At 69.8% G+C, this 57,671-nt stretch carries 47 protein-coding genes and 1 tRNA gene (1 of these 48 running past the window's edge); 36 read left to right on the top strand and 12 right to left on the bottom strand.

Annotated features, from left to right (window positions below; all coding sequences use genetic code 11):
• From ACFU5O_RS04750 to ACFU5O_RS04725, 6 genes are all read left to right on the top strand, one after another.
• Positions 1–310, top strand: partial view of a CGNR zinc finger domain-containing protein gene (locus tag ACFU5O_RS04750; RefSeq protein WP_384236280.1) — the 3' portion only. The gene continues 308 nt to the left of window position 1, outside the view; 310 of the gene's 618 nt are visible here — the last part of the coding sequence; its start codon lies off the left edge, out of view; it ends in the stop codon at positions 308–310.
• Positions 311–495: 185 nt separating this feature from the next.
• Positions 496–1,083 carry a sigma-70 family RNA polymerase sigma factor gene (locus ACFU5O_RS04745; protein ID WP_384236278.1) on the top strand — a complete coding sequence of 196 codons (588 nt, stop codon included), beginning with the start codon at positions 496–498 and terminating at the stop codon, positions 1,081–1,083.
• Entirely contained in the window at positions 1,080–1,946 is an 867-nt protein-coding gene (locus ACFU5O_RS04740; protein WP_384236275.1) for an anti-sigma factor family protein, read from the top strand. The genes ACFU5O_RS04745 and ACFU5O_RS04740 overlap by 4 nt, the downstream gene beginning before the upstream one ends.
• Positions 1,947–2,022: 76 nt before the next feature.
• On the top strand, positions 2,023–4,329 hold the full coding sequence (locus ACFU5O_RS04735) for a HelD family protein (RefSeq protein ID WP_384236273.1): 2,307 nt from the start codon (positions 2,023–2,025) through the stop codon (positions 4,327–4,329).
• A gap of 530 nt (positions 4,330–4,859) precedes the next feature.
• Positions 4,860–6,293: an NAD-dependent malic enzyme gene (locus ACFU5O_RS04730; protein ID WP_384236272.1), complete on the top strand. Its 1,434-nt coding sequence runs from the start codon at positions 4,860–4,862 to the stop codon at positions 6,291–6,293.
• A gap of 362 nt (positions 6,294–6,655) precedes the next feature.
• Positions 6,656–6,937 carry an HU family DNA-binding protein gene (locus ACFU5O_RS04725; protein WP_384236270.1) on the top strand — a complete coding sequence of 94 codons (282 nt, stop codon included), beginning with the start codon at positions 6,656–6,658 and terminating at the stop codon, positions 6,935–6,937.
• A 1,193-nt stretch (positions 6,938–8,130) separates the two neighbouring features.
• On the opposite strand, the gene murA is transcribed toward ACFU5O_RS04725, so the two are convergent.
• A complete protein-coding gene (gene murA, locus ACFU5O_RS04720) occupies positions 8,131–9,471 on the bottom strand; it encodes a UDP-N-acetylglucosamine 1-carboxyvinyltransferase (RefSeq protein ID WP_384236269.1) in 1,341 nt (446 codons plus the stop codon).
• 286 nt (positions 9,472–9,757) lie between these two features.
• Here murA and ACFU5O_RS04715 point away from each other — a divergent pair, with 286 nt between their 5' ends.
• The 15 genes from ACFU5O_RS04715 (at position 9,758) to ACFU5O_RS04645 (ending at position 29,236) form a co-directional block, all read left to right on the top strand.
• Complete coding sequence (locus ACFU5O_RS04715) at positions 9,758–10,318, top strand: YqgE/AlgH family protein (protein WP_384236267.1); 561 nt, start codon at positions 9,758–9,760, stop codon at positions 10,316–10,318.
• 71 nt (positions 10,319–10,389) lie between these two features.
• Positions 10,390–10,674 (top strand): DUF3039 domain-containing protein, encoded by a 285-nt coding sequence (locus ACFU5O_RS04710; RefSeq protein ID WP_384236264.1) that lies wholly within the window; start codon positions 10,390–10,392, stop codon positions 10,672–10,674.
• Positions 10,675–11,066: 392 nt separating this feature from the next.
• Positions 11,067–12,731, top strand: a complete 1,665-nt coding sequence (locus tag ACFU5O_RS04705; RefSeq protein ID WP_384236263.1) for a beta-N-acetylhexosaminidase — start codon at positions 11,067–11,069, stop codon at positions 12,729–12,731.
• Between the two features lie 287 nt (positions 12,732–13,018).
• Entirely contained in the window at positions 13,019–13,897 is an 879-nt protein-coding gene (locus tag ACFU5O_RS04700) for an FAD binding domain-containing protein (RefSeq protein ID WP_384236260.1), read from the top strand.
• A complete protein-coding gene (locus tag ACFU5O_RS04695) occupies positions 13,894–15,453 on the top strand; it encodes a 2Fe-2S iron-sulfur cluster-binding protein (RefSeq protein ID WP_384236257.1) in 1,560 nt (519 codons plus the stop codon). The genes ACFU5O_RS04700 and ACFU5O_RS04695 overlap by 4 nt, the downstream gene beginning before the upstream one ends.
• Positions 15,450–17,771: a xanthine dehydrogenase family protein molybdopterin-binding subunit gene (locus ACFU5O_RS04690; RefSeq protein ID WP_384236254.1), complete on the top strand. Its 2,322-nt coding sequence runs from the start codon at positions 15,450–15,452 to the stop codon at positions 17,769–17,771. Before ACFU5O_RS04695 ends, ACFU5O_RS04690 begins: the two co-directional genes overlap by 4 nt.
• 183 nt (positions 17,772–17,954) lie before the next feature.
• Entirely contained in the window at positions 17,955–18,389 is a 435-nt protein-coding gene (locus ACFU5O_RS04685) for a hypothetical protein (protein ID WP_384236251.1), read from the top strand.
• Between the two features lie 42 nt (positions 18,390–18,431).
• Positions 18,432–19,931, top strand: coding sequence for a hypothetical protein (locus ACFU5O_RS04680; RefSeq protein ID WP_384236248.1), 1,500 nt, complete (start codon positions 18,432–18,434; stop codon positions 19,929–19,931).
• Between the two features lie 30 nt (positions 19,932–19,961).
• A complete protein-coding gene (gene mycP / locus ACFU5O_RS04675) occupies positions 19,962–21,143 on the top strand; it encodes a type VII secretion-associated serine protease mycosin (RefSeq protein ID WP_384236245.1) in 1,182 nt (393 codons plus the stop codon).
• Positions 21,144–21,315: 172 nt separating this feature from the next.
• Entirely contained in the window at positions 21,316–21,765 is a 450-nt protein-coding gene (locus tag ACFU5O_RS04670; protein WP_384236242.1) for a hypothetical protein, read from the top strand.
• Positions 21,766–21,770: 5 nt separating this feature from the next.
• A complete protein-coding gene (locus tag ACFU5O_RS04665; protein WP_384236240.1) occupies positions 21,771–24,050 on the top strand; it encodes a hypothetical protein in 2,280 nt (759 codons plus the stop codon).
• Between the two features lie 1,089 nt (positions 24,051–25,139).
• Positions 25,140–25,565, top strand: a complete 426-nt coding sequence (locus tag ACFU5O_RS04660; protein WP_384236237.1) for a hypothetical protein — start codon at positions 25,140–25,142, stop codon at positions 25,563–25,565.
• Positions 25,566–25,578: 13 nt separating this feature from the next.
• Positions 25,579–27,897 (top strand): hypothetical protein, encoded by a 2,319-nt coding sequence (locus ACFU5O_RS04655; protein ID WP_384236234.1) that lies wholly within the window; start codon positions 25,579–25,581, stop codon positions 27,895–27,897.
• Position 27,898: 1 nt separating this feature from the next.
• Positions 27,899–28,546, top strand: coding sequence for a hypothetical protein (locus ACFU5O_RS04650; RefSeq protein ID WP_384236231.1), 648 nt, complete (start codon positions 27,899–27,901; stop codon positions 28,544–28,546).
• Positions 28,547–28,573: 27 nt separating this feature from the next.
• Positions 28,574–29,236: a hypothetical protein gene (locus ACFU5O_RS04645; protein WP_384236229.1), complete on the top strand. Its 663-nt coding sequence runs from the start codon at positions 28,574–28,576 to the stop codon at positions 29,234–29,236.
• Positions 29,237–29,289: 53 nt separating this feature from the next.
• Here ACFU5O_RS04645 and ACFU5O_RS04640 read toward each other — a convergent pair.
• A tRNA-Cys gene (locus ACFU5O_RS04640) sits at positions 29,290–29,361 on the bottom strand.
• A gap of 265 nt (positions 29,362–29,626) precedes the next feature.
• Between ACFU5O_RS04640 and ACFU5O_RS04635 the strand changes: the two genes are divergently transcribed.
• From ACFU5O_RS04635 to ACFU5O_RS04615, 5 genes are all read left to right on the top strand, one after another.
• Positions 29,627–31,090 (top strand): MFS transporter, encoded by a 1,464-nt coding sequence (locus ACFU5O_RS04635; RefSeq protein ID WP_384236228.1) that lies wholly within the window; start codon positions 29,627–29,629, stop codon positions 31,088–31,090.
• Between the two features lie 41 nt (positions 31,091–31,131).
• Positions 31,132–31,383 carry a type II toxin-antitoxin system death-on-curing family toxin gene (locus ACFU5O_RS04630; RefSeq protein WP_384236227.1) on the top strand — a complete coding sequence of 84 codons (252 nt, stop codon included), beginning with the start codon at positions 31,132–31,134 and terminating at the stop codon, positions 31,381–31,383.
• 168 nt (positions 31,384–31,551) lie between these two features.
• Positions 31,552–33,336, top strand: coding sequence for a DEAD/DEAH box helicase (locus ACFU5O_RS04625; RefSeq protein ID WP_384236224.1), 1,785 nt, complete (start codon positions 31,552–31,554; stop codon positions 33,334–33,336).
• A gap of 750 nt (positions 33,337–34,086) precedes the next feature.
• Entirely contained in the window at positions 34,087–34,728 is a 642-nt protein-coding gene (locus ACFU5O_RS04620) for an IclR family transcriptional regulator (protein WP_384236221.1), read from the top strand.
• A 149-nt stretch (positions 34,729–34,877) separates the two neighbouring features.
• Complete coding sequence (locus ACFU5O_RS04615; RefSeq protein WP_384236218.1) at positions 34,878–35,672, top strand: PDZ domain-containing protein; 795 nt, start codon at positions 34,878–34,880, stop codon at positions 35,670–35,672.
• 98 nt (positions 35,673–35,770) lie between these two features.
• Here ACFU5O_RS04615 and ACFU5O_RS04610 read toward each other — a convergent pair whose 3' ends face one another.
• From ACFU5O_RS04610 to ACFU5O_RS04600, 3 genes are all read right to left on the bottom strand, one after another.
• The gene (locus tag ACFU5O_RS04610; protein WP_384236215.1) at positions 35,771–35,959 is read right to left on the bottom strand and encodes a hypothetical protein; all 189 of its coding nucleotides are present in this window, start codon (positions 35,957–35,959) and stop codon (positions 35,771–35,773) included.
• A gap of 77 nt (positions 35,960–36,036) precedes the next feature.
• Positions 36,037–36,636: a helix-turn-helix domain-containing protein gene (locus tag ACFU5O_RS04605; RefSeq protein WP_384236212.1), complete on the bottom strand. Its 600-nt coding sequence runs from the start codon at positions 36,634–36,636 to the stop codon at positions 36,037–36,039.
• Between the two features lie 78 nt (positions 36,637–36,714).
• Positions 36,715–37,191: an Lrp/AsnC family transcriptional regulator gene (locus tag ACFU5O_RS04600; RefSeq protein ID WP_384236209.1), complete on the bottom strand. Its 477-nt coding sequence runs from the start codon at positions 37,189–37,191 to the stop codon at positions 36,715–36,717.
• A 122-nt stretch (positions 37,192–37,313) separates the two neighbouring features.
• Between ACFU5O_RS04600 and hppD the strand changes: the two genes are divergently transcribed.
• Positions 37,314–38,459 carry a 4-hydroxyphenylpyruvate dioxygenase gene (gene hppD / locus ACFU5O_RS04595; RefSeq protein ID WP_384236206.1) on the top strand — a complete coding sequence of 382 codons (1,146 nt, stop codon included), beginning with the start codon at positions 37,314–37,316 and terminating at the stop codon, positions 38,457–38,459.
• 149 nt (positions 38,460–38,608) lie between these two features.
• Here hppD and ACFU5O_RS04590 read toward each other — a convergent pair whose 3' ends face one another.
• Positions 38,609–40,357, bottom strand: a complete 1,749-nt coding sequence (locus ACFU5O_RS04590) for a tetratricopeptide repeat protein (RefSeq protein ID WP_384236203.1) — start codon at positions 40,355–40,357, stop codon at positions 38,609–38,611.
• Positions 40,358–40,465: 108 nt separating this feature from the next.
• Between ACFU5O_RS04590 and ACFU5O_RS04585 the strand changes: the two genes are divergently transcribed.
• The gene (locus ACFU5O_RS04585) at positions 40,466–41,845 is read left to right on the top strand and encodes an FAD-binding oxidoreductase (protein WP_384236200.1); all 1,380 of its coding nucleotides are present in this window, start codon (positions 40,466–40,468) and stop codon (positions 41,843–41,845) included.
• A gap of 174 nt (positions 41,846–42,019) precedes the next feature.
• Positions 42,020–42,400, top strand: coding sequence for a VOC family protein (locus ACFU5O_RS04580; RefSeq protein ID WP_384236197.1), 381 nt, complete (start codon positions 42,020–42,022; stop codon positions 42,398–42,400).
• 253 nt (positions 42,401–42,653) lie between these two features.
• Here the strand turns inward: ACFU5O_RS04580 and ACFU5O_RS04575 are convergent, their stop codons facing one another.
• A complete protein-coding gene (locus ACFU5O_RS04575; RefSeq protein WP_384236195.1) occupies positions 42,654–43,184 on the bottom strand; it encodes an SsgA family sporulation/cell division regulator in 531 nt (176 codons plus the stop codon).
• A 255-nt stretch (positions 43,185–43,439) separates the two neighbouring features.
• Here ACFU5O_RS04575 and ACFU5O_RS04570 point away from each other — a divergent pair, with 255 nt between their 5' ends.
• Complete coding sequence (locus ACFU5O_RS04570) at positions 43,440–44,942, top strand: RDD family protein (protein WP_384236192.1); 1,503 nt, start codon at positions 43,440–43,442, stop codon at positions 44,940–44,942.
• A 95-nt stretch (positions 44,943–45,037) separates the two neighbouring features.
• Positions 45,038–45,775, top strand: a complete 738-nt coding sequence (locus ACFU5O_RS04565; RefSeq protein WP_384236189.1) for an RDD family protein — start codon at positions 45,038–45,040, stop codon at positions 45,773–45,775.
• Here the strand turns inward: ACFU5O_RS04565 and ACFU5O_RS04560 are convergent.
• Entirely contained in the window at positions 45,761–46,084 is a 324-nt protein-coding gene (locus tag ACFU5O_RS04560; RefSeq protein ID WP_384236187.1) for a hypothetical protein, read from the bottom strand. The two genes, ACFU5O_RS04565 and ACFU5O_RS04560, sit on opposite strands and share 15 nt — an antisense overlap.
• Before the next feature lie 412 nt (positions 46,085–46,496).
• Here ACFU5O_RS04560 and ACFU5O_RS04555 point away from each other — a divergent pair, with 412 nt between their 5' ends.
• Together ACFU5O_RS04555 and ACFU5O_RS04550 are read left to right on the top strand one after the other, a co-directional pair.
• The gene (locus ACFU5O_RS04555; protein WP_384236184.1) at positions 46,497–48,926 is read left to right on the top strand and encodes an immune inhibitor A domain-containing protein; all 2,430 of its coding nucleotides are present in this window, start codon (positions 46,497–46,499) and stop codon (positions 48,924–48,926) included.
• A 120-nt stretch (positions 48,927–49,046) separates the two neighbouring features.
• Entirely contained in the window at positions 49,047–49,361 is a 315-nt protein-coding gene (locus tag ACFU5O_RS04550) for a hypothetical protein (RefSeq protein ID WP_384236181.1), read from the top strand.
• Positions 49,362–49,395: 34 nt separating this feature from the next.
• Here ACFU5O_RS04550 and ACFU5O_RS04545 read toward each other — a convergent pair whose 3' ends face one another.
• Positions 49,396–49,980, bottom strand: a complete 585-nt coding sequence (locus tag ACFU5O_RS04545; protein WP_384236179.1) for a nicotinamidase — start codon at positions 49,978–49,980, stop codon at positions 49,396–49,398.
• A gap of 153 nt (positions 49,981–50,133) precedes the next feature.
• Complete coding sequence (locus ACFU5O_RS04540) at positions 50,134–51,462, bottom strand: nicotinate phosphoribosyltransferase (protein ID WP_384236440.1); 1,329 nt, start codon at positions 51,460–51,462, stop codon at positions 50,134–50,136.
• Positions 51,463–51,657: 195 nt separating this feature from the next.
• On the opposite strand from ACFU5O_RS04540, the gene clpS reads away from it, so the two are divergent.
• The 3 genes from clpS to ACFU5O_RS04525 all read left to right on the top strand — a co-directional run bounded on the left by clpS (position 51,658) and on the right by ACFU5O_RS04525 (position 54,331).
• The gene (gene clpS, locus ACFU5O_RS04535; protein ID WP_384236175.1) at positions 51,658–51,969 is read left to right on the top strand and encodes an ATP-dependent Clp protease adapter ClpS; all 312 of its coding nucleotides are present in this window, start codon (positions 51,658–51,660) and stop codon (positions 51,967–51,969) included.
• The gene (locus ACFU5O_RS04530; RefSeq protein ID WP_384236173.1) at positions 51,969–52,559 is read left to right on the top strand and encodes a DUF2017 domain-containing protein; all 591 of its coding nucleotides are present in this window, start codon (positions 51,969–51,971) and stop codon (positions 52,557–52,559) included. Before clpS ends, ACFU5O_RS04530 begins: the two co-directional genes overlap by 1 nt.
• A 329-nt stretch (positions 52,560–52,888) precedes the next feature.
• Positions 52,889–54,331: an amino acid permease gene (locus tag ACFU5O_RS04525; RefSeq protein ID WP_384236170.1), complete on the top strand. Its 1,443-nt coding sequence runs from the start codon at positions 52,889–52,891 to the stop codon at positions 54,329–54,331.
• A gap of 124 nt (positions 54,332–54,455) precedes the next feature.
• Here ACFU5O_RS04525 and ACFU5O_RS04520 read toward each other — a convergent pair whose 3' ends face one another.
• Positions 54,456–55,151 carry a DUF2993 domain-containing protein gene (locus ACFU5O_RS04520; RefSeq protein ID WP_384236168.1) on the bottom strand — a complete coding sequence of 232 codons (696 nt, stop codon included), beginning with the start codon at positions 55,149–55,151 and terminating at the stop codon, positions 54,456–54,458.
• Entirely contained in the window at positions 55,148–57,382 is a 2,235-nt protein-coding gene (locus ACFU5O_RS04515) for an MMPL family transporter (RefSeq protein WP_384236166.1), read from the bottom strand. Before ACFU5O_RS04515 ends, ACFU5O_RS04520 begins: the two co-directional genes overlap by 4 nt.
• Positions 57,383–57,671: the final 289 nt, after the last annotated feature.

Genomic DNA, 57,671 nt, shown 5'->3' with positions numbered 1-57,671 from the left:
CGCGCTCGCCGCCGACGCCGCCCCGCCCGCCGTCAGGGCCGTACGGGGCGACGACGGGGCGCTCGTACGCGCCCCGCTCGCCCGGCCCGAGTGCGGCGCGCTGCTCGCCGCGGTCGCGCGCGACGCCGTGGACCTGCTCACCGACCCCGTCGCCCGCGCCGGGCTGCGGCGCTGCGAGGGCGACAACTGCCGCCGTGTGTACGTCGACACCTCGCGCGGACGGCGCAGGCGCTGGTGCTCCAGCGAGGTGTGCGGCAACCGGGAGCGGGTGGCCCGGCACCGCCGCAGGGCGGCTGTCGCGCGTGCCTGACGCGGGGTTCGTCACCGCAGTTCGGAGCGTGTTCAGGACCTCGCAGGGGGCCGGGCCCCGACCCCCATGGAAAAGATCTTGAAAGATTTTCCGTGCCCGTTGAGACGATCGCCCCATGCCTCCGTAGTGATGGAAGACAGGGAAGCAGTCCAGACATCAAACAGGGTCTCGACCGGGAGGTTCAGGTGCGCAAGGATGCCGCCGTGGCCGATGACCGTTCAAGGCAGGCCCGGCATCGAGCTGTGACACCGCGCACCGGTTCCTCCGTCCCCGACGAGGAGCTGATGCGCGCGCTGTATCAGGAGCATGCCGGACCCCTCCTCGCTTATGTACTGCGCCTCGTCGCCGGCGATCGCCAGCGGGCCGAGGACGTCGTGCAGGAGACGCTCATCCGTGCCTGGAAAAACGCCGGTCAGCTCAATAGGGCTACCGGCTCTGTCCGACCCTGGCTGGTGACGGTCGCACGCCGCATCGTCATCGACGGTCACCGCAGCCGGCAGGCCCGGCCGCAGGAGGTCGATCCGTCGCCGCTGGAGGTCATGCCCGCGGAGGACGAGATCGACAAGGCGTTGTGGCTGATGACGCTTTCGGATGCGCTTGACGATTTGACCCCGGCGCACAGGGAAGTACTCGTCGAGACGTACTTCAAGGGGCGCACGGTCAATGAGGCGGCCGAAACTCTCGGCATACCGAGCGGGACCGTGCGGTCCCGTGTTTTCTATGCACTGCGTTCCATGAAGCTCGCTCTGGAGGAGAGGGGGGTCACGGCATGAACAGGCAGGATCCGTACGGACAATACGGACAGTCAGGAGAGTCCGAGCAGGGATCGATCCATGAAACCGCCGGGGCGTACGTCCTCGGCATTCTGGACGACGCGGAAGCCACCGCCTTCGAGGCACATCTGGCGGGCTGCGACATCTGCGCCGCCCACCTCGAGGAGTTCGCGGGGATGGAGCCGATGCTGGCCATGCTGGCGGAGTCCCCCGGTGGGCAGCAGCCCGCCGTGCCGCCCCAGTCGGCCGGGCTGCCGTTCAGCAGCACCCTCATGGAACCGCCCTCGCGCCGGCCCGGTGCGTCGGTCCCGACCGCGCCCAGCCCTCAGCTGCTGAACCGGCTGGTCGGTGAGGTCGCCGTCAAACGCGACCGCAAGCGACGGCGCAGCATGTACATGATCGCCGCATCGGTGATCCTGATCTTCGGTGGTCCGGCCGTCGCGGTGGTCGTCACCAACGACGACGCCTCTGCGGGTGTCGCCGCTCCCCACCCGACGAGCCCGGCCGAGGACGCCTTCTTCAACCACATGGAGGAGAAGGTCGAGGCCACGGACGCGATCTCCAAGGTCACCGCCACGGTCGGCCTGGAGAAGAAGGCCTGGGGCACCCATACGGTCCTGGAGCTCAAGAACGTCAAGGGCCCGCTCAAGTGCAACCTGGTCGCCGTCTCGAAGACCGGCGAGGAAGAGGTGGTCACCTCCTGGGCCGTGCCGAAATGGGGCTACGGCATCCCGGACAGCACGAACGAGATGGCCAAGAAGCCGCTGTACGTGCACGGCGGCGCGGCCATGGAGCGGAACGACATCGACCACTTCGAGGTCCGTACGTTCGACGGAAAACGCCTGGTCGAGGTAGACGCCTGAGATTCTCGGCCTGACACAGAGGCCCCCCTTCGCGTACGGTTGACGGCTGCCCAGTGCACGTCAGAAGGGGGCCTCGGTGGCCGCGCAGGAAGCCGCTGTCGACACGGTCCGGGACCGTGAGATCGGTGTCGAACAGGAACATCTGGACCAGGTGTACCGGCGTCTCGAGGAGAAGATCCACGAGGCCGAGTTCCTGATGCACGACGCCGCCAAGCGAGGTCAGGTCGGCACGCCCGGCGCACTCGCCGAGCGGGACGCCCAGGTCTACCGGGCCGGTGTCCACCTCAACCGGCTCAACAACGAGTTCGAGGACTTCCTCTTCGGCCGGATCGACCTGCTGCGCGGCAAGGACGGCCAGAAGGGCCCCGACGGCGCGTACACCTCGGTCGAGCCGGCCGATGACGCCGTGCGGGACGACAACACGGCCGAGATCGCGGAAACCCTCCACATCGGCCGTATCGGCGTCCTCGACTCCGACTACGCGCCGCTGGTCATCGACTGGCGCGCCCCGGCCGCCGCCCCCTTCTACCGCTCCACCCCGGTCGACCCCGGCCGTGTGGTGCGCCGCCGGGTCATCCGCTCCAAGGGCCGCAGGGTCCTCGGGGTCGAGGACGACCTGATGCGTCCCGAACTCAGCGCCAGTCTGGGCGGCACCGAGCTGCCCGTCATTGGCGACGGCGCGCTGATGGCCGCCCTCGGCCAGGCCCGCAGCCACACCATGCGCGACATCGTGGCCTCCATCCAGGCCGAGCAGGACCTGGTGATCCGCGCACCCGCCGCCTCCGTGACCTATGTCGAGGGCGGCCCCGGCACCGGCAAGACGGCGGTGGCGCTGCACCGCGCCGCGTATCTGCTCTACCAGGACCGGCGGCGGTACGCGGGCGGCATCCTGGTCGTCTCGCCGACCCCGCTGCTCGTCGCGTACACCGAAGGCGTGCTGCCGTCGCTCGGCGAGGAGGGGCAGGTCGCGATCCGCGCGGTCGGCTCGCTGGTGGACGGCGCGGAGGCGACGACGTACGACGACCCGGCGGTCGCCCGTGTCAAGGGTTCGTCGCGCATGCTGAAGGTGCTGCGCAAGGCTGCGCGCGGCGCCCTGGAGTTCGGCGACGCGCCCGACCGGCTGCGGGTCGTGGCCTTCGGGCGGCGACTGGAGCTGGAGGGCGATGAGCTCCAGCGCATCCGCCACAACGTGCTGGGCGGCACCGCGCCCGTGAATCTGCTGAGGCCGCGCGCCCGCCGACTGCTCCTGGACTCGCTGTACGCCAGGTCCGGCGCGGCGACCAGGCACACGGACCCGGAGCTGGCTGCCGAGCTGCGGTCGTCGTTCGACGAGGACGTCTCGTCCGAGGACGCGTTCATCGCGTTCCTGGACGCCTGGTGGCCCGAGCTCACCCCGCGCGGTGTGCTCGACGCCATGGCCGACGAGAGGCGTCTCGGACGGTGGGCGCGCAGGATCCTCAACCCGGGCGAGGTGCGCCGGCTCGCCCGCAGCCTGAGGCGCGACGGTCTGTCCGTGCACGACGTGGCGATCCTCGACGAGCTGCAGATGCTGCTCGGCACCCCGGCCCGCCAGAAGAAGAAGCGCGAACTCGACCCGCTGGACCACCTCACCGGTCTGGAGGAGCTGATGCCGCAGCGCGAGGAGACCCAGCGCGAGCGGGCCGAGCGGCTGGCGGCGGAGCGCATCGAGTACGCCCATGTCATCGTCGACGAGGCGCAGGACCTCACACCCATGCAGTGGCGCATGGTCGGCCGCCGTGGCCGCCACGCCACCTGGACGATCGTGGGCGACCCGGCCCAGTCGTCCTGGGCGGACCAGGACGAGGCGGCCGAGGCCCGCGACGAGGCGCTGGGCACCCGCCCGCGCCGCCGCTTCGAGCTGACCGTGAACTACCGCAACCCGTCCGAGATCGCGGAGATTGCCGCCCGGGTGCTGGCCCTGGCGATGCCCGGGATGGAGTCCCCGCGAGCGGTGCGCTCCACCGGCGTACGCCCGCGCTTCACCGTCGCACGGGACGACCTGGAGCGGACCGTGCGGGAGGAGGCGCAGCGCCTTCTCGACCAGGTCGACGGCACGATCGGCGTAGTGGTCGCGATGAACCGGCGGGAGGAGGCCGCTCGCTGGCTGGCGGACCTCGGCGACCGGGTGGTGGCGCTGGGCTCACTGGAGGCGAAGGGCCTGGAGTACGACGCGACCGTCGTCGTGTCCCCGGCGGAGATCGTCGAGGGTATCTCCCGGGACGGCGCGCGCGGGGGAGAGTCCTCGGCCGGTCTGCGCGTGCTGTACGTGGCGCTCACCCGGGCGACGCAGCAGCTCACGATCGTCTCGGGGAAGGCGGACTCGCCGGACGCGGACGGTGTGCCGGGCCTGCTGAGGGGCTGAGGTCTCTCGTTCGGAACGTGCCGGGCTCGCGTGTCCTGGCGCCGCGAGCCGTCGGACGGCCGCCAGACCTTGCGGTCCGCACCTCGCCGCGTTGTCGCCGGTCGCCGACGTCCCCGGCTGCCGCTGGGAGGTGCCCCACCGCGTGGGCTCCTTGCCCCCGTAGGTCCGTTTCGGGGTCAACTGGCCGTTCGGGGAATCACCTTCCGGGACTCTTTGTTAGCCTGTCTGTGGCACCGGCTCGATCCAAGCCCCCGGGCCCAACCTTCGTCGCTCAGAGCGACCACTTGCCGCGAGGCGAGCATGGCGGGTCGGTGCCACTTAAAACGAGGAAGGAAGAGGTCCGCGTCACCGTGGGTGGCGCGGGCCTCTTCTGTTTCCCAACGGTTCTCGTATGGTGGAATATGCTTTCCGAAAACTAAACGACCAGTATTACCTGCTACTCGCAGGTAGGTGCGACCATCGGATGGCCTCGTCCGGCCGATCGCCGGACGTCGCAGCAATGAAGCTAGGGAAAGCAGAGGAATCCGGCCATGGCAACGGCGCCCAGCGTCTCGTACTCGATGACGGTCCGGCTGGAGGTGCCCGCGAGCGGAACCGCGGTGTCCCAGCTCACCACGGCGGTCGAATCCTCCGGCGGTTCGGTCTCCGGTCTGGACGTCACCGCGTCCGGTCACGAGAAGCTGCGGATCGACGTCACGATCGCGGCCACCTCCACCACGCACGCGGACGAGATCGTCGAGAAGCTGAGCGGCATCGAGGGCGTCGTCCTCGGCAAGGTCTCTGACCGTACGTTCCTGATGCACCTCGGCGGCAAGATCGAGATGCAGTCCAAGCACCCCATCCGCAACCGTGACGACCTCTCCATGATCTACACGCCGGGTGTGGCCCGCGTCTGCATGGCGATCGCGCAGAACCCCGAGGACGCCCGCCGCCTCACCATCAAGCGCAACTCCGTCGCAGTCGTGACGGACGGCTCCGCCGTGCTCGGTCTCGGCAACATCGGCCCCATGGCCGCACTGCCCGTCATGGAGGGCAAGGCGGCCCTCTTCAAGCGCTTCGCCGGCATCGACGCCTGGCCGCTCTGCCTCGACACCCAGGACACCGACGCGATCGTCGAGATCGTCAAGGCGATCGCCCCCGGCTTCGCCGGCATCAACCTCGAGGACATCTCCGCGCCCCGCTGCTTCGAGATCGAGGCGCGGCTGCGCGAGGCCCTCGACATCCCCGTCTTCCATGACGACCAGCACGGCACCGCGATCGTGGTGCTCGCCGCGCTCACCAACGCACTTCGCGTGGTGGGCAAGGCGGTTGGGGACGTACGGGTCGTCATGTCCGGCGCCGGAGCGGCCGGTACGGCCATCCTGAAGCTCCTCATCGCGGCGGGCATCAAGCACGCCGTCGTCGCCGACATCCACGGCGTCGTGCACGCCGGCCGCGAGGACCTCGTGGAGGCGGCGCCCGGGTCGGCGCTGCGCTGGATCGGGGACAACACCAACCCCGAGGGCGTCACCGGCACGCTGAAGCAGGCCGTCGTCGGTGCCGACGTCTTCATCGGCGTCTCCGCGCCCAACGTGCTGGGCGCGGAGGACGTCGCCGCCATGGCGGACGACGCCATCGTGTTCGCGCTCGCGAACCCGGACCCCGAGGTCGAGCCGGCAATCGCCCGCCAGACGGCGGCAGTTGTGGCCACGGGGCGCTCGGACTTCCCCAACCAGATCAACAACGTGCTGGTCTTCCCGGGCGTCTTCAGAGGGCTCCTGGACGCCCAGTCCCGTACGGTGAACACGGAGATGATGCTTGCGGCGGCAACGGCCCTCGCGGACGTCGTCACCGAGGACGAGCTCAACGCGAACTACATCATTCCCTCCGTCTTCAACGACAAGGTCGCGGGAGCGGTGGCGGGAGCCGTGCGCGAAGCCGCGAAGGCGGCAGGCGCCGCAGTGACGGGGAACACGTCGGTCTGACGTCCGTCCACGGCGCGTCGCGGGTCGCGGGGTCAGGAGCGCCCCTTTAGGGTGGCGGTCCATGAGCCCGCGACCGGGCAGGCATGCACTTGCGGTGGTCGTACGGCGGCTCCCGCTGTGGGCCGCCACGGCTCCGGGGAGTCCCCGAGGAGTCGACGGAACGTCACCACGACGAGGCAGTGGCGCTTTTCGTGTGACTCCGAAGGGTGCCGGATTGGCTTTCCCGCCGGTGGTGGGGGCAGGATGCGTAAACGGGCGCGAGGGTCTGACAGCAGACCCGGGTCCGGGGACTGTCCGAGGGCCCTGGCAGCATCGGCTTCGATCTCACGCCTCACAGGCAAGAAGAACACGGGAGTAACAACATGAACCGCAGTGAGCTGGTGGCCGCGATCGCCGACCGCGCCGAGGTGACCCGCAAGGACGCCGACGCCGTGCTGGCCGCTCTCGCCGAGGTCGTCGGCGAGGTCGTCGCCAAGGGCGACGAGAAGGTCACCATCCCCGGCTTCCTGACCTTCGAGCGCACCCACCGTGCCGCTCGCACCGCTCGTAACCCGCAGACCGGCGACCCGATCCAGATCCCGGCCGGCTACAGCGTGAAGGTCTCCGCGGGCTCGAAGCTCAAGGAAGCCGCGAAGGGCAAGTAAGCCCCAGCAGCACCATACGAGGGCGGCCACTCCAGGGACGGGGCGGCCGCCCTTGTCGTTCTCCGGCGGGCCCCTCCGGGCCTCCGGGGCCGGAGTCCCCTGCGGTGGGGCAGGGGCGGGCGTGACCCTGCCCGCGTACGGCGCAGCTTCCTGCGCCGGTGCGCCTCGGGCGACCTCGAAGAGGCCGGGTGCCCGCGGCGGCTGCTGCCTGGTGCCGACGCCCTGCCGGGGCACCGGGCCACGGACTGCCGCCCGCGCCCGCGCGGGGCGCCGACTGCCGCTCCCAGCCACCGCGCGCCCGCGCGGTGCCAGGGCCCACGGAGGCCCGGGCCTGCAGCCCGTCCCCTCCCCGGGGTGAGGGCTGCTGCCGGGGCACCGGGCCATGGACTGCCGCCCGCGCAGGGCGCCGACTGCCGCTCCGCGCGCTGGCGCGGTGCCAGGCCCCCGAGGGCCCACGGAGGCCAGGGCCTGCAGCCCGTCCCCTCCCCGGGGTGAGGGGCTCCAGCTGCGTGCCGTAGTGCCACGGGCCCGCAGCCCCCACACCGCCGAGGCCCGCAGCCGCCCGGCGGCCGGGGGGTGGGTGTCCGGCCGTGCGGCCGGGTGGCGGCCGTGCCCGCCGTCCGCGCTCGCGGTTGCCGGGGCCCCGCCGGGCCGTCCCGGCGGGGCGAGGCCCGCAGCCACCCATGCCCAGGACGTGCGTGTCCGGCCGTGCGGCCGGGTGGCGGGTCGGGGCACCTCCACCGCCCGCTCGCGGGGCCCAGGGGTCCCACCGAGCCGCCCGAAGGGCCGAGGCCCGCAGCGCGAGGCGGGGCAGCGAAAGGCGTCACTCTGTCCGCCTGTCCGCGGGTCGTGCAAACGGGTGTGAACGGACAGGTGCGATGCCCTGGGCGCGGGAGTGGCCCCTGGGGACTCTCCGCAGTGGTCTCCGGCTTTCTGCCGCATCCGGGCCGGCCCATATGCGACGCGTGGGCGCTGCTGGAGTGGGCCCCGCCGGCGCCCAGCGGTGTCGGTCCGGGGGCGTCGGCGGCGCCCCGTCCCAGCAACCACCCACAGGCCCGCCCCGCCCTCCCCTGGAGCAGCCCCGCACCCTCGCCTGCCCCGGAAAGCCTCAAGCGCCGGACAAGCTGGAAACGAAACCAGCTTGTCCGGCGCTTGAGGGACGAAAGAGGAGGGGGCGCCGACCGGGCCCTGCGTCAGACCACGGCGCCCTTCGGGAGCTCGACCTTCGCGCCCAGCTCCACCAGCTTCGCCATGAAGTTCTCGTAGCCCCGGTTGATCAGGTCGATCCCGTGCACCCGGGACGTCCCCTGGGCCGCCAGTGCCGCGATCAGGTACGAGAAGCCGCCCCGCAGGTCAGGGATGACCAGATCCGCGCCCTGGAGCTTGGTCGGGCCGGAGACGACCGCCGAGTGCAGGAAGTTCCGCTGGCCGAAGCGGCAGTCCGAGCCGCCCAGGCACTCCCGGTACAGCTGGATGTGCGCACCCATCTGGTTGAGCGCAGACGTGAAGCCCAGCCGCGACTCGTACACCGTCTCGTGCACGATCGACAGCCCGGCCGCCTGCGTGAGCGCCACGACCAGAGGCTGCTGCCAGTCGGTCTGGAAGCCGGGGTGCACGTCCGTCTCCAGGGCGATGGCGTTGAGCGAGCCCCCCGGGTGCCAGAAGCGGATGCCCTCGTCGTCGATCTCGAAGGCGCCGCCGACCTTGCGGTAGGTGTTCAGGAAGGTCATCATCGAGCGCTGCTGTGCACCGCGCACATAGATGTTGCCCTCGGTCGCCAGCGCCGCCGACGCCCAGGACGCCGCCTCGAGACGGTCCGGGAGCGCCCGGTGGGTGTAGCCGCCGAGCCGGTCGACACCGGTGATCCGGATCGTACGGTCGGTGTCCATGGAAATGATCGCGCCCATTTTCTGCAGGACGCAGATGAGGTCCTCGATCTCCGGCTCCACCGCCGCGTTCGACAGCTCCGTGACGCCCTCCGCGAGCACCGCCGTCAGCAGCACCTGCTCGGTCGAGCCGACGGAGGGGTACGGCAGCCGGATCTTGCATCCGCGAAGCCTCTGCGGCGCCTCGAGGTACTGCCCGTCCGCCCGCTTCTCGATCTTCGCGCCGAACTGGCGCAGCACGTCGAAGTGGAAGTCGATCGGCCGGCCGCCGATGTCGCAGCCGCCGAGTCCGGGGATGAAGGCGTGGCCCAGCCGGTGCAGCAGCGGCCCACAGAACAGGATCGGGATCCGCGAGGAACCCGCGTGGGCGTCGATGTCGGCGACGTTCGCGCTCTCGACGTGCGTCGGGTCGAGCATCAGCTCGCCGGGCTCGTCACCGGGGCGCACCGTCACACCGTGCAGTTGCAGCAGCCCACGCACGACCCGCACGTCACGGATGTCGGGCACATTGCGCAGCCGGCTCGGCTCGCTGCCGAGCAGCGCGGCGACCATAGCCTTCGGCACCAGGTTCTTGGCGCCGCGGACGCGGATCTCGCCCTCCAGCGGGGTTCCGCCGTGGACAAGCAGTACATCGTCTGTGCCGGTCATGAATCTCGCGTTCCGGAGGGTCCCCCCGGCGGAGCTGGGGAGAGGTCGGGCAGGGGCCAGGGAAAAGGTTAAGGCCCTCCTACCCCTGCTGCGTAAGGCCAAGGGGGGCCCGCATGCGTAATGAATTCGGCACAATACGCTCCGTTCGGACGTACCTGCGGAGGGTTACCATCCGCTTGCTCCGGCCCCCGCGCCCTCCCGCTGCCGCGGTGCGCCCTGAGCTGCGTCGGCTCACACTGCGCCGCTCGCTCCCCGCGGAGGGCGAAGATGCGGGATCATGTCTCGCATGACCGAGGTGTCCTCCCTCACAGGGCGGCTGCTCGTCGCCACTCCGGCCCTCGCGGATCCGAACTTCGACCGCGCGGTCGTTCTCCTGCTCGACCACGACGAGGAGGGCTCACTCGGCGTTGTCCTCAACCGGCCCACCCCGGTCGGTGTCGGCGACATCCTGGAGTCCTGGGCGACGCTGGCCGGCGAGCCCGGTGTGGTCTTCCAGGGCGGCCCCGTCTCGCTCGACTCGGCGCTCGGCCTCGCCGTCATCCCCGGTGACGAGGGGCCGCTCGGCTGGCGCCGGGTGCACGGGGCGATCGGCCTCGTCGACCTCGAGACCCCGCCCGAGCTGCTCGCGGCGGCCCTCGGCTCCCTGCGGATCTTCGCGGGGTACGCGGGCTGGGGTCCCGGTCAGCTGGAGGACGAGCTCACCGAGGGTGCCTGGTACGTCGTGGAGTCGGAGCCCGGCGATGTGTCGTCCCCGCGGCCCGAGAGCCTGTGGCGGTCGGTCCTGCGCCGGCAGCGCAACGAGCTGGCGATGGTCGCCACGTACCCGGACGACCCTTCGCTCAATTGAACCGCTCACGTGAACCGCTCAGGCCGGACCCCTCCCCCTCAATCTGTCGCCCTTCAGTACCCTTGGCACTTATGAGCACTCTCGAGCCCGAGCGCGGGGCAGGTACGGGCACCCTCGTGGAGCCGACACCACAGGTGTCGCACGGCGACGGCGACCACGAGCGCTTCGCCCACTACGTCCAGAAGGACAAGATCATGGCGAGCGCCCTCGACGGCACTCCCGTGGTCGCGCTGTGCGGAAAGGTCTGGGTTCCGGGGCGTGACCCCAAGAAGTACCCGGTCTGTCCGATGTGCAAGGAGATCTACGAGTCCATGGGCTCCGGCGGCGACAAGGACAAGGGCGGCAAGGACAAGTAACCGGTCTTAGGTCCTTCCGTTTCTGGACGGCCCCTGGGGCGCGCCGCGGCGCGCCCCAGGGGCCGTCTGCCGTTGCGCGGGTGTGCCTGCCGTCGGCGGAGCGGGTGCGTTGCGCATGCCGCGACGCGGAGTGGGAGCTGTCCCGGTCATGAGGCCCTGAGCCCGAACAGCCGCCCGGGCGGCCGCGCTTGCCCTGGGTGCGTGGAGGACGGCGGACTCGCACGCCGCGAGGAGTTCGCCCGGCTGCTGAGGCGACGCGTAGGACACCGACACCATCGCGAAGCAGTGGCGCGGTTCGTCGGCGTACACGCGCTCTTCTTCTTCGTATCTTCTTCGTACTCGTGCAGCGACGCATGGTTTCGGGACCGGCCGGAGGGTGAAGGACCGACGCGATGACCCTTACGCATCTGGTGCCGGCTCCCCGCGTCGTCGAGTGCCGGGCGAGCAGCCCCGGGCGCCTCTCGCTCGACGCGAACACCACGGTGGACGCGCACCCCGGCACCGAGGGCGTGGCGCGTCGGCTCCGCGACACCGTCGGGGCGGCAACCGGGCTTCCGCTTGCGGACGGCGGCGGGCCCCGCAGCATCCTTCTGCGCATCGGCGCCGAGGTGGAGCGGGAGTTCGGCCCGGAGGGTTACCGGCTGTCCACCGACGGTTCGGTCGAGGACGTCGCCGTGGTCGTCGAAGGCGGCAGCGCCGCAGGGGTCTTCTGGGGCGTACAGACACTCCGGCAGCTGCTCGGACCCGATGCGTTCCGCAGGGCACCCATCGGCCCGGCAGGCCGGGAACGGGAACTGCCCACGGTCACCGTCGAGGACCGCCCCCGCTTCCGCTGGCGCGGTCTCATGCTCGACGTCGCCCGCCATTTCGTCCCCAAGGACGACGTCCTGCGCCACCTCGACCTCCTCGCCGCCCACAAGCTCAACGTCTTCCACTTCCACCTCACCGACGACCAGGGCTGGCGCGTCGAGATCGAGCGCCACCCGCGGCTCACCGGTGTCGGCGCCTGGCGTTCCCGTACGAAATGGGGCCACCGGGCCTCCGGCCTCTGGGACTCCAAGCCGCACGGCGGTTACTACAGGCAGGACGACATCCGGGAAATCGTCGCGTACGCCGCCGAGCGGCACATCGCGGTCGTTCCGGAGATCGACATTCCGGGGCACTCGCAGGCCGCCATCGCCGCGTATCCCGAACTGGGCAACACCGACGTCGTCGACACAACCGCCCTTGGCGTGTGGGACGACTGGGGCATCAGCCCCAACGTGCTCGCCCCCACCGAGAGCACCCTCCGCTTCTACGAGGGGGTCTTCGAGGAACTCCTCGACCTCTTCCCGGCCGCGGTCTCCCCGTTCGTCCACATCGGCGGCGACGAGTGCCACAAGGAGCAGTGGAAGGCGTCCCCGTCCGCCCAGGCCCGCATCGAGGAGTTGGGGCTCGCCGACGAGACCGGGCTCCAGGCCTGGTTCATCCGTCACTTCGACAACTGGCTGACCGCGCGCGGGCGTCGGCTCATCGGATGGGACGAGATCCTGGAGGGCGGCCTCGCACCCGGCGCTGCCGTCTCCTCCTGGCGCGGTTACGCCGGCGGGATCGCCGCCGCCCGCGCGGGCCACGACGTGGTCATGTGCCCCGAGCAGCAGGTCTATCTCGACCACCGGCAGGCCGAAGGGCCTGACGAGCCGATGCCCATCGGCTACGTACGCACCCTGGAGGACGTGTACCGCTTCGAGCCCGTTCCGCCGGAACTGCGGGGCACCCCCGCGGCCGCGCACGTCATCGGCACCCAGGCCAATGTCTGGACGGAGGTCATGCAGGACCGCTCTCGGGTCGACTACCAGGTCTTCCCGCGCCTCGCCGCCTTCGCCGAGGTCGCCTGGTCCGCGCTTCCCGCGCCCGCCGACCGCGACTTCGCGGAATTCGAGCGGCGAATGACGGCGCACTACGGGCGCCTTGACGCCCTCGGCGTCGACTACCGGCCGCCGGGTGGCCCGTTGCCGTGGCAGAAGCGTCCCGGTGTGCTCGGACGCCCGATCGAGGGGGCGCCCCCAAACGTGTGAGCCCGGTCGCAAGACGGGTGCCTCGCCCACGAGTCCCTGGGACCGTGGAAGGCCGTAGGAAAAAGTCCTACAAGGGACGCTGAAGAGCGACAACCCGCATGTGACGGCACTGTCACGACAAAACGGACCATCCATCTTCTTCGGGATGTCCGGGACAGAACCGCCCTTCGCGGACCCTCGCGTCGGACCGCTCGGAAGATGTGCCAGAGTTGCCACGTCCGGGCTGTGAGCACGTACGGTACGGCAACACAGGCGGACAGCCGGGACACCGGGAAGGGGCAGCTGGGTTGACCACGCACGCACCGCAGGCGGCGCAGTCCGTGACGCTGCCGACCTCGCTCGACGAGGCCGTGGCGGCGCTCACCGCCATGCCCGCCGCCGTGCCGGTCGCGGGCGGCACGGACCTGATGGCGGCCGTCAACAAGGGCCGGCTGCGGCCCGCCGGCCTCGTCGGTCTCGGCCGCATCAACGAGATCCGCGGCTGGCAGTACCAGGACGGCCACGCGCTGCTCGGCGCCGGCCTCACCCATGCCCGGATGGGCCGGCCCGACTTCGCCGCGCTCATCCCGGCGCTCGCCGCGTCCGCGCGCGCGGCCGGGCCTCCGCAGATCCGCAACGCGGGCACCCTCGGCGGCAACATCGCCACCGCGGCCCCCACCGGCGACGCCCTGCCCGTCCTCGCCGCCCTGGAGGCGGACCTGGTCATCGCGGGCCCGGGAGGCTCCGGCCGCGAGATCCCCGTCTCCCATCTGCTGGCGGGCCGGGACATGCTGGGTCCGGCCGAGCTGATCGGCTTCGTACGCGTACCGCTGCTGCACGCCCCCCAGGTGTTCCTCAAGGCCACCGGCCGGACCGGCCCCGGCCGCGCGTCGGCGTCCGTCGCCGTCGTCCTCGACCCGGCGCGGCGCGGGGTGCGCTGCGCGGTCGGCGCGATCGCACCGATGCCGCTGCGCCCGCTGGAGGCCGAGCGGTGGATCGCGTCGCTGATCGACTGGGACGGCGAGCGGGGGCTGGCGCCGGAGGCGCTGGCGGCCTTCGGGGAGTACGTCGCGGCGGCCTGCATCCCGGACCCTCAGGGCGACGAGCAGATGCCGCCCGCGATCCTGCATCTGCGGCGCACGGTCGCCGCGCTGGCCCGACGAGCACTGGGGAGGGCGCTGTCGTGAGCACCGAAGAGAACGGTTCGCAGCAGCCGTCACAGCCGCAGCCGTCACAGCCGCAGCAGCCACGGCCGCGGCATGAGGGCGGCCGCTGGCAGCCCATCCCGCAGGGCGAGTACGACAACGACATGACGGCCTTCGTCCAGCTGCCCCCGGACGGTGCCCTGGACGCCCCCCTCGCGGCGCCCGGGCACGGCTATGTGCCCCCGCAGATCACACCTCTGGCGCCCGCGGCCGGGACGGACCCGGGCGCCACGGGCACCTGGAGCGTCCCGGAGGACATCGCCCGGGGCGCCACGGGCGGAGCCCCGGCGGGCGGGGAGGTACGGCGCTGGCCAGAGCCCGCGCAGGAGCCGCGCGGCGCCGCGGCCCACGACCCGCATGCCACGGGGCAGTGGACCTTCCCGGAGGCCGCGGAGCCGGCCGCCGACGGACCGACGGAGCTCACCGGCCGGTGGACGATCCCGGTGGCACAGGGGGATCTTCCGGACGAGTCGGGCGAGTTCACGACATCGGTACTGGCGTCCCAGTGGAGCGGTGGTGCTCCTCCGGCCACGCTGCCGGGCGGTGCCCCCGCGCCCTGGGCGACGACGCCCGAGCCCCCCGCCGGGCCGGAACCGGCCGACGAGCCCGCCCCGGAACCGGCAGCTACGACGGCATACCCGCCGACGCTGCCCGGCGGCGCGCCTGCGCCCTGGGCGACGGCGCCGGAGGAGCCGGCCGGCGGGCCCGGCCCCGAGGCCGCGGCAGGGGCCCCGGCTTCGGTGCGCGTACCCGAGCCTGACGTTCCGGCGTCCCACGAGGCCGGACCGCGCCCTGACGACGTCGTGCACGAGGCCGGCGTACCGGACTCCGGCACCGGCGCTCATACGGAAGCCCCCGACGCCCCGCACGGCGACGAGCCCCCGCACGGCGACGAGCCCCCGCACGGCGACGAGCACCCGCAGAGCGACGAGCGCCCCCACAACGACGAGCACCCCCACACGTCGTACGTCCTTCGCGTGAACGGGGCCGACCGCCCCGTCACGGACGCCTGGGTCGGCGAGTCGCTGCTCTACGTGCTGCGCGAGCGCCTCGGCCTCGCCGGCGCCAAGGACGGCTGCTCGCAGGGCGAGTGCGGCGCGTGCAACGTCCAGGTCGACGGCCGGCTGGTCGCCTCCTGCCTCGTTCCCGCGGCCACGGCGGCAGGCTCCGAGGTCCGTACCGTCGAAGGTCTGGCGGTCGACGGGGAACCGTCCGACGTGCAACGGGCCCTGGCCAAGTGCGGGGCCGTCCAGTGCGGCTACTGCATCCCGGGCATGGCCATGACCCTCCACGACCTGCTGGAGGGCAACCACGCCCCCACCGAGCTGGAGACCCGCCAGGCGCTGTGCGGCAACCTCTGCCGCTGCTCCGGTTACCGCGGCGTCCTCGACGCCGTGCGCGAGGTCGTCGCCGGGCGCGAGGCGAGCGCGGCCGCCGCTGCCGCCGAGCCCTCCGACGAAGCCGCTCGCATCCCGCACCAGGCGCCCCCCGGGGCGGGTAGTGTGCAGCCCCACCCGCATGACGGAGGCATGGCGTGAGCAACGACGCGGCCACCGCGGCCACCGCGACGCCCCAGGCGGTCGACAACCCTCAGCAGGAGCCGCCCGCCCACGGCCTCGGCGCATCGCTCCCGCCGGCCGACGCGCGCGCCAAGACCGAGGGCACGTTCCCGTACGCCTCCGACCTGTGGGCCGAGGGCCTGCTGTGGGCGGCGCTCCTCCGCTCCCCGCACCCCCACGCCCGTATCACCTCCATCGACACCTCCGCAGCGGCCGACATGCCGGGCGTACGTGCGGTCATCACGCACGCCGACGTACCCGGGGACCCGGCGTACGGCCGCTGCATCGCCGACCGGCCGGTCTTCGCGTCCGAGACCGTCCGCCACCACGGCGAGGCGATCGCCGCGGTCGCGGCCGACCACCCGGACACCGCGCGTCTCGCCGCCGCAGCGATCATGGTCGAGTACGAGATCCTCGAACCGGTCACCGATCCCGAGAAGGCGTTCGCCGCCGACCCGCTGCACCCCGACGGCAACCTCATCCGGCACATCCCCCTCAGCTACGGCGACCCCGACGCGACCGGAGCGACCGTCGTCGAAGGCCTGTACCGGATCGGACGCCAGGACCCCGCGCCGATCGGTGCCGAGGCAGGCCTCGCCGTGCCGCGCCCCGACGGCGGTGTGGAGATCTACACCGCCTCCACCGACCCGCACACCGACCGTGATCTCGCGGCCGCCTGCTTCGGCCTGCCGCCGGAACAGGTGAAGGTGGTCGTCACGGGTGTTCCGGGCGCGACGGGCGACCGCGAGGACCCGGGCTTCCAGATCCCGCTCGGCCTGCTGGCGCTGAAGACCGGCTGCCCGGTGAAGCTCACGGCCACCCGCGAGGAGTCCTTCCTCGGCCACGCCCACCGTCACCCCACCCTCCTCCGCTACCGCCACCACGCGGACGCCGAGGGGCACCTGGTGAAGGTGGAGGCCCAGATCCTGCTCGACGCCGGTGCCTACGCCGACGCCTCCTCGGAGTCGCTGGCCGCCGCCGTCGCCTTCGCCTGCGGCCCGTACGTCGTCCCGCACGCCTTCATCGAGGGCTGGGCGGTACGCACCAACAACCCGCCCTCCGGCCATATGCGCGGCGAGGGCGCGATGCAGGTGTGCGCCGCGTACGAGGCCCAGATGGACAAGCTGGCCGCCAAGCTCGGCCTGGACCCTACCGAGATCCGCCTCCGCAACGCCCTCGCGACCGGAGACCTCCTCCCCACCGGCCAGACCGTCACCTGCCCCGCCCCGGTCGCCGAACTGCTGGAAGCCGTCCGCGAGTTCCCGCTTCCCCCGCTGCCCATGGACACCCCGGAGGACGCCTGGCTCCTGCCCGGCGGCCTTGAGGGCGCCGGCGAGCCCGGCGCGGTACGGCGCGGTGTCGGCTACGCGCTCGGCATGGTCCACATGCTCGGCGCGGAGGGCACGGACGAGGTGTCGACGGCGACGGTCAAGGTCCACGACGGCGTCGCCACGGTCATCTGCGCGGCCGTCGAGACCGGCCAGGGCTTCTCCACCCTGGCCCGCCAGGTCGTCCAGGAGACCCTGGGCATCGACGAGGTCCACGTCGCCTCCGTCGACACCGACCAGCCCCCGGCAGGACCGGCCACCCACGGCCGGCACACCTGGGTCTCGGGCGGTGCGGTCGAGCGCGCGGCGAAGATGGTCCGCACCCAGCTCCTCCAGCCCCTGGCCCACAAGTTCGGCATGTCCACCGAGCTCCTCCAGATCACCGACGGCAAGATCACGTCCTACGACGGCGTCCTCTCGACGACGGTCACCGAGGCCATGGACGGCAAGGAACTCTGGGCCACGGCCCAGTGCCGCCCCCATCCCACCGAGCCCCTCGACGACCACGGCCAGGGCGACGCGTTCGTCGGCCTCGCCTTCTGCGCGATCCGGGCGGTTGTGGACGTCGACATCGAACTCGGCTCCGTCCGCGTCGTCGAGATGGCCGTCGCCCAGGACGTCGGCCGCGTCCTCAACCCGGCCCAGCTGGCCGTCCGTATCGAGGCGGGCGTCACGCAGGGCGTCGGCGCGGCCCTCACCGAAAACCTCCGCACCGCCCGCGGCCTGGTCCGCCACCCCGACCTCACGGGTTACGCACTCCCGACATCCCTTGACGCTCCGGACATTCGCATCGTCAAACTCGTCGAGGAACGCGACGTGGTGGCCCCCTTCGGCGCCAAGGCCGCCAGCGCGGTCCCGGTCGTCACCTCCCCGGCCGCCATCGCCTCCGCGGTCCGCGCGGCAACGGGCCGCCCGGTCAACCGCCTCCCGATCAGGCCGCAGGCGGCGGTGGCGGTGCCCAACTCGTAGCTGTGTGATCCGCGTTGCACCTGCAATGGTGAGGTGCGCGGTGTCACCGGTGGTGACTACAGTGATCCCCGAAGCTTTGTGTTGAACGGGGAGGCGTCGATGGCTGAGGACGATGGGACGGGGCGGCCGGTGTACGCGCGCGCGTCCACGGTGAGTACGGGCGGAGGGCTGAACCCCAGCTCCATGGACCTGGACGTCGACGCCGACGAGCTGATCAAGTTCAAGAACCGGGTGGACGGCCTCCTTTCGAGGCTCAACGCATCGGCTGCCGCGCCGACGAAAATGGCAGACGGCACCGTTCCGGAGGGTGGTCTCGGCAAAGGCTTCGGCGAGGCCGAGATGCTGTACACCGCGTACCGGAACGTCCGCGAAGAACTTCAGAAACTCTCCGATGGTCTGGCGGGTCAGATCTGGGGCCTTAGCACCGCGATCGACGGTTCCCGCAAGGGCTATGAGCAGATCGACGACGACATCAAGCGCCGAATGCAACGCGTCGCAGAGCAGGCCCGAGAGGACATCGCGCAGCGCGAAGAGGAGAAGCGTCGCCAGCAGGAACCGGCCAACGACGAGCCTGCGAAGAGCCCCCGTCAGGGCGATTCGTCGGGCGGCACGATGTGATGACGGTAATCATGAGAGCACGGGGAATGAGGGGGCGCCGTCATGGCTGAGAGCGGTGCGGGAGGCGGACTGGTCGGGGGATTCCTCGGCCGGATGTTTGTTTCCACCGACTTCGAGTCGCACACCCACGCGGAGTTGCTGGCGATGGTGGCTTCGGCGAACCCGGACACCATCAAGGGCCATGCCGATCAACTGGCGGACGCGGCCAAGGCGATCACGGAGATCGGCGAAGACCTCAAGGCCTACGTGACTGCCGTCAAGTGGAAGGGCGAGGCCGCCGAGGCGTTTGTGAATTGGGGCGAGCAGACATCGCTCGCCACGATCAAGCTCGGGGAGTACAGCGCGGTCGGCGGCAAATGGATGGGCAACGCTGCGCAGACGCTCGTTGAGGTGAAGGCCAACCTGCCGAAGGTGGACGCAGACGCCAAGCAGAACCTCGACGCTGCCTTGAAGTACCACAACGACCCGGATTCGCGGACGCTGGCGCAGGAGGCGCGGGCGAAGCTGGACGGGGACCACGCGGAAGCCGTTCAGCAGATGAACAAGCTGGCGCAGTCGTACACGTTCTCGGCGATGTTCATACACACGGCGGAGGCGCCGACGTTTCCGGCGCCTCCGGAGAGCTTCGTCCCGAAGGGCCATTACGGTTCGGAGTCGGTGGTACGCGACGGGACATACGCGGGCGGAGGCGGTACGGCGGGTAGCGGCTACTCGTCGTCCAACCCTACGAGTTCATTCCGACCGGACCCTGTGACATCGGCACCCGTGCACCTGGCGCCCGCGCCCTCCCTCGACCGCCCTGCGGACATGGAAATCAACAGCCTGGAGACGTTGCCACAGTCGTCGCAATCGCCCGCGACCGCCACTCCGCCGAGCGTGCCTCCTGCCGGCCGTCCGGAGGTGGGGACGACGCCGCCGGTCGGCATGGTCCCGCCTGCACTCACAGGTCGAACCGGTGGTCCCGGCCCGGTGGCTGGCCGCCCCGGCATCGGCGGCGTCCGTCCGCCGGCCCTGCCGGGAGCCGGCCCACTGGGCACAGGTCCCGGCGCCGCCCGCATGCCACAGGGGAATGGCATCGTCGGTGGTCGTCCCGTACCACAGAACTCGGGCCGCCCGACGGGCGGCATCCCGCGCGGCACTGTGATCGGTGGCGAGGGTATGCACGGTCGTCCACCGATGGGCGCCGGACCCGGCGGTGGAATGCAGGGTGTCCCGGGTGGTCAGGGTGGCTTCAACGGTGGGCGTCGTCTCGGGTACGAGGCCGGGGGGATGGTGGGCGGCCGGGCACAGCAGCCCGGAGCGGCCGCTGCCCGGCCCTTCACCCCGGGGGGCACCGGTCTGGTCCGCGGGGCGGACAGCGCGGGTGCGTCCCGTGCTGGGCAGGCAGGCTCGGCCGGACGCTCGGGCATGACGTCTCACTCCACTCGGGGGACCGGGTCCCACGAGGAGGAACGGCGCGGGAAGCGTCCCGACTACCTGTCGGAGGACGAAGAGACCTGGCAGCAGGGCAACCGCCGTGTTGCGCCCCCTGTGATCGATTGACCGTATTCCCGCTAGGACCAGAGGAATTTCATGCACACCAGCAGCACCGGACTCGGCAGGCTGAGCACGCCTGCATCAGCTCTCCTCGCAGTGCTGCTGGTTGGCGTGGCCTCAGCCCCTGCTCATGCCGACTCGATTCGGTCGAGGCAGTGGCACCTGAGCGCCATGAAGGCCGACGAGATGTGGAAGGTCAGCACAGGCAAGGGCGTCACGGTCGCCGTGATCGACTCGGGCGTCAAGGCCATCCCTGAGCTTGAGGGACAGGTTCTCGAAGGCAAGAGCTTCTCGACGCAATCGGATGACGCGCGTATCGACCGTAACGGGCATGGCACGACCATGGCCGCAGTCATTGCGGGGACGGGAAGACACCCGAAAGGTGACGGCTCGTTCGGCCTCGCGCCCGGGGCGAAGATTCTACCGGTGAAGGTCGATTTGGGTGCGGGCAAGAGCGACGACATCCAAACAAGCAGGGCGATCCGTTACGCCGCCGATTCCGAAGCGAAGATCATGAATATCTCGCTCGGGGGACCTTACGACGGGTCCGAGACCCGCAAGGCCGTCAAGTATGCGCTTGGAAGGGGCAAACTTGTCTTCGCCGCTGTGGGCAACAGCGGAAAGCATGGCTACACGAACTACCCTGCTGCCACGCCGGGGGTTGTCGGCGTCGCAGCTATCGGCAAGGACATCAAGGCAACCAAGGAATCGCAGATTGGCGCGCACGTCGACCTGGCGGCACCGGGTGAGGGCATCATCACCGCTTGCACGGGAGAGACGGGGCTCTGCGATTCCCACGGCAGCAGTGACGCCACCGCCCTCGCCTCCGCCTCCGCGGCCCTCATCTGGTCCAAGTACCCGAACTGGACCAACAACCAGGTTTTGCGCGTCCTGATCAACACCGCCGGTGCCCCCACCAGCGGAGCCAAGCGGAACGACTACATCGGCTACGGCGTAGTCCGTCCACGCATCGCCCTGTCCCAGACCGTCGACCCGGGCCCCGCCGACGAGTATCCCCTCCCGGACATCAAGGCTGCAGATCCGAAGGCGCCCAGTGCGGCGCCGACGCCAGCAGCAGGTGCCGAGAAGCCGGCCGCAGCCGCCAAGGCCTCGGACAACGGAGGCCACACCACCCTCTGGATCGGCCTCGGCATCGGCGCCGCGGCGCTGCTCGGCGCTGCGATCGCTGTGCCTGCGATCCGCGCCCGGAGAGGCTGAGGGCGCTGGGTTCGCTGAGGGCGACCGGGTTTGCCTTCATCGGTCCCACTGCAGGGTGTGCTGCAGCCTCAGGACGTGCACCCGCGCTCAAGTTCACCACGCGCGAGTTCGTCCCTCATTACGGACCCTGATCTCGTATATGTGCGAGCACCGAGCTACCCACGGAGGAGCCGTGTCGTTCGAGAATGAGTGGGCTGCTGCTCGAAGCGAAGCGGCGGCCAACGTCAGTATGCGACTCAACAGCGTTGACGACGGAAACGGAGGACGAGGAGGCCCTGGCACCCAACTCCATGTGGATGCCGATGTACTTGAAGGACGAGCGGGAGCAGCTGACAAGGTCCTCACCAGTTTCATGCAGGCTGATGATGGAGCGATGAAGGAAACCAAGCTGGTCGGGGGATCGCTGAAGGGGTTCAAGTCGGCGGAAGCCTTCGAGACCTTTCACCAGCGCTGGGAATCGCAGATGCTCTACATGCGTGGCCTGCTCAGTGAGAAGGTGGCGGGGGCTCTTCGAGGTGCCGCGGCCGATTTTCGTGCAGAAGAAGCCGAGAGGACGGCGCGCATGAAGGGGATCCGTGACGGCAAGGGCGATGAGCCCTCCAAGCCGACGGTCAAGGGTTGATAGCAATGGCACTGACGTATAGCCAGGTAAAGCAGGCGAACCTGACCCCTTTGTCCGAGGCGTTGACCAAATGGAAGACTCTTCCCGGCGCGCTTGAGGAGATCTCCCGCACTTTCGGGTCCACGGTCACGAAGAATCTTCGCGAATCCGACTGGATCGGTGAAGCGGCACAGGAGGCATTTTCGACATTTTTCACCGTGGAGCGAGAATTCTATCGAGCTGCCGAAGAGGCAAAGGATGTTCATGGTCTTCTGAGTAACGCGTACGGTCAACTCAAGTCAGCACAGATTCGGCTTAGTGATGTCGAGACCGCTGTTGCTGAGGACAAGTATTTGAAGATCTCCCCAGAGGGGAGTGTATTTGTCTCCGTTCCGTCAGGCCAGACGGAACATGCGGCAGCACTTCAGAAGTCGTACCTGGAGACTGTTCACTATTACAACGACGCCGTGAAACGGGCCGTAGCGGACGCCAGCGAGGCGGACGAAGCTCTGCATTTCGCGCTTTCGCAGGATCATAATGGTCGAAAGCGAGGATTTGATTCAGAAACTGCGAGCAGTGTCGATGAGGCCATGGCGCAGAGGAAGTCGGCTGAAAGGGATGCCAAGGCGGCGACGGAACTGGCGTTTGCCGCTATCTCAGGAAAGGAGCTCACGGCGGCGCAGCTCGCTCGTGTGAACCGAATTCTGGCCAGCCATGAGGGCGATCCCTATTTCTCGGAGAAGTTCGCTGTTACGCTCGGTCCTCGGGGTACCGTGAACTTCTGGCAGGCGGTGGCGGACAAGCAGCAAACCGACGAGAAGGAAGTAGAAGCCCTTCGGGATCTTCAGAAATCACTTGGCCACACTCTTGCGACAGCAACCCACTCCGACAGTGCTGCCATGCAAGGCTGGAAGGATGGCATGGCCCTCATCGGCCCGGAGCGGATCAAGGATATCAACTATCGCGCTGGAATTCAGTCGGAAGGACCTTACAGCTTCCAGGTCATGGGTAGCCTGCTTCGCTATGGTGAATATGATACGAATTTCTTGAAGGATTACGGAAAGGAGCTTATCTCCTTCGAGCGGGACTTCAAGGGGAAAGCAGAGGATCTTTGGCGCCCCGACGGTGCCGCCTACTACCTCAATATCGGTGGAACCGATATGGGGCAGGACCCGATGGCCGGGTACATGGAAGCGCTCGGGCACAACCCCGAGGCGGCCAAGCAGGTGTTCAGTTCGACCGACTGGGCCGAGTACGATCCCGGGAAGCCGCCGGAAGAACAGATGGATGCCGACCTGAAGTACCTTTTGACCGGGCGGGAATGGCCCAAGGACTCTGTGCTCGGCAAGGACAGTGATCTCGGGTACGGGTACGACGAGTTGGGTCATGCCCTTGAGGCTGCGACGCTCGGGGTGTCGTACGACCAGCCCGATCTCGGGGCGCGGCGAGACGCTTCGACGGTCAATGTTATGGAGCAGGTGACCAGCATTGTCTCCAAAGACACCGATTTTATCAAGGATAAGCCGGGGGTCGGGGATAGTCTGGCCAGGATGGGTGCCGGTTACATCGATGATCTGAACTGGTCCCTAGCGCATGAAGGGGGTGCGGTCGGATCAGCCAACCCTGATGCTGTTTTCAAGCACAGTGGCCCGAATCATATGTCCATGGACGAACCCTCCGCTCGGAAGTTCATGCAGATCGTCGGGCAATACGACGGGAGCTATCAAGTCCTTTCGTCCGCTCAGCAAGCGTTCACCAACAGCGCCATGGTCGCCTACCCGGATGACCTCGAGAAGGTTCGAACGGCGGTCAACGTCGGTGCCTACGCACATGGGATTCTGGATGAGGCACGGATATCTGATGTGAACGAATTCTATAAGGGGGAAGAGGACAAGGCCAATCTTGAGTACGAGAAGAGTGCGGCCTGGAAGCAGTTCGGAATGAGCTCGGCGCTGAGCATCGGAGCCGGAATTGCGGTTACCCCCTTCCTCGGGCCTACGGCTGGTATTGCCACAGCAACACTCGTTCCCATGCTGGTCGATACGGGAACGGCCGCGATCGAGACATATTGGGGGAATGAATACAGTGAGGAAGCTTTGGAGAAGGAGGCAGATTTCTCCAGCAAGGCCAGCCTGAATGCCGAGGATTTCGAGCAGCTCGGAAAGGTGCGGGCTCAGAGCCCGTTGCTGAACTATATGGAGTTGCACCAGGTTGATCCGGGTCTTCGGACAACGTACGGACAAGAGGCACTTAACGCCTACGATCGAGGCGCAAACTCTGCTGATCGGACGGATGGCAATAAGTGAGTACGTCATGGAACGCGGTGACCCACCCGCGTCGACCGGCAATGCGTGGTTCGGCCGTGACGCTGCTGGCGACGATGCTGCTGGGCGTAGTCGGATGCGCCAGCACTGATGACGCAAGCTCGCCGAGGGAGAGTGCGGCGAGCCAGGCTGGGCTGTCTGCCGAGCAGATCTGTGGCGGGCTCTCGAACGCGGGTGGCGCCGCACTCGCCCGCGTGGCCGGGGTAAAGCGTTTCACTCAGGTGGGGTCACCTGATATCGGCTCGCTGGCGGACCAAGTGGAGGGGTGGATCGGAGGGGGCCCGGCGAGCCCCGCCGATTTTTGTCGAATCACGCCCGTGGGGCTGACCGACGGGACGAGCCGAGCCGTGGCCGTCGGCAGCGACATCTATGTGTCTTTCGAACGGGTCGACGCCCTACCACCGTCGGGAGGAGGCGCCAAGGGAAGCGTCCGGGTTGACTCCGTTGGATTGCGGGCCAACGGGACCATTGAGGGCGCGGACATCTATTTCACGTGCGTGCTGCCCCGGTCTTCGGCTGCCGAGGGTGCTGAGTCGATTATCCGCAGTCGACTGCAGTACTCGGCAACTGCCGCAGCTGGCGCGTACAGGGACAACGTCACCGTGCTCCAGGATGTGACGCACGGTCTCGCGGTAGCGCTCAAGTGCACAAACGATGGCGGTGTGCCCCAGCCCAACGGGAGCTCACGGTGAGCCACTCTCGGTTGCCGTCGGGCGGTGCGCCCAATGCAGGGAGGCGAGTGAGTCTGCCTCGAAGGACTTCAGTGAAAGGTCCGCGGTGGGGAGTTCGTTTCTCGAAGGCGATTCCTGCCCTACCAGAACGAGACGCTCAAGGGCCTGCGGGACGCCGACGGCGAACTCAGCACCAAGGAGTTGGCGGACGATAGTCCCTTCTGTCGGCTCCAGACCCGCGTGACGGGACGTCACGTTCGGAAGTGGCTGAGGGAGACCCGGTCGTGCGTTTGTGCGCATTCCGTGCACACGAGGCGGCCGCAGTAAGACCCGATCGGGCGCCCTCATAGGGTGGAAGCGCCGGGCTGCCGGCTGCAACTGGTTGTGATCGAGGGGGAACATGTCGTTCGACGAAGAGTGGGCATCAGCTCGCGCCGCCGCCACCGCGAATGTCGGCATGCAGCTGAACCACGCGGACGGGGGATCGTCGAGCGGTGTGGGTGCCGCGGACTACAAAGTCACGTCGCCGGACCTGAAGGCCGTCGGCAACGAGGCCCAGGAGCTCTACCACTGGTTCGAGACGGACGCCTTTCACGCCGGAGCTCAGACGGACTCGGCGTCCACCAGCCTTGACGCGGACGGATTTTCGACGGGATCGGCCCTCTGGACCGCTTGGGACACGTGGCGTACGCAGTCCGAGACCCTTCTGAGCGCCTGCGCGCACATCCACAACCACCTCGAGGACACGGTCATCAGCCACGCGAACCATGAGGAAGTCCTGGTGACCAACTTCTCCATGTCCATGATCGACAAGCACTTCAGCTGAGGAGGGGGCGCAGGTGTTGAAATTCGATCAGGTCCTCCACGCCAGGCTCGGCAGCCTGAAGGAAGCGGTCACGGACTGGTCCGAGACGGTCACCAAGCTGGAGAAGACCGAGGACAAGGCAGTGAACGGCCTGCTCAAGAAGGCCGAGAAGGCCGACTGGGCGGGCGAGAACGCGGGTGTGACGCAGGCCTTCGTGAAGAAGACGGCCAAGGAATTCGGAGATGCGCTCAAAGAAGCGACCAGCATCAGGAACATCCTGAGGGATGCCCACGGCGAGTTCCAGGCAGCGAAGAGCGAACTGGAGAAGCTCGTCCAGGATGCTCCTGGCAAGGGGATCAGGATCGACCCCGACGGCACGGTGAGCTATCTGGTCCATCCGGACCGCAGGAGCAAGAACTACGACGGGCCCAAGCCGGAGCAGGCCGACTTCGATGCCATGCGCTCCGCCATCAAGTCGGCCGTCGAGCGTGCCAACGACGCCGACGACATCGCCTCTCGAGCGCTCCGTGCCCTGGTCGGCAAGGACAAGAACAATTTCTCGGGCACCAGCTACGACTCCCTCAAGGACGCGTCCAAGGCGCAGGACGCCGAGGACGCGAAGCTCGCCCACGAGCTCTACAAGAAGGGCGACGAGGCGACCCCGGAGGAGATCGACAAGCTCAACAAGCTCTTCAAGAACAACGCCGACGACCGGTACTTCGCCGAGCGGTTCGCCCTGGAAGTCGGCCCGAAGGGCTCGATGGAGTACTGGGCGGACATGGGCGACCCCAGCGACGGCTCCCGCCTGGGCATCGACCATCGCGACAAGCTCACCGAGCTGCAGAAGAACTGGAGCCTGACGCTCGCCTCGGCGACCCACTCCACCAGCCCGGAGATGGAGCAGTGGAAGGCCGACGTCATCAAGGCGGGCAGCGAGCCGATCCAGACCCGAGGCACGCATCCGTACGGTTTCCAGGTCATGAGCAACCTCATGCGCGTGGGGGACTACGACGACAAGTTCCTCCGTAATTACGGCAACGCGCTCGTCGTGACCGAGAACAAGATGACGCACGGTGGCTCTCTCCCTCCCGGTCGTGCATGGTTCCAGCCGCAGCCGTCCCATCTCAACTGGATGGAAGGCGGCAACGGCCAGGACCCGATGTCGGGGTACATGGAGGCGCTCGGCCACAGCCCGAAGGCGTCCACGGAGTTCTTCAACAGCGACATCGATCTGACGCCGGAGAACGCCAAGGACGACAAGAAGCTCAGCGCGTTCGACTACTTCACCAAGGACCGCGACTGGCCTGAGGAGCTCAATTCCAAGGGCGACATGACCAAGGAGCCGGGTTACAACGCTCTTGGTCATGCACTGGAGTCCGCGACGACCGGCCACCCGTACGATGCGCCGACCGAGGGACTGAAGGACGTACGAACGGCCGAGAACGCCGAGGTCATGCAGAAGGTGGTCGAACGGTACGGCGACGACCCGAAGTACATGCACGAGCAGCCGGGCATCGACGACAGTCTCGGCAAGATGGGCGCGGCGTACATCGACGAGCTCGACCGGTCGATGGAGCAGGAGGACGGATCCTCCATGCGGGAGGTCCCGAACTCACCGTTCGGGAACAACGGTCCGGACGGCAAGTCCCGCTTCGGGGACAAGTTCGACACCGAGCTGCTGTTCAACCGGGACGATGCGATCAACTTCATGGGCACCGTGGCGCAGAGCGAGTCCGGTCACGGCCAGTTGTCGGCGGCGCAGACGCTGTACACGACGAGCGTCATGGACGAGGTTGGTCCGAAGCCGGGTTCCGGGCCCGCAAAGGACCTCGACTTCACCGACGCCAAAACGGCGCTGCGGATCGGCGCAGAGACGCACGGCATCCTCGACGAGTCACGCATGGCACAAATCGACCAGGACTACACCAAGGACTCAGAGGAGCACAAGAAGGCTATCGGCAGGACCACGGAGTGGGTCAAGTTCGGCGTGGGCGCGGCGGTTGCGGGAGGTGTCGTGGCGCTGACCGGTGGCGCAGGGGGCGTGCTCGTGCCGCTGGCGGCAGAGACAGCAGGCGGCGCCGTGGTGACCTACCTGGGCATGGAGGCCGACGACACGGCCGAGAAGTACGAGAAGGACGAGGCTCTCAAGAAGAAGTCCGACGACCTGAAGGACGATGCGCTGCGAACGGGCAAGGAGAATGCCCTTGCGCCGGCTCAGGCCTACGCACAGGCCCCTGGATGGAGCAAGGACGACAGCAACTACATTCAGGAAGACCTGACCAAGTACGTCAAGGACAGCCGCCTGCATGCCAAGGACGACTCCCTGCCCGATCCGTACGAACCGAAGAAGTGACATGCGAACCGCACTGAGAACGCTCATGGTTCCCGCTCTCGCCGTTTTCCTGGCGGCGACAGCGGGCTGCTCCGACGACCACGACGGCGAGGGTGTCGCGAAGGGCAAGCAGGCCGAAGCGGTCTGCGGTGCCTTCGCCAAGGATGCGCCGGCCCTCGGCGCGCTCAAGGCGCTTGTGGGAAACGGTGGTCTCGTCGACGACCGTTCTCAGCGCGACGAGACGCTCAAGGCCCTGCGGGACGCCGACGGCGAACTCAGCACCAAGGAGTTGGCGAACGGTAGTCCCTTCTGTCGGCTCCAGACGGCCTCCGACGGGGAGGCGGCCCTCGACATCGTCTTTCGTGAGGCCGTGGCATTCCCGGACGGCAGCGACACCGCGTCCTTCGCCGCCTTCTCCACCGGCGAGTCGGCGCAGGCATCGGACCGTTACGCGAAGATCGCCTTCAAGTGCCGGATGAAGGAGTCTGCGAAGGAGATAGGCGTCGCCGCGGAGCTCGAGCGACCGGGCGAGACCAAGGCCGCGCAGAAGGATCTTCCCGCGCTCCAGGTCACGGTCCTCAACGCGGCTGCCCGTACGGTTGCGGCAGGGTTGGGCTGCCAGAACGACACCAAGCTTGTGGCGGGTGTCCCGTCTGCGGCGGATCGCTGAGCGCTTTTCCGGGAGGACGTAGGTGACATGTCGGCGGCGTTGAGAAAGTCGATCCTCCCCGTCGTCGCCGTTATGGCGGTGACGACGGGCTGTTCCTCCGGCGGCGACAACGGCACGGCGGAGGCGGACCGGGGCAAGTCGGCCAGGGAGGTCTGTGGTGCCTTCGCGAAGGATGCCCCGTCTTCTGCCGCGCTGAAGGCGATCACCGGTGACGAGCGTTTCAGGAGCGATCTTTCCGAGCCGGAGAAGGCGCTGGAGACTCTCCGGGATACCGCCCGTTTCGGGCTGGGTGAGAATGCCCGTATACAGGGCATTCCCTACTGTCGGCTGCTGCCCGTCAAGAATGCGGACTCAGCCGTCCGTATCGACCTCCGCCCGGTCCTGGCCGCCCTGGAGCGGGATCCGCGCCTCGAGGGCACCGTCACGTACTTCACGTCCGGTGAGCTCGCGTCATCGTCCGAAGCTCTCGCATCGGTCTTCTTCACATGCCGTATGAAGGTTCCCGCTCACGAGATCGTCATTCAGGCGCAGCTCGAAGGGCCGGACCTGAACAAGGCCCCGCAGAAGGACATCAGGGCGCACCAGGTCACGTTGGCCAACGCCGTCGCGCGGAAGGTCGCCGTCGAACTTGGCTGTCGGAACGACACCAAGCTGGTCAGCGGCGTCCCTGCCCCCGCGCCCGCCCGGTAGTCATCGAAACGGCCGCCCCCACACCTGGGAGCGGCCGTTTCGCGTGGTCGTCGAGGCCGTGACCGGAATTGAACCGGTGTACATCGCTTTGCAGGCGATTCCCTGAGCCACTCGGGCACACGGCCGTGTCTGTCGTGCGTGTCGTGCGTGTCGTGCCTGTTCTGTCCTACGCGTCGAACGTAGGGCCCGGAGTGAAGCCGCTCAAGGGCCGCGCCGAGGCTGCAATGCGACTGCCATACGCCGTTCACGGGCGGCAACGGGGTTCACGGGCATTCACGGATGTTCACGGCGCGCCACAGGCCGGCGGACCCTGGTCGTAGGGCCAAGGACCGACCCGGACCCCGTCCCGCGACAGGGGCGATCGGCGAACATGCCCCTTACCCTGGGCCCATGACAGCCCTCAGATCGCGCCGCACCGACGGCGGCGGTGCCGTCGAAGTCGACGATGCGCCCGGCGGTGTACTCGGGCGCGAGCACCGCGCCCTCAGTATCGGCATCGTCTCCGTCGTGCTGCTGATCGCGTTCGAGGCGACCGCCGTCGGTACGGCCATGCCGGTCGCCGCACGGGAGCTGCGCGGGGTCGAGCTGTACGCGTTCGCGTTCTCCGCGTACTTCACGACCAGCCTCTTCGGGATGGTGGTGTCGGGGCAGTGGGCCGACCGCCGGGGGCCGCTGGGGGCGCTCACCGCCGGGATCGGGGCGTTCGCGGCCGGGCTGGTGCTGGCGGGTACCGCCGGGGCGATGTGGCTGTTCATCGTCGGGCGGGCCGTGCAGGGGCTCGGCGGCGGGCTGGTGATCGTCGCGCTGTACGTCGTCGTCAGCCGCGCCTACCCGGAGCGGCTGCGGCCGACCATCATGGCCGCGTTCGCCGCGAGCTGGGTGGTGCCGTCCGTGGTCGGGCCGCTCGCGGCCGGGACGGTGACCGAGCAGCTCGGCTGGCGCTGGGTGTTCACCGGCATCCCGGTGCTGGTCGTCGTGCCACTGGCGCTCGCCCTGCCCGCGATACGGCGGACGGCGTCGGGGCCGGTCGACCCCGAGGCGCCCGCCACGGCCTTCGACACCCGGCGTATCCGGCTCGCGCTGGCGATATCGCTGGGCGCCGGACTGCTGCAGTTCGCCGGCCAGGATCTGCGCTGGCTGTCACTGATCCCGGCCCTTGCGGGCGCGGCGCTGCTGGCACCCGCCGTGCGCGGGCTGCTGCCGCGCGGCACGTACCGGGCGGCGCGGGGGCTGCCGTCGGTCGTCCTGCTGCGCGGCGTCGCGGCCGGCTCCTTCATCGCAGCGGAGTCGTTCGTACCGTTGATGCTCGTCACCCAGCGGGGGCTGTCGCCGACGCTCGCCGGACTTTCGCTCGCGCTCGGCGGGGCGACCTGGGCGCTCGGTTCGTACGTCCAGTCCCGGCCGCCCGTGGAGCCGTACCGCGAACGGCTCACCGCCGTCGGCATGGTGCTCGTCGCGACGGCGATCGCCACCGCGCCGACCGTACTGATCCCGTCCGTGCCGGTGTGGATCGTGGCCGCGGCCTGGGGCTGGGGCTGCTTCGGGATGGGACTGGTGATCAGCTCCACGAGCGTGCTGCTGCTGCACCTGTCGGCACCGGAGGAGGCCGGTACGAACTCGGCCGCGCTCCAGATCTCCGACGGGCTGTCCAATGTGCTGCTGCTCGCGTCGGGCGGCGCCGCGTTCGCGGCGCTGGGGGGAGGCGCGGTGGGCGGTGGCATGAGCGGCCACGCCGTTTCCGCCGCGGGCGGCTCCCACCCGGCGGCCTTCGCCGCCGTCTTCCTGCCGATGGCGGGTGTGGCGCTCGTAGGAGCGTGGGTGGCGACGCGCCTGCGGGTGCCCGCCGGCTCGTAAACCCGGTGTGCCGGAGGCGTGCTGGTCGCTACGTTCAGTCCATGCACCACCCGAACGCGTACGAGAACGTCTACGAACAGGCAGCTGCGCTGCTGCACGCGATCGCCACCAACCATCCTTTCGTCGACGGCAACAAGCACACCGCGTGGCCGGCCACCGCCACCTTCCTCGCCCTCAACGGCGTCGATCTTGCCGATGCCGACCAGGACCGTGCGTACGACCTGGTCGTCGCCGTCGCGAGCGGCGAGAGCGACGCGGTCGGTGCCGTCGGAGAGGTCCTGGGAACCCTGTGACGCCTGTCGCACTCCGCCGGAACCCGGCCTCGTCCGGCCCGGACCGCGGCCGGGCCACCGATAAGGTGGCCCGGTTGTCGTACCTAACGCCCTAGCCGAGAGCCCGCCCGTCACCCGCCGCCGCCCTGCCTGAGGCTGCGCGCGGCCCATTGGTTCAAACCGGAGATCGTGACTACTACCGCCTCCCACCATCTCTCACCCGCCTTCCCCGGCCGCGCCCCCTGGGGCACGGCCGGCAAGCTGCGCGCATGGCAGCAGGCCGCCATGGAGAAGTACATCCAGGAGCAGCCGCGCGACTTCCTCGCCGTGGCGACCCCCGGCGCCGGTAAGACGACCTTCGCGCTGACTCTCGCGTCCTGGCTGCTGCACCATCACGTGGTCCAGCAGGTCACCGTCGTCGCGCCGACCGAGCACCTGAAGAAGCAGTGGGCGGCCGCGGCCGCGCGGATAGGCATCAAGCTGGACCCCGAGTACAGCGCGGGCCCGCTGAGCAAGGAGTACGACGGCGTCGCCGTCACCTACGCCGGTGTCGGCGTACGCCCGATGCTGCACCGCAATCGCAGCGAGCAGCGCAAGACCCTCGTCATCCTCGACGAGATCCACCACGCCGGCGACTCGAAGTCGTGGGGCGAGGCGTGCCTGGAGGCGTTCGAGCCGGCGACGCGCCGTCTCGCGCTCACCGGTACGCCCTTCAGGTCCGACACGAACCCCATCCCCTTCGTCATGTACGAGGAAGGCAACGACGGGATCCGGCGGTCCGCCGCCGACTACACCTACGGGTACGGCAACGCGCTCGGCGACGGAGTCGTCCGGCCCGTCATCTTCCTCTCCTACAGCGGCAACATGCGCTGGCGCACCAAGGCGGGCGACGAGATCGCCGCCCGTCTCGGTGAGCCGATGACCAAGGACGCGATCTCACAGGCCTGGCGCACGGCGCTCGACCCGCGCGGCGAGTGGATGCCGAACGTCCTGCGTGCCGCCGACCGTCGGCTGACCGAGGTGAGGAAGGGGATCCCGGACGCCGGCGGTCTCGTCATCGCCTCCGACCAGGACTCGGCGCGCGCGTACGCCAAGCTCATCCGCGAGATCACCGGAGCGAAGCCGACCGTCGTGCTCTCGGACGACACGGGCGCGTCGAAGCGGATCGACGAGTTCAGCGACGGCGACGACCGCTGGATGGTCGCCGTCCGCATGGTGTCGGAAGGCGTCGACGTGCCCCGCCTGGCGGTGGGCGTCTACGCCACGACGATCTCGACGCCGCTGTTCTTCGCACAGGCCGTCGGCCGATTCGTACGGTCCCGGCGGCGCGGCGAGACCGCGTCCGTCTTCCTGCCCACCATCCCCATGCTGCTCGGCTTCGCCAACGAGATGGAGGTCGAGCGCGACCATGTGCTCGACCGGCCGAAGAAGGACGGGGAAGAGGACCCCTACGCCGAGTCCGAGAAGGAGATGGACGAGGCGAACAAGCAGGAGGACGAGGACACCGGCGAGCAGGACATGCTGCCCTTCGAGGCGCTGGAGTCCGACGCGGTCTTCGACCGTGTGATGTACAACGGCGCCGAGTTCGGCATGCAGGCCCACCCGGGGAGCGAGGAGGAGCAGGACTACCTCGGCATCCCCGGGCTGCTGGAGCCGGACCAGGTGCAACTGCTGCTGCAGAAGCGGCAGGCGCGGCAGATCGCGCACAGCAGGAAGAAGCCGGACGCGGAGGCGGACCTGGTGGAACTGCCGGCCGAACGAAGGCCGGTCGTCTCCCACAAGGAGCTGCTGGAGCTGCGGAAGCAGCTGAACACCATGGTGGGTGCGTACGTCCATCAGAGCGGCAAGCCGCACGGGGTGATCCACACCGAGCTGCGGCGGGTGTGCGGAGGGCCGCCGAGCGCGGAGGCGACGGCGGGGCAGATCCGGGAGCGGATCAAGAAGGTACAGGAGTGGGCGACGCGGATGCGGTGATGCCCGGCGCTTCGGGGCGCTGATGCGGTGACGTCCGCCGGACCGCGAGCGGGCTCACTGGCTTCGGTTCTCACGGCCTTCAGGCTCTGGACGGGTTCCGGGCTCTGGCGGGTTGCGGCTCTGACGGGTTCCGGGCTGTCCATGGGCTTTCGGGCTCTGACGGGTTCCCGGCTCTGTACGGGCTTCCGGGCTCCGACGGGTTCCGGGGCCTCCCGGCCCTCCCGGCCCTCCCGGCCCTCCCGGCCCTCCCGGCCCTCCCGGCTACGGAACGGCCGGGGCTTCGGGCTCACCGGTCCTCCTGTTCCGGTCTCCGGGAGGACTCTCTGGTTCCGGTCTCCTGAACGACCGGGCGGCTTTCACCCGACGCCGAAAGCCGGGTACCGCGCGGATCGGCCACAGACCTCCGAGACCGGTCGGGCGGCCCCGGCAGGCCGACGGGCCCGCAACCGGGCTTCGGGAATGTCGCCACCATCGCCGAACGAACGTCCGAGTCGTCCCGTCCCGGGTCCCCCCAAGGGGTGTGAAAGCGGCCCCGGCGCCCGGATTCTGGACGAGGTCTTCCGCTGAGCGGAGTCGATCGCTACATTTCCCCGCATTGACAACGCCCCGTGGCAGCGCCGCCGCGGAGCGCAGCCGGTGTGCCAGGACCTGCCGGCGGCCTCTGGGTGCGTGCGGTCGCTCCGGGGGACCGGTGCCGCAGCACAGCCCGCGAGAGCGTCGCCGACACTCACTCCCGAAGGAGAGGGCGTCGTGACCGCGGAAACTTCCCAGACGCTCGACAGAGGACTGCGCGTCCTCAAGCTGCTCGCCGACACCGATCACGGCCTGACCGTCACCGAGTTGTCCAACCGGCTCGGCGTCAACAGGACCGTCGTCTACCGCCTGCTCGCCACGCTGGAACAGCACGCGCTCGTCCGCCGGGACCTGGGCGGCCGGGCCCGGGTGGGGCTCGGCGTGCTGCGCCTCGGCCGCCAGGTGCACCCTCTCGTCCGCGAGGCGGCGCTGCCCGCGCTGCGCTCGCTCGCCGAGGACATCGGAGCCACGGCTCATCTGACCCTGGTCGACGGGGCCGAAGCACTGGCCGTCGCGGTCGTCGAGCCGACCTGGACCGACTACCACGTCGCGTACCGGGCCGGGTTCCGCCACCCTCTGGACCGCGGCGCCGCCGGCAAGGCCATCCTCGCCGCCCGCCAAGGCGGCCTCACCGAGCCCTCGTACACGCTCACCCACGGCGAACTCGAGGCAGGCGCGAGCGGCGCCGCCGCCCCGCTGATCGGGGTGACGGGCATAGAGGGGAGTGTGGGCGTCGTGATGCTCGCCGACTCCGTCCCTGAGCGGGTGGGCCCGCGCGTGGTGGACGCCGCCCGCGAGGTGGCGGACGCGCTGCGGTGATACGTACGGCAGGCGCGGCGTCGAGTCGACAGGGCCCTGTTCCCCTCGCCGCGCGATGCCTGCGGCCCACGCAGCCCCGGCCCGCAGCCCCAGCCCCCGGCCCGGCCCTCGGCGCCGAGGCGCAGCGGGCGGACCGCTAGATTGACTCCGTGTTCCTCTCACGTCTCTCGCGCCCCTGGGCTCTGGTCGTAAGCGCCACTCCCGTCGTCGCACTGCTCGCGGTCGCCGGGCTGGCGCCGCTGCCGTTCGCCCTGGCCCAGCCGGGGCAGACCACGAATGTGCTGGGGTCGGACAACGGGAAGCCGGTGATCACGATTTCCGGCGCCCCCACGCGGAAGACGGCGGGGGAGCTGCGCATGACGACGATCATGGCGACCGGGCCCTCCGTGGATGTGGACCTGGGCGATGTGGTGGACGCCTGGTTCCGTACGGACCGCGCGGTGCTGCCGCACGACTCGGTCTACCCGTCGGGGAAGTCGGACAAGGAGATCGAGAAGCACAACGTCGCCGAGATGGAGAAGTCCCAGGACAGCGCGGTCGAGGCCGCTCTGGGTCATCTCGACAGGAGTCCGAGGACCGTGAAGGTCACCCTGAGCCTGGCCGATGTCGGCGGACCGAGCGCGGGGCTGCTCTTCTCGCTCGGCATCATCGACAAGCTCGAGGGCGACGGCGCGGGGGGCGACCTCACCGGCGGCCGCAACATCGCGGGCACGGGAACGATCACCGCTGAGGGCAAGGTCGGCGCCGTTGGCGGGGTGGCCCTGAAGACACAGGCGGCGGCCCGCGACGGGGCGACCGTCTTCCTCGTTCCCAAGGACGAGTGCGCGGACGCCAAGGCCGAACTCCCCAAGGAGATGCGGCTGATCCCGGTGACCACGCTGGACGAAGCCGTGCACGCGCTCCGCGCCCTGGACGGGGACGAGAGCAAGGTCCCCACCTGCTGAGGCAGTTTCTCCGCGCGTGACCTCAACGCTGTCGGGCTCGCGGTCGCCGGCGAGGTGACGGTCGTCCAGGCCTCGCTCCTGCGCGCCGGCGCCGGCCGTCAGGCCGCCGCGGTACGCGGCCGGGGCGCGGCGACCAGACGCAGGCCGAGCGAGACCAGCGCCCAGCCCAGCTGGGCTCGCAGGACGGCCCGGCGCGGTGCGACCGACCGGGGCCGCGTGGTGGTCGCTTCCCGGTGCAGTTCCCTGGCGCGCAGTTCGTGCAGATGCAGGTGGATGTCGCTGTGCATGACCTGGTCCCTTCGATCGGTTGGGTCGGCTCGCTCGGGGCCCGTCGGTCCGTTCGGGGCCCGTCGGTCCGTTCGGTTCAGTCGGTCTTCTGGGGAAACGCGTGCAGATGGAGCCGTACGCGCTCAGCGCCCTCCGCGGGCTCGACCTCGCGATAGCTGTCGACGAGCGCATGGAGCCTCTCGCCCAGCTCCCGTAGCTGGGCGGGGGACAGGCGGAGGGTGAAGTCGCTCATGTCCGCGCTCTTCGGCCACTCGTCCGGCCAGTCGCCCATCGTGCCCACCCAGGTCGAGAGCTCCTGGGTGTGCATCGAGGCGACTTCGTGCAGCAGGACGCTCATGGCGCCGCGTGTCTCGGGATCGGGGTCCATGTAGAGCGACTCGTCGATATATGTGCCCTGCTGGGCGGCCTTCCACCAGCGCTCCCTGCCTTTGCCGAGCTCCGGATCGTCCACCACGAAGCCGTGCGCGGCGAGCTGGCGCAGGTGGTAGCTCGTGGCTCCGCTGGACTCGCCGAGTCGCTCCGCGAGCTGGGAGGCGGTGGCCGGGCCGTTGCGCCGCAAGACGGTCAGCAGCCGCATCCGCAGGGGATGGGCCAGCCCGCGCAGCGACCGGGGATCGAGCGTGCGGGTCGGAAACTCTGCGGGCTCGGGCTCGAGCCCTTCCTCTGATTCGGGCATGGCTCGACAGTAGAGTTGCAAAGAACATGTTGCAAGTACTTCTTTGCAAGGAGTTCTTTGTGTCCGGCCTCCGGGTGTCTACAGGCCCGCGTCCGCCGCCGCCTGTTCCACCAGCGGGATGATCCGCAGCCGTACGGGGTTCTCCATCACGATGGCCGTCGAGGCCCTGACGATTCCCTCGAAGCCGACCACCCGGTCGATCACCCGCTGGAGATCCGCGTTGGAGCGGGCGACGAGCCGGCAGAGCATGTCGCCGTGGCCTGTGGTCGTGTGCAGTTCCAGCACCTCGGGGACGGTGGCGAGATGTGCCCGCACATCGGCGCCCTGGCCCTGCTTGATCTCCAGCGTCGCGAACGCGGTGACCGGGTAGCCGAGGGCCGCCGGGTCGACGTCCGGACCGAAGCCCCGGATGACCCCGCTCGACTGGAGCCGGTCCAGGCGCGCCTGGACCGTGCCGCGTGCGACGCCCAGACGGCGTGACGCCTCCAGAACGCCGATCCGGGGTTCGCGCGCGAGGAGCACGATGAGCCTGCCGTCCAGATGATCGATCGCCACGACCGGCCTCCCGATGGTCATCCTGTACAGATCGCCCGAACATATCGGGCAGCGTCTGGACAGGTTGCCCAGCCGATAGACAAACTATTGCGCAGCTTGTGGATCGGGGGGAGTCTGCCGCCATGACTGAGATCCAGGAGCAGACCCCTCACACCGCTCGGCAGGCCGACCCCTTCCCGGTGAAGGGAATGGACGCGGTCGTCTTCGCCGTCGGCAACGCCAAGCAGGCAGCGCACTACTACTCGACGGCCTTCGGCATGAAGCTCGTCGCGTACTCGGGACCGGAGACCGGCAGCCGTGAGACGGCCTCGTACGTCCTGACGAACGGCGCCGCGCGCTTCGTCCTCACCTCCGTCATCAAGCCGTCCAGCGACTGGGGCCGCTTCCTGGCCGACCACGTCGCCGAGCACGGCGACGGGGTCATCGACCTCGCCATCGAGGTGCCGGACGCCCGCGCGGCGTACGCGTACGCCGTCGAGCACGGCGCCCGCGGCATCGAGGAGCCGTACGACATCAAGGACGAGCACGGGACCGTGGTGCTCGCCGCCATCGCCACGTACGGCAACACCCGCCACACCCTTGTCGACCGGTCCGGTTACGACGGCCCCTACCTGCCCGGGTTCGCCGCCGCCGACCCGGTCGTCGAGCCCCCCGCGAAGCGCACCTTCCAGGCCATCGACCACTGCGTGGGCAACGTCGAGCTCGGCAGGATGAACGAGTGGGTGGCCTTCTACAACAAGGTCATGGGCTTCACGAACATGAAGGAGTTCGTGGGCGACGACATCGCGACCGAGTACTCGGCGCTGATGTCGAAGGTCGTCGCGGACGGCACGCTCAAGGTGAAGTTCCCGATCAACGAGCCCGCGATCGCGAAGAAGAAGTCGCAGATCGACGAGTACCTGGAGTTCTACGGCGGCGCGGGTGTGCAGCACATCGCGCTCGCGACGAACGACATCGTGGAGACGGTGCGCACGATGCGCGCGGCCGGCGTCCAGTTCCTGGACACGCCCGACTCCTACTACGACACGCTGGGCGAGTGGGTCGGTGACACCCGGGTGCCGATCGAGACCCTGCGGGAGCTGAAGATCCTCGCCGACCGCGACGAGGACGGCTATCTGCTGCAGATCTTCACCAAGCCGGTCCAGGACCGTCCGACCGTCTTCTTCGAACTGATCGAACGCCACGGCTCGATGGGCTTCGGCAAGGGCAACTTCAAGGCCCTGTTCGAGGCGATCGAGCGCGAGCAGGCCAAGCGCGGCAACCTGTAGCGCGGGCGCCGGTCTCCAGCGCCGGTCTCCGGCAGCAGATACCGGTGGCCAGGAGCCAGGAGCCAGGAGCCAGGAGCCAGGAGCCAGGAGCCAGGAGCCAGGAGCCGGTCGCGGCACCGGCCGGGCGGAACCCTCCGCCCGGCCGGTGCTCAGCCCGCCGGGCTCGCCGGGCTCGCCGGGCTCGCCGGGCTCGTCGGCGGTCCCGGCTCCGGCGCCCGGCTCCCGCCCTCCGGACCGTGTCCGTCCTGGCCGGCATCCGCCGGTCCGCGCTGATCCCGGTTCCCGTTCTCCGGTGGGCGCACGTCCTGACCCTGGTCCTGCGGTCCGCGGCGGCCTCCGCCCTCGTCCTGCGGCCCACGCCCGGCATCCCCTCCGCCCCCGACCGGGTTCTCGTTCCGGCGGCCCTCCTCCCCGCTCCTGGCGTCCCGCGAGGACGGCGAGGCCGAGGCCGAGGCCGAGGGCGAGGGTGTGATCTCCTCGGGCTCGTCCGGTTCGCTCAACGGCGGCCGGCCCGTGACGTCGTCGGGCGGGCTCCCCAACGGCGCCTCACCCAGTTCGGCGAGGGCCTTCTCCGCGGGCTTCACCAGCAGGGGCGAGAAGTACGGGTTGATGCGCAGGGCCTCCGCCAGATGCCGGCGCGCCGGGCCGCCGAAGCCGAGCGCACGCTCGATCTTGCCCTGGTGGTACGAGAACAGGGCGTTGCGCATCCCCACCGACGCCACCCTCTTCGCGTACACCAGCCCCTCGTCCGACCGCCCCGCCCGGTGCAGCGCCCACCCCAGCGCGTCCGCGACGTACACGTTCCGCCGTCCGCGCTCCCACTCCTGCGTCAGCCGCCGCACCGCCGCCTGGGCGTCACCGTGGTCCGCCTCGTAGCGCGCGAGCACCAGTTCCTCGCTCACCCCGAACTCCCGCGCCAGCGTCGCCCTGGTACGGACGAGTTCGTACTGCGTGCGTGCGTCCCCGTCCAGGCCCAGCGACTCGTAGAGCTCGCCGGCCTCCAGCGCGTACTCCGGCAGCGGCAGCACCTCCAGCGCGTCCTCGTAGTCCCGCATCGCCTCGTCCTTGCGCCCCAGCGCCGCCAGCGCCCGCGCACGGCCCGCCAGCGACGGATGGTGCCCGGGGTCGAGCCGCAGCGCCGTGTCGTAGTACCCGACGGCGTCGGCGGGCTCCCCCTGCTCCCACGCGAGCTCACCGAGACGGTGCAGGGCCACGGCCCTCTCCGCCTTGCTGCCCACCCGTGTCGTCGCTTCGTACGCCTTCGCCGCCGCGTCCTCGCGCAGCCCGTGGTCGCGGTTCACCAGCGCGGCCCGCCCCAGCGTCGGCGCGGTGCCGGGACGGAGCTTCTGCAGCATGTCCAGCGACCGCGCCGCCGCCTTGTAGTCGCCGAGACCGCTGTACGCGTCGATCAGGACCGGATAGGCGGTCCAGCGCTTCGGGGTGCGCGCCCGTACGCCCTCCGCCCAGCGCTTCGCCGACGCGTAGTCCCGCCGCGCGTTGGCCAGCGCCGCCATCCCCAGCTCGGCCTCCGCGTTCCCCTTCCCGGCAGGCAGTACGGCCAGCGAACGCCTGAGCGCCTTCTCCGCCTTCGGGTAGTCCGCCCACCCGCCGACCAGTGCCGCCCGCTCCACGTACGCGGAGCCGAGCTGGGCCCACGCCGCCTCGTCGGCCGGGCGGGACCGTACCCATCTCTCGCGGTTCGCGATCAGCGCGGACAGATCGTTCAGCGACGCGGGCGCCCCGGCACCCGCCGCGAGCATCGCGCGGGCGGCGGGCCCGGAAGCGGGCGCGGGAGCGTCCTCGCCCGGGCCGAGGACCAGGACTCCGGCGACCAGTCCCGCGGCGACCAGTGTGCCGATCGCGGCATTCCTGACGTGTGGCGAGTATCGCGTCTTCATGGCGATCACTGTGCGCCGACATCCAGCCAATACGAAGAACACACCCGGTGCGGCCAACCGGATGGCAGCCGGGTTCACACCGATGGCCCCCGGTGCCAGTCTGGGATCATGGACGATCTCCTCTCCCGGCTCGTTTCCGGGTTGCGTGCGGGCCTCCCCGCAGAAGCCCTGATCACCGACCCGGACATCACGGCCTCGTACGCCAATGACATGGCGAGCTTCTGCGACGCGGGCACCCCGGCCGTCGTCGTACTGCCGCGCACCGTCGAGCAGGTCCAGCACGTGATGCGCACCGCGACCGAGCTGCGTGTCCCGGTCGTCCCACAGGGCGCCCGCACCGGACTGTCCGGCGCCGCCAATGCCTCCGACGGCTGCATCGTTCTCTCCCTGGTCAAGATGGACCGGATCCTGGAGATCAGCCCCGTCGACCGGATCGCCGTCGTCGAGCCGGGCGTCGTCAACGCCACGCTCAGCCGCGCGGTGGGCGAGCACGGCCTGTACTACCCGCCGGATCCCTCCAGCTGGGAGATGTGCACCATCGGCGGCAACATCGGCACCGCCTCCGGTGGGCTGTGCTGCGTCAAGTACGGCGTCACCGCGGAGTACGTCCTCGGCCTCGACGTCGTCCTCGCCGACGGCCGCCTGCTCAGCACCGGCCGCCGCACCGCCAAGGGCGTCGCCGGATACGACCTCACCCGGCTCTTCGTCGGCTCCGAAGGCAGCCTCGGCATCGTCGTGAAAGCGGTCCTCGCCCTCAAACCGCAGCCGCCCCAGCAGCTCGTCCTCGCCGCCGAGTTCCCCTCGGCGAGAGCCGCGTGCGACGCGGTCTGCGCGATCATGGAGCGCGGTCACACGCCGTCGCTCCTCGAGCTCATGGACCGTACGACCATCCACGCCGTCAACAGGATGGCCCAGATGGGCCTCCCCGACTCCACCGAGGCGCTGCTGCTCGCCGCCTTCGACACCCCCGACCCGGCCGCCGATCTCGCCGCCGTCGGCGAGCTGTGCACGGCCGCCGGAGCCACCCAGGTGGTGCCCGCGGAGGACGCTGCCGAGTCCGAGCTGCTGCTCCAGGCCCGCCGGCTCTCACTCACGGCCCTGGAGACCGTCAAGTCGGCGACGATGATCGACGACGTCTGCGTACCCCGTTCCCAGCTCGCCGCGATGCTCGACGGCACGGCGGCCGTCGCGGAGAAGTACGACCTCACGATCGGCGTCTGCGCCCACGCGGGCGACGGCAACACCCACCCCGTCGTGTGCTTCGACCACACCGACCCCGACGAATCGCGGCGCGCCCGCGAGTCGTTCGACGAGATCATGGCGCTCGGGCTGGCGCTCGGCGGCACGATCACCGGCGAACACGGCGTGGGCGTACTGAAGAAGGAGTGGCTCGCACGGGAACTCGGGCCGGTCGGCATCGAGTTGCAGCGCGGGATCAAGCAGACCTTCGACCCGCTGGGCATCCTCAATCCGGGCAAGATCTTCTGAGGCTTTCGCCCTGTCGTTGCAGGCCTGCCGCTCGGGCCTGCCGCTCGGGTCTGCGCTCCGGGCGGCCCCCGGCCGTCCCCGCGAGGACCAGGACCACGGACCTGGTCCTCATGCCCGATGGTCCCGGACACGGCCCGCGTTCTAGCGTGGAAGTACGTCGACGAAGGAGGAGCCGTGCCCGCTCGTCTTGACCACACCATCGTCCACAGCCGCGACCGTTTCGCCGGCGCCCGCTTCCTCACCGGCCTGATCGACGCACCCGACCCCAAGCCCTTCGGCCCCTTCGCCAGCGTCCCCCTCGCCAACGGGGTCACGCTCGACTACCTCGACGAGCAGGCGGACGCGGACGTCGTCTCCCAGCATCTGGCGTTCCTCGTCTCCGACGAGGAGTTCGACGAGATCTTCGGCCGGATAAAGGAGCGGGAACTCCCCTACTGGGCCGACCCCAGGCACGCCGAGCCACAGCGGATCAACCACCACTTCGGCGGCCGCGGGGTGTACATCGACGACCCCGACGGCCACTCCATCGAGTTCATCACCCACACCTACGTGTAGCCGGTTCCACCGCGAGGCAGCCCCCGCCCGCGCTTCGGGGCCGTCCGTCGAAGTTGCCGTACCGAGGAAGGCGATGCGACGCGGAGGGAGGGGAGCGCCCTCGCCGATGTGAACCCCTGTTACCGGGGTCGGCAGTTCACCGACGGGCAGTGGCCCTCCCCAGCACAGCACGCAGGGTGACGGGCCGCGCCCGGGTGCCGCCGGCCGTCGCCCACCGGCAGCAGGGCACCGCCATCGCCTGCCGGGGCACGGCCTACGCCTCCCGGTCCCACGCCTCGCCGTCCTGCGGCTCGTCCGCGGGTCTCGGGGACTCCCCGCCGAACGCGGGGGACGGGTCCCGCAGCTTCAGGTCGTCGGTGCGGGCCGGGGCGGGGGCCGGTGAGAGGAGTTCGGCGAGCTCGTCGTCGAACGCGATCTGTCCGGCCTCGCTTCCCGGCGGCGCGGCCCGCAGCGTCAGCTCCAGCCAGGCGGAGAGCTGCGCGGCGGACGCCTCGAGCAGGGCCTCCCCGTCCGGCGACGTCAGGGCGAGCAGCACGACGCTGCGTCCCTCCACCTTGGTCGGCCATATGCGGACGTCCCCGTTCCCGCACGGCCTGAAGACTCCCTCGACCAGCAGCTCACGGGCGAAGGTCCAGTGCACGGGGTGCTCCGAGCCGATGTGGAAGGTGATGTGCACGGCGTACGGATCGGCCGTGCGGTAGGTCAGCCGGGCGGGAACCGGGACGCTCCGCTCCGGCGACAGGACCATGTTGAGCTCCAGCTCGCGTTCCACCACGGTGTCCATGAGAGTGCGACTTCCTTTCCTGGTACGAGGCCCGGGCGCGGGCCACGCAGGGAGAGAGCGCCTTCCCCGCCGACTATTACGCGACTTCCGTCACCAACTTCTCAGTCGGTTCGGGCATAGTTGCGGTGGTGAGGCACAGCGTTACCGGAAAGTGGGCCTTATGGCAGGACTGGCCCAGGGTCGCGCGGCGGTCTGATAGATGTGGACCCTGATTCGATGCCCTCCAGGCCCTCCAGGAGATACGGGACCACGGTGATGAGCGCCCCAACCCCGGCAACCGGCGACGGAAGTCCCGCGGCTGGTTTCTATCCAGATCCGTCCATCCCCGGATATGTCCGGTACTGGAACGGCGCGGCGTGGGTGCCGGGTACGAGCCGGCCGGCGCCCAGGGACGGCGAGTCCCTGCCCGCCCCGCCGTCGGCCGTGTCGGCCTATCCCACGGCGCCGCACACGCCCTCGGTGGAGGAGACCGGCCCCGTCTTCCTGGACGAGGACCCGGAGACGACGGCGGGCAGCGGCCACGGGCCCGCCTCGGCCTGGCATGCGGACACCTCCCAGCAGTCGGGTTTCGGCGGCGACCGTGACCACCGCGTCTCGTGGGGCTCGACGCCCCAGGACCCACGTGCGGGCGGTGCCGGTGCGGACGGCCTCGCGGCGTCGGCGGGGCTGCCGTCCGCGCCGGCCCCGGCCGAGAGCTGGGGTGCCGCCACCGGCCGGGACGCGCGCTCCCCGGGAGCGCCCGCGGCAGCCGGGTCCGGTGCCGATCCTCGTGCCGCTTCCGGTGTCCGTTTCGACCGTGCGCCCGGCCCGTCTGCCGACGGTGACGACGGAGCCGGCGGGGCTGCCCCGGCGGACCCCACGGGCGGTGCGCTGCCAGGAGTGCGCAGCGTGGGCGGTCCTGACCCGGTGCCCGAGGGAAGGGCCACGAGCCGCGCCCAGCAGCCGACGGGCAGCACCGCGCCCGCCGAGGGGACGATGACGATCCGTCCGCCCGACCCGCAGCAGCCCCTGGCACCGCAACCGTCCGAGAGCCTGCAGCAGGCCCGGCCCCAGGCGCAGTACATGCAGCCGCAGGCGCCGCCTGCCCAGCCCCAGGTGCCCGCACAGCAGCAGACACCGTTGAGCGCCGGGGTCGGGGGCGGTGCGGCGTCCTGGGCGCAGCAGGTCCACCAGCTCGCCCAGGTGCAGGCGCAGGCCGAGGCCGAGCGACGGCCGGTCGTTCCCTGGAAGCCGCCGGTCGACGACCCGTTCCTGCAGGCCGCTCAGGCGCAGGCGGCGGCCCGGCCCGCCTCGCTCGGGAAGCGGTTCGCGGCGCGGCTGATCGACACGCTCGTGCTGGGCGCCGTCGCCGGAGCGGTGTCGTTCCCGTTCATCTCCACGGCGCTGACGCACATCGACGAGAAGATCGAGGCGGCGAAGCTGTCCGGCGAGACCGTCACTGTCTGGCTGCTCGACGGGACGACGGCCACGCAGTTCGGTATCGCACTGGCCGTACTGCTCCTGCTCGGCGTGCTGTACGAAGCGCTGCCGACCTCCAGATGGGGCCATACGCTCGGCAAGAAGCTGATGGGTCTCGAGGTGCGGGACATCGAGTCGTTCGAGCCCCCGGCGTTCGGGGCGGCGCTGCGTCGCTGGCTGGTGCACGGAGTGCTGGGCGTGCTGGTCATCGGCGTCGTGAACGTGCTGTGGTGTCTGTTCGACCGGCCGTGGCGGCAGTGCTGGCACGACAAGGTGGCGCACACCTTCGTCGCCGGGTGACGCGGCTGACGCTCTGTCAGCCCTCTGGCCCCGCGGGTCCCCCGAACGGCGGGTGAACCGTTGCGGGGCCCGGCCGGGCGCGGTGCACTGCCCCCATGAGCAACGATCAGCCGCCCGGCCAGCCACCCGAGGACGACCCGTTCCGCAAGAGGCCGCAAGAGCCCACGCCCCCGCCCGGTGGATCCCCGCCGCCCGGTGGACCCCCGCCAGGAGGCCACGCGCCGGGTGGGCCTCCGCCCGGTGAGGGCCCCTACGGCGCGCCGCCCCCCGGCTCCCCGTACGGAGGCGCCGGCGGCACGCCCCCGCCGTACGACGGCGGCGCCTACGGCGGCGATCCGTACGGCGCGGGTGATCCCCTCCACGGCATGCCCCCGCTCGCCGATCCCGCCAGGCGCGTCCTCGCCCGTGTCATCGACTGGCTGATCGTCCTCATCCCGCTCGCGCTCATCGGCATCCCGTTCGGGATCTACCGCGGGGTCGGGTCGGACGACTTCGACGACTGGGTCACCGACGTCAACAACGGCGCACAGTGGGTGTTCCAGATCATCTCGATCCTGGCGTACGTCCTCTACGACACCCTGCTGGTGAGGCGGGACGGCCAGACCGTCGGTATGAAGCTGCTGAAGCTGCGCGTCGCGATGCTCAGCGACGGGAGCACTCCGGACACCGGCTCCTCGCTGATGCGGGCCGCGGTGCTCTGGCTGCCGCAGCTGATCTGCTGCCCCTGCCTCTGGCCGCTCATCCTGCTGATCATGATCCTGGTGGACAAGCCGTACAGGCAGGGCCTGCACGACAAGGCCGCCAAGACGGTGGTGGTGTCAACGGCGCAGTGAGTGCTCGCCCATGCGCGGCGCGGCTCCCGTACGCGCGTGGGCGACGGGCACCCGGGTGACGGTGTCCGAAGCGGCCGGGGCATCACCGGTGACGGCGGCGGCGCGGTTCGTACGGACCGTGCGCGCCGCCTTCGCCCTGGCCGGCAGCGGGACGGTCACGGCGACCAGCAGACCCAGGGCGAGCGCGGCCATCCCGATGACGGAGACGCCGATGCCCGTGGTCGTGCGGGAGAGCAGAAGCATGGCGACGGTCGAGATGACGACGGTGGCCGAACCGTAGGCGAGCTGTGCGGCAGTCGGACGCGGCATGGCGGTTTCCGTCCCTCGGGGCATCAATTCGGTGGTGAGTCGCAACGGGTCGCACTGTCTCGCGACTCTACGACGGTGGATGCCCGAGAGGAACCGGTAGTAAGCGTGACCTAACCCACGGTACTGGTGCATGGGGGGCGCATGGAGTCATCCGTTCCGGGGAGTGGACGGTTCGGTGCGCCTGTCGGCGTTTCGGGAGGGGCCAATAGGGTTTTCCCTTGACTCTGCGCACCCATGTGTCCGAATACCGGAAACTCGCTACTGCATAGTGTAGTTGGCCTGTCCAAGTCAAGGGCTGTCTTTTCTTCCTCAACTCCGGTCGAATGTCGTCACTTGTGACGCGCAGGCGCGCGCGGATCCACCCCACATCCTTGGTTCCGTGTTGACGCGGGCGCGGGGGAGGACACCTCAAGTGACCAGCAGACGACGGGCGATCAGAGCGTCCGCGGTGTTCGTGGCGCTCGCCGCGACCGGCGCGACGGCATCTGCCTTCACCATGGCCCAGGCCGACAACCACAGCACGGCCGGCGTCGAGCGACACGACCCGGCGCCGGGCGCGGTCCCCGGCAAGGGCGGCGAGAAGGCCCATGTCGAACACGACCTCGAGGGGCCGTTCAGCAAGCAGCAGGACCAGCAGCGCCAGGCGGCGCTGGAGCAGGTCATATCCGGCGACGCGACCGTGCAGAAGCGCGGCGCGTCGAACGTCGTCAAGCTCGACAACAAGAAGTACGTCGAGCTCGGCCGCGAGAAGACCGACAAGATCTTCACGATCCTCGTGGAGTTCGGCGACAAGGTCGACGACACCACGATGTTCGACCCGGACGGCACCGGCCCGAAGCCGGCCGTCAAGAAGTACGGCGGCACGCCGGGCCCGCTGCACAACAAGATCGCCCAGCCCGACCGCAAGGTCGACAACTCCACTGCCTGGCAGAAGGACTACAACAAGAAGCACTTCCAGGACCTGTACTTCGGCAAGGGCAAGGACAAGAAGGGGAACCCCAAGCACTCGCTGAAGACCTACTACGAGCGGACCTCGTCCGGCCGCTACTCGGTCGACGGCACCGTCTCCGACTGGGTCAAGGTCGACTACAACGAGGCCCGGTACGGCTCCAACTACTGCGGCCAGTCCAACTGCAACAACGTGTGGGACGCGGTCAAGGACGGCGTCATCGCCTGGACCGCCGACCAGAAGGCCAAGGGCCAGACCGACGCGCAGATCAAGGCGACGCTGTCCCAGTACGACCAGTGGGACCGCTACGACTTCGACGCCGACGGCAACTTCAACGAGGCCGACGGCTACATCGACCACTTCCAGATCGTCCACGCGGGCGAGGACGAGTCCGCGGGCGGCGGCGCAGAGGGCCCCAACGCCCTGTGGGCGCACCGCTGGTACGCGTACGGCACCGACGCCGGCAAGACCGGCCCGGCGAACAACAAGGCCGGCGGTACGCAGATCGGCAACTCCGGCATCTGGGTCGGCGACTACACCATGCAGCCGGAGAACGGCGGCCTCGGTGTCTTCGCCCACGAGTACGGCCACGACCTGGGCCTGCCCGACCACTACGACACCTCCGGCGGCGGCGAGAACTCGACCGGCTTCTGGTCCCTGATGTCGTCCGGCTCCTGGCTCGGCACCGGCCAGGACTCCATCGGCGACATGCCCGGCGACATGAACGCCTGGGACAAGCTGCAGCTGGGCTGGCTCAACTACACCAAGGGCAAGGCGGCGACGAAGTCCACCCACAAGCTGGGTGTGGCCGAGTACAACACCAAGAACCCGCAGGCCCTCGTCGTCGAGCTGCCGAAGAAGAAGGTCACCACCACCATCGTGAAGCCCGCAGAGGGCTCCAAGCAGTGGTGGAGCAACATGGGTGACGACCTCAAGAACACCCTCACGCGCTCCGTCGACCTCACCGGCAAGTCGAAGGCGTCCCTCGAGCTCTCGGGCTGGTGGGACATCGAGGCCGACTACGACTTCCTCTACGCCGAGGTCTCGACGGACGGCGGCGCCACCTGGACCGCCGTCGACGGCACCGCCGACGGCACGGCGATCCCGCGTGACGCGAGCGACGCCCCGGCGCTGACCGGAGCCTCAGAGGGCAACAAGAAGCTCGTCTACTCGCTGGACGCCTACGCGGGCAAGAAGGTCGACGTCCGCTTCCGCTACCAGACCGACGGCGGCGCGGGCGGCAAGGGCTTCACGGCCGACGCGATCACCGTCAACGCCGACGGCGCCCCGCTGTTCTCGGACAACGCCGAGGGTGACGACAACGGCTGGACCGCGAAGGGCTTCTCCCGTATCGGTGAGTCCTTCACCAACGAGTACGAGCAGTACTACCTGGCCGAGAACCGTCAGTACGTCTCGTACGACCGGACCCTGAAGGTCGGCCCGTACAACTTCGGCTTCAAGGCGCCGAAGGACGGCTGGGTGGAGCACTACCCGTACCAGAACGGTCTGCTGATCTGGCTCTGGGACACCTCCCAGAAGGACAACAACACCAGCCAGCACCCCGGCACCGGTCTGGTCCTCCCGATCGACGCCAACGCCCAGCCGCTGAAGTGGGGCGACGGCACGCTGATGCGCAGCCGGATCCAGGCGTTCGACTCGACCTTCAGCACCTACCCGTCGGACACCGTCACGCTGCACAAGGCGGACGCGGCGCGGCGGATCGGTTCGCACGCGGGCAACCCGGTCTTCGACGACCGCAAGGGCGTCTACTGGTACAAGGAGAACCCGACCGCCGGTGTCCAGGTTGCTGACACCAACACGCGGATCTCGATCGTCAAGGAGCCCAAGAGCGGCCAGACGATCACCGTGAAGGTCGGCCCCTCGACGAAGTAATCTGCATCGTCGCAGGTCAAAGCATGATCGGCCGTCGCCCTCTAGCGGGCGGCGGCCGATCGTGTTTAGGTGCGTCTGACCGAAGTTCTTATTGACAGTGAGCACGGGGGAGTGTGGGGCATGCCCGGCGGAGGCTTCTGCAAGCTGCCAGGAGGCAGTGTGGTGGTCGCGATAGGCCTGCCGAGTCCGGTGGGCGACGGCAGCACGGTGCGTGTCCTGGTCCACGCGGCGAATCGCGCCCGCGCCCTGACCAGGCTGCGGAACCTCGGACTGCGCGCGGTCTACCTGCGGGGGAACGCCGAGCCGCCGACGCCGGACGAGATCACGGCCGTGCTGCACCATCCGGACGGCCTGCTGTGGCGCACCCACGACGAACGGACCCAGGAGCTCTGGCACCCGATACGGGCGCTGCTGCGCCCGGCGAGCGGCGCGTAGGCGGACGCCGGAGGGCGGGCCCTGCGCGGGGGCGTCACACCACCGGCTTGCCGGACAGCTCCACGCCCGCCTGCCGCATCTCCTCCAGTGCACGCTCCGTCGTCTCCTCGGCGACTCCGGCCGTGAGGTCGAGCAGCACATGGGTGCGGAAGCCCTCGCGGACCGCGTCGAGCGCGGTCAGGCGGACGCAGTGGTCGGTGGCGATACCGACGACGTCGACCTCGCTGACCTTGTGGGCGCGCAGCCACTCGGCGAGCGTCGAGCCGTTCTCGTCGGCTCCCTCGAAGCCGCTGTACGCCGCCTCGTACGCACCCTTGTCGAAGACCGCGTCGATCGCCCCGCTCGCGACCGCCGGGGCGAAGTTCGGGTGGAAGCCCACGCCCTCCGTGCCGGCGACGCAGTGGGCGGGCCAGCTGTCCACGTAGTCGGGGTCCTCCGAGAAGTGGTCGCCCGGGTCGACATGGTGATCGCGCGAGGCGACCACATGGCGGTAGCCGGCCGTGGCCTGGCCGATCAGGTCCGTGATGGCGGCGGCGACATCCGCGCCCCCCGTCACCGCGAGGCTGCCCCCCTCGCAGAAGTCGTTCTGAACGTCCACGACGATCAATGCGCGGTGCATGGCGGGTGTCCTTCGGTGGTGGGGGGCGTGTGGATGGAACGCGGTCCGGCGGCAATGTTCTGAGGGTAGAGACTCCAACCGCCTTGCGGGAGGGGGCATTTGCCTGCTAGTAGCGCCTCCGTTGCCCCAGAGGCCGTCTGTCGTTCATACGAGTCACATGTACTCCGTGGGGATCACCGGCTCACCGCGGGACAGCTGGGTCGCAGAGAGCGGCAGTCCCGCGCGGGCCGCGGTGTGCCGCTCGCGCGCCGCGTCGAGCGGCTCGCGGGTGACGACCTCGCCGCCCTTGACCAGCTCCACCAGTAGGTGCCGGTCCACGAGTTCGTCCGGCACCGGACCGGCGCCGAGCACCTCGGCCTCGGCGACACCCCGCTCGTCCACCCGGCGGGCGGCCCACTTGCGGCCTCCCACGGACAGCTTCCCGACCGTCGACTTCTTCGCCACCGACGTCAGCGGGGCCTTCGGATCGGCCGACCCGGCGCGCGCGACCAGCTTGTAGACCATGGCGCAGGTGGGGTGCCCGCTGCCGGTGACCAGCTGGGTGCCCACGCCGTAGGCGTCCACCGGCGCTGCCGCCAGCGACGCGATCGCGTACTCGTCCAGGTCCGACGTCACGACGATCTTCGTGTCGCGCGCGCCCAGCTCGTCCAGCTGCTCGCGTACCCGGTGGGCGACCAGCAGCAGGTCCCCCGAGTCGATCCGTACGGCGCCGAGTTCCGTCCCGGCGACCTCCACCGCGGTACGGACGGCCTCGGTGACGTCGTAGGTGTCGACGAGCAGCGTCGTACCCCGTCCGAGTGAGTCCACCTGGGCCCGGAAGGCGTCCCGCTCGGTGTCGTGCAGCAGGGTGAAGGCATGGGCGCTGGTGCCGACGGTAGGGATGCCGTAGCGGAATCCGGCGGCGAGGTCGGAGGTGGAGTCGAAGCCTCCGACGTACGCGGCGCGCGCGGCGGCGACGGCGGCGAGCTCGTGCGTGCGCCGGGCGCCCATCTCGATGAGCCGGCGCCCGCCCGCGGCGGACGACATCCGGGAGGCGGCGGCGGCGATCGCCGAGTCGTGGTTGAGGATCGACAGGATCACGGTCTCCAGCAGCACGCACTCGGCGAAGGAGCCCTCGACCCGCAGGACCGGCGAGCCGGGGAAGTAGACCTCGCCCTCGGGGTAGCCCCAGATGTCGCCGCCGAAGCGGTAGTCGGCAAGCCACCGCAGCGTGGCCTCGTCGACGATGCGCCGGTCACGGAGGAAGTCGAGCATGCCGGCGTCGAAGCGGAAGTTCTCCACGGCGTCCAGGACGCGCCCGGTGCCCGCGACCACGCCGTAGCGGCGGCCCTCCGGCAGCCGGCGGGTGAAGACCTCGAAGACCGAGTGGCGGTCGGCCGTGCCGGCCTTCAGCGCCGCCTGGAGCATCGTGAACTCGTACTGGTCGGTGAAGAGCGCGGTCGACGGCACGTCCACCGGAAGGCCCAGATCCGCAACGTTCACAACGGTCAACCTCGCACTCTCGTCTCACGCGGCCGGCCGGGTCGGCCGGGGTCGGGTCCCGCGGACGTCGACGTCTGGATGCGGCGCCCCCGGATGCAGCCATGCTCAGGATGCTACCCCTAATTTCGTCAGAGTGACGAGATGTCCGCGATTCGGCCGGGGTCGTTTGTGCGACGCGGCCTCTCGGGTGGCAGCATGGGTGGAGTGACTGTGCCCACTGAGATCGAACGTCCCCAGTCGGCCGAGGAGGCCTTCGCCGTACCCGAACCAGATGTCCCATGGGTGACGATCGTCCACAACGATCCGGTCAATCTGATGAGCTACGTCACCTACGTCTTTCAGGCCTACTTCGGCTACTCCAAGGACAAGGCCCACAAGCTGATGCTGGACGTCCACCACAAGGGCCGCGCGGTCGTCTCGAGCGGCAGCCGCGAGGAGATGGAACGCGACGTGCAGGCGATGCACGGCTATGGGCTGTGGGCGACGCTCTCCCAGGACCGTAAGTGATGGCCGGCCGTTTCGAGGCGCTGCCCGGTGGCGGCGCCGCTGTCGCGCTCGACGAGGTCGAGATCTCCATCCTCCGCTCGCTCTCCGTCCAGCTGCTCGAGCTGATCGGACCGGGTGACGAGCCCGCCAAGGGCGAGGACCCCCTCGCCGCTCTCTTCGCGGAGGGCCCGAGCGAGCCGCCGTCCGATCCGGCGCTGGCCCGGCTCTTCCCGGACGCGTACGGCGAGCCCGAGGGCAACGGGGACGAAGAACTACGAGAGTTTTCGGCCGAGTTCAGGCGCTACACGGAGAACGATCTGCGTACCCGCAAGCGGGACGACGCCCTCGCGGTGGTGCGCAGCCTCGACGCGCTCGCCGCCACGGGGGAGGGCGGTGCGGTCCTCAAGCTGACGGCCGACGACTCGCTGCACTGGCTGGGCGCGCTCAACGATCTCCGGCTGACCATCGGCACCCGGCTGGACGTGGCCGACGAGGACGAGAACGGTGACCTCTACCGGCTGCCGGACTCCGATCCGCGCAAGCCGATGGTGATGGCCTACCTCTGGCTCGGGGCGCTCCAGGAGACGCTTGTCGAGACGCTGATGCCGTGACCTGGGCGACTACTCAGGGTCGTCTTCTGTTCGCTCAGCGGACACTCAAATCCGGATAACGATCGCATCACCGCAGCGGCCTGGCTTGCGGTGATGCGATCTTTATGTCCGCTTCTTTCTGTGGTGCGCACCACATTCGCCCGAGTCGATCATTGCTGCCGGCGTGATAGATCTTCACGACCGCCCGGGGACGCCACCCATGTCACCCGGGGGCGCTTCGGCCGGCAGACCGCCGGTGGCACTCCATCCACATCCGGGGGGATCAGGACCTGGTCCGCGGAACCGCTACGCAGCGGGCGCGGATCAGCATGGAGAAAGGGCGCACCACCATGACCTCGTTGCAGGTCGACAAGCACGCCGGCGATGAGGCCGGGGGCACTTCGCAGGAGGGCTACGAGCGCGGGCTCGGCAGCCGGCAGGTCCAGATGATCGCCATCGGCGGCGCCATCGGCGTGGGCCTCTTCATGGGAGCCGGGGCGAACATCGCCAAGGCCGGCCCCAGCATCATCCTGATGTACGCCCTCGCGGGCGTCATCATCTTCTTCATCATGCGAGCGCTCGGCGAGCTGCTGCTGTACCGCCCCGTCTCGGGCTCGTTCGCGGAGTACGCCCGAGAGTTCCTCGGCCCGTTCTTCGGGTTCGTCACCGGCTGGACGTACTGGCTCATGTGGGTCGTCACCGGTATGGCCGAACTCACCGCCGCCGCCATCTACATGCACTTCTGGTTCCCGGAGATTCCTCAGTGGGTCAGCGCCCTGGTCTTCCTGGTGGTGCTCTTCGGCGTCAACCTGATCTCGGTCAAGATCTTCGGCGAGGTCGAGTTCTGGTTCTCGATGGTCAAGGTCACCGCGATCATCGGCATGATCGTGATCGGTCTCGGCGTGCTCACCCTGGGCTTCTCCGACGCCGGTGACACCGCCGCCGTCTCCAACCTCTGGGCGCACGACGGCATCTTCCCGAACGGCATCGGCTCCAGCCTGATGACGCTGCAGGGTGTCATGTTCGCCTACCTCGCCGTCGAGCTCGTCGGCGTCACCGCGGGCGAGTCCGAGAACCCGGAGAAGACGCTCCCCAAGGCGATCAACACGCTGCCCTGGCGCATCATCATCTTCTACGTCGGCGCGCTCCTGGTGATCCTCTCCGTCGTGAAGTGGACCGAGTTCTCCGCGGGTGAAAGCCCGTTCGTCCACGCCTTCGACAAGATCGGCATCCCGCTCGCCGCCGGCATCGTCAACTTCGTGGTGCTGACCGCGGCCCTGTCCTCGTGCAACTCCGGCATGTACTCCACCGGCCGTATGCTGCGCGACCTGGCGTCCAACGGCGAGGCCCCGCAGGCCTTCGGCCGCCTGAACGCCCGCAGGACCCCGGCCTTCGGCATCACCGTCTCCGTCGCCCTCATGGGCATCGGCGTCGTCCTCAACTACATCGTCCCGGAGAAGGCGTTCGGCTACGTCGTCTCCGTGGCCACCGCGGCCGGTATCTGGACCTGGATGATGATCCTCGTCAGCCACATCCGCTACCGCCGCGAGGTCGACGCCGGACGGCTGTCCGCCTCCTCCTTCCCGGCCCCCGGCGGCGCCAGGTTCAGCTGGGTCGCCCTGATCTTCCTGATCGGCGTGACCGGCATGATCGGCTACGACGCGGAGGCCCGGGTCTCGCTGTACGTGGCCGCCTTCTGGGGCGTCGCCCTGGCCATCGGCTGGGCGGTCCTGAAGAAGCGCAACCCGCAGCTCACCGAGCGCACCCGCGAGTACGCGGACGCCTCCAAGTAGCGACGGGTCACGTCTCACCGTTCTTCGGGTCATGCCGGGCTCCGCTCGCCCGGCATGACCCGATGCGTGTGTCCGGACCGGACACAGGACAGGACCGGTCCGGAGGAGACAGGGCTCGGGCGGCCTACGTGAGCCTGACGTCGTCCGCGCGGGCGTGAACCGTCACGCCCGCGTCGCTGACCGAGACGTCCGTCGGCGTGAGTCCGACGGGCAGTTCCGGCAGGGTGCGTTCCCGGCCGGAGAAGGCCTCGGCGATGCGCGGGCCGGCCGGGTCGACCTGACGGCCCGCGAACGACGCGGAGACGGGCACCATGGTGACGGTCCGCCCGGCCAGCTGCACCTCGGCCACGACGGTCAGCGGCAGGCCGAAGACCTCCCGGTCGATGCGCAGCCTTCCGTGGTCCGCGGACAGCGAAGTGCCCTCGCCCAGATCGGCGCCGAGGGAGCCGAAGGGCGCGGTGAACCGCGCGTCGGCGGACGCGGCCGTGTACGCACCGGCCTTCTCGCTGACATCGCGCAGTTCCACCGACGCCTGTACGGGCCGCCCTTCCCTGGTGACGGCATCGGCCCTTATCGCCACTTCGGGGAACGTTCCCTCGACTGCGTTCAGCAGAAAGGGAAAGGCGTCGATACTCACCCGCGGGGTGCCGACCACGGCTTTCTGCCGCCCGGCGATCCGGTCGGCGAGCCGCTCCTCCGCGACCGCGGCGGCGATCCGGTCGGCGACGGGCAGTGCGCCCAGCGCCACGCTCAGCGCGAGCGAGGTCCACAGCAGCTTTCTGCGCCCGTTGCCGCGCCCGCGCGTCCGGAACGGGTTCATGACGTGCTCCCGGTGCTCGCGAGGGGCACTTCGCCGGGCCCGGGGGATGCCGGGGCCGGTTCCTGGCCGTCGTCCTCGATGGCCATGTGCGGCAGCAGCCGGTCCAGCCGGCGGGGCAGCCACCAGTTGGCACGGCCCAGCAGGACCATCGTGGACGGGACGACCACCCCGCGGACGACGGTGGCGTCCAGCGCGACGGCCGTGGCCAGACCGATGCCGAACATCTTGACCACGGGGTCGTCGGAGAGCAGATAGCTGAGGAAGACACTGACCATGATCAGTGCGGCCGAGGTGATGATCCGGCCCGTTCCGGCGAGGCCGGTGATCACGGCCCGGCGGGTGTCCCCTTCGCGTAGATAGGCCGCACGGACCGCGCTGAGCAGGAACACCTCGTAGTCCATGGAGAGGCCGAACAGCACGGCGAACATCAGCAGCGGCACATATCCCGGGATCGGTACGGCCCCTTCGAGCCCGATCAGGGTCGCACCCCAGCCCCACTGGAAGAGCGCGGTGAGCACACCGTAGGAGGCGGCGACCGAGATCAGGTTCATCAGTGCGGCCTTCACCGCGACGACCGGGGAGCGGAAGGCCGCGAGCAGCAGCAGCGCGGCGACGGTGAGGACGAAACCGACGACCAGCGGCATCCGCCGTGCCAGGCGTTCGTTCAGATCGGCCTGCGCGGCCGTCGCGCCGCCCACGTGGGTCACCTGTCCGGTGCCCTCCGTGGCCTCGGGAAGCGTCTCGTCGCGCAGCCGGTCCACGAGTTCGGCGGTCGCCGGGTCACCGGGTGCGGTGGTGGGGGTGACCTGCCAGCGCGCATGGGTGCCGTGGGCATCCAGCTGTGCGGGACCCACGGCCGCGACGCCCTCGGTCGAACGCAGGGCGGTGGTGAGGTCCGTGACCCGGCTGTCGCCCGGCCCCGACGGGCGGGTGGGCAGGGTGGTCACCACCTGGAGGGGGCCGTTGGCGCCGGGACCGAAGGCATCGGCCAGCCGGTCGTACGCGATACGGCTCGACGTCCCGGGCGCCTTGTCGCCCGCGTCCAGCTGACCGAACGTCAACTGCGTGGCCGGGGCGGCCAGTACCCCGGCCAGGGCGAGCCCGGCGAGCAGACAGCGCCATGGTCGCGCGGCCACGTACCCCGCGATACGGCCCCAGCCGCGAGGGCGGGCAGGGCCGTCGGCGGCGTCCGTGGCACCGGACGCGGCGTCCCGTGGGCGCGCCTTCGGCGTGAGTCTGTGCCCGAGCAGCGAGAGGACGGCGGGCAGCAGCGTGAGCGTCGCCGCCATGGCCACCAGGACGGCGATGCCCGGTGCCAGCGCCAGTGCGTGCAGCAGCGGCAGACCGCCCAGTGCGAGCCCGGCCAGCGCGGCGATGACGGCACAGCCCGCGAAGGCCACGGCCTTGCCGGAGCCGGCCGTGGTGCGCGCCGCCGCCTCCTCGACCCCGGCACCGGCCGCCCGCAGCTCACGGAACCGGGTCAAGCAGAAGAGCGTGTAGTCGATGCCCACGCCGAGGCCGATCATCGCCGCGATGGTCGTGCCCGTGGAGGGCATGTCCATGAGATGGCCCACCAGGCCGATCGAGCACAGCGAGATGGCCAGCCCGATCGCTCCGTTGAGCAGCGGGACCCCGGCCGCGATCACACTGCCGAAGCCCACGGCCAGGATGACGAAGGCGGCCGCGAGACCGATGATCTCGCTGTGCCCGGTGTCACCCCGGTCCGCGGCGGCGGCGAGATCGGCGCCGGCGGTCACCTCGATCCCGGCCTCGGCGGCAGGCGCGGCCGCGTCCGTGATGTGCCGGGTGGTCTCGGAGGTGATGTCCCGGCCGGTGACGTCGAGTTCGACGAGGAGCTGGCCGGTGTGGCCGTCGGCGCTGAGGGCGCCGCGGCCCTTCGGCTCGAAGGGCGTGGTGACGGCGACGACGTGATCCACTTTCTCGATGGCCCGTGCGGCCTCGTCGACGGCCTTGCGCTGCGCGGTGGCGGTGAGGGCCGGGGAGCCGGGAGCCGTGTACAGCACGACGGGCTGCCGGCCGGATGCCGCGTCAGAGAAGGCCTCGGCCACGTCGCGTGCCGCCTGGCTGTCGCTGCCCGGGATGGTCACGGCCTCGGTGGTGACCCGCCCGAACGCCCCCACGGCGGCGGCCAGGGCGGTGAGCAGCAGTAGCCAGGCGGCCACGGTCCGCTTGGGTCTGCGGGCGCACCAGCGCCCTACCGACAGGAGCATCAGGAAAGTCGTCCCTCTCGTGCGGCGACGGGCGCGCAGGGCGCCCGTCCGGGGAACCCCGGTGAAGTTATTGCACTCAACGTGCAATCAGTGTGCAGTCCGCACGGTTGCATCGGGAGTGCAACAATGTCAACGCACGGATGGGAGGACCGGGGTGGACCAGTCGCTTCGACGGGCGCCGGACGGCGCGCGAAACACGGCTCGGGAACCGGCCCGGGGCGGCGGTTCCGAACGGGGCGATGGCCCCGGAGCAGGCCGTGATCCCGAACGGAACGCTGCTCGCGTACAG

This window comes from Streptomyces sp. NPDC057445 (assembly GCF_042802855.1).
Lineage (GTDB): Bacteria > Actinomycetota > Actinomycetes > Streptomycetales > Streptomycetaceae > Streptomyces.
The sequence above is the reverse complement of the archived record's forward strand: the minus strand, read 5'-3'. Positions and strand labels throughout refer to the sequence as shown.

What these genes read in the sequence shown, in the direction of transcription:
- ACFU5O_RS04575 (WP_384236195.1), bottom strand. Translation starts at nt 43,184, where the DNA reads ATGGACACCGTGGTGGAACGCGAGCTGGAGCTCAACATGGTCCTGTCG.
- ACFU5O_RS04515 (WP_384236166.1), bottom strand. Translation starts at nt 57,382, where the DNA reads ATGCTCCTGTCGGTAGGGCGCTGGTGCGCCCGCAGACCCAAGCGGACC.
- ACFU5O_RS04560 (WP_384236187.1), bottom strand. Translation starts at nt 46,084, where the DNA reads ATGCCGCGTCCGACTGCCGCACAGCTCGCCTACGGTTCGGCCACCGTC.
- ACFU5O_RS04710 (WP_384236264.1), top strand. Translation starts at nt 10,390, where the DNA reads ATGAGCACTCTCGAGCCCGAGCGCGGGGCAGGTACGGGCACCCTCGTG.
- ACFU5O_RS04565 (WP_384236189.1), top strand. Translation starts at nt 45,038, where the DNA reads ATGAGCAACGATCAGCCGCCCGGCCAGCCACCCGAGGACGACCCGTTC.
- ACFU5O_RS04740 (WP_384236275.1), top strand. Translation starts at nt 1,080, where the DNA reads ATGAACAGGCAGGATCCGTACGGACAATACGGACAGTCAGGAGAGTCC.
- ACFU5O_RS04725 (WP_384236270.1), top strand. Translation starts at nt 6,656, where the DNA reads ATGAACCGCAGTGAGCTGGTGGCCGCGATCGCCGACCGCGCCGAGGTG.
- ACFU5O_RS04550 (WP_384236181.1), top strand. Translation starts at nt 49,047, where the DNA reads ATGCCCGGCGGAGGCTTCTGCAAGCTGCCAGGAGGCAGTGTGGTGGTC.
- ACFU5O_RS04545 (WP_384236179.1), bottom strand. Translation starts at nt 49,980, where the DNA reads ATGCACCGCGCATTGATCGTCGTGGACGTTCAGAACGACTTCTGCGAG.
- ACFU5O_RS04590 (WP_384236203.1), bottom strand. Translation starts at nt 40,357, where the DNA reads ATGAAGACGCGATACTCGCCACACGTCAGGAATGCCGCGATCGGCACA.
- ACFU5O_RS04685 (WP_384236251.1), top strand. Translation starts at nt 17,955, where the DNA reads ATGGACCTGGACGTCGACGCCGACGAGCTGATCAAGTTCAAGAACCGG.
- ACFU5O_RS04705 (WP_384236263.1), top strand. Translation starts at nt 11,067, where the DNA reads ATGACCCTTACGCATCTGGTGCCGGCTCCCCGCGTCGTCGAGTGCCGG.
- ACFU5O_RS04530 (WP_384236173.1), top strand. Translation starts at nt 51,969, where the DNA reads ATGGCCGGCCGTTTCGAGGCGCTGCCCGGTGGCGGCGCCGCTGTCGCG.
- ACFU5O_RS04585 (WP_384236200.1), top strand. Translation starts at nt 40,466, where the DNA reads ATGGACGATCTCCTCTCCCGGCTCGTTTCCGGGTTGCGTGCGGGCCTC.
- ACFU5O_RS04665 (WP_384236240.1), top strand. Translation starts at nt 21,771, where the DNA reads ATGGCACTGACGTATAGCCAGGTAAAGCAGGCGAACCTGACCCCTTTG.
- ACFU5O_RS04645 (WP_384236229.1), top strand. Translation starts at nt 28,574, where the DNA reads ATGTCGGCGGCGTTGAGAAAGTCGATCCTCCCCGTCGTCGCCGTTATG.
- hppD (WP_384236206.1), top strand. Translation starts at nt 37,314, where the DNA reads ATGACTGAGATCCAGGAGCAGACCCCTCACACCGCTCGGCAGGCCGAC.
- ACFU5O_RS04715 (WP_384236267.1), top strand. Translation starts at nt 9,758, where the DNA reads ATGACCGAGGTGTCCTCCCTCACAGGGCGGCTGCTCGTCGCCACTCCG.
- ACFU5O_RS04660 (WP_384236237.1), top strand. Translation starts at nt 25,140, where the DNA reads ATGTCGTTCGACGAAGAGTGGGCATCAGCTCGCGCCGCCGCCACCGCG.
- ACFU5O_RS04630 (WP_384236227.1), top strand. Translation starts at nt 31,132, where the DNA reads ATGCACCACCCGAACGCGTACGAGAACGTCTACGAACAGGCAGCTGCG.
- clpS (WP_384236175.1), top strand. Translation starts at nt 51,658, where the DNA reads ATGGGTGGAGTGACTGTGCCCACTGAGATCGAACGTCCCCAGTCGGCC.
- ACFU5O_RS04605 (WP_384236212.1), bottom strand. Translation starts at nt 36,636, where the DNA reads ATGCCCGAATCAGAGGAAGGGCTCGAGCCCGAGCCCGCAGAGTTTCCG.
- ACFU5O_RS04650 (WP_384236231.1), top strand. Translation starts at nt 27,899, where the DNA reads ATGCGAACCGCACTGAGAACGCTCATGGTTCCCGCTCTCGCCGTTTTC.
- ACFU5O_RS04610 (WP_384236215.1), bottom strand. Translation starts at nt 35,959, where the DNA reads ATGCACAGCGACATCCACCTGCATCTGCACGAACTGCGCGCCAGGGAA.
- murA (WP_384236269.1), bottom strand. Translation starts at nt 9,471, where the DNA reads ATGACCGGCACAGACGATGTACTGCTTGTCCACGGCGGAACCCCGCTG.
- ACFU5O_RS04570 (WP_384236192.1), top strand. Translation starts at nt 43,440, where the DNA reads ATGAGCGCCCCAACCCCGGCAACCGGCGACGGAAGTCCCGCGGCTGGT.
- ACFU5O_RS04635 (WP_384236228.1), top strand. Translation starts at nt 29,627, where the DNA reads ATGACAGCCCTCAGATCGCGCCGCACCGACGGCGGCGGTGCCGTCGAA.
- ACFU5O_RS04680 (WP_384236248.1), top strand. Translation starts at nt 18,432, where the DNA reads ATGGCTGAGAGCGGTGCGGGAGGCGGACTGGTCGGGGGATTCCTCGGC.
- mycP (WP_384236245.1), top strand. Translation starts at nt 19,962, where the DNA reads ATGCACACCAGCAGCACCGGACTCGGCAGGCTGAGCACGCCTGCATCA.
- ACFU5O_RS04525 (WP_384236170.1), top strand. Translation starts at nt 52,889, where the DNA reads ATGACCTCGTTGCAGGTCGACAAGCACGCCGGCGATGAGGCCGGGGGC.
- ACFU5O_RS04520 (WP_384236168.1), bottom strand. Translation starts at nt 55,151, where the DNA reads ATGAACCCGTTCCGGACGCGCGGGCGCGGCAACGGGCGCAGAAAGCTG.
- ACFU5O_RS04730 (WP_384236272.1), top strand. Translation starts at nt 4,860, where the DNA reads ATGGCAACGGCGCCCAGCGTCTCGTACTCGATGACGGTCCGGCTGGAG.